Genomic DNA, 55,800 nt, shown 5'->3' on the forward strand with positions numbered 1-55,800 from the left:
GTACGAGCTGACACCGCTCGGGCGGAGCCTCCTCGGCCCGCTCGACGTGGCCTGCGCCTGGGCCGAGGCGCACTGGGAGCAACTGCTCGACGCCCGCGAGTCGGCCAGCCCTTAGGGCCTGTCTGATGAATCCCGCCTGGGTCGTGACGCCTGGCACGCACGCTCGCTGCGTTGTCGGGATCGTCCATGTACGCCCAGTACGAGGACGACCCTCCGCCTTGCGATCGCACGCACCAGACGCCGCGACCCCCGCCCTCCGGGCGGACGGCGCTACTCATCAGACAGGCCCCAGGCGGGAGCCGGCCCCGTCTCGCCGCAGGGACGGCACCTGTCAGGTTTCTTTGACAGGTGTTCTCGGCATGTGTCAATCTTTTCTTACACATGAAAGAGGTCGTCATGCGTGATCTCTCGGACCTCACCGGCGATGAACTGCTGAAGGTCATGTCCGCGCTGGGGAACCCCCACCGGCTGCGGATCATCGCGGCGCTGGCCGAGGGACGGAACTACGTCAGCCGGCTCGCCCGGGAGATCGGGATGAGCCGTCCTCTCCTGCACATGCACCTCCAGCGGCTGGAAGGGGCGGGACTGGTGACCGGGTCGTTGGAACTGTCAGAAAGCGGCAAGGCGATGAAGTACTTCGAGGTCGCACCGTTCACCCTGCGCATCACCCCGGAGGTCGTGGCCGAGGCGGCGCGGACCCTCAGTGACGCCGAAGAGACCAAAAGCGGGGGCGTGAAGTGAACGAACACATGGTGATGCTGGCGGACGCGGACTCGGTCGGCGCCGCCGCGGGGGTGGCGGGCGCCACCGGGTTCTTCCTCCTGTGCATCGTGATCGTCTGGCAGGTCGCCGCCACCTGGCGGGCCAGGATGCTGGCCGGTCGCGAGGAGGAGTACCGCAAGTTGGCGGCGCGGTACGCCGAACTCCTCGAGGACAGCGTGGAGCTCCAGCGCCGCACCGCGGAGGACCTGGCGCAGACCAGGACGGCGCTCGCCTCCGTGGAGAAGATGATGCGCGAGATCGACTGACCCTCGGGGCCGGGAGCCCCTGCCCGAGAGGCCCAGTGGTCCGTCCGCCGAGCGGCAACTCCGCGGACGGACCGAGAGGCACACACGACAAGCAGCTCTGACAACCGCGCTCCGCACACCGCCGCGGCATGGCCTGACAACCGAGGGCCGCGGTGGGAGCGGCGTGCGCCCGAAACCTGTCGCACTCCCCGTACAAGGAGACCATCCCATGGTGCCGCGGATCAAACAGTTGGCAACCGCACCGGGGAACAGGAGGACCAAGTGGGTCGTCCTGCTGTTCTGGATCGTCGCTGTCGTCGCGCTCGGTCCGCTGTCCGGCAAGGTCGGTGACGTCGAGGAGAACGGCGCCAACGCCTTCCTGCCCAGGGGCGCGGAGTCGGCCGAGGTCAACGACCTGCTCGAACGGTTCCGCACCGAGGAACTGATGCCCGCTGTGGTGATCTACGCAAGGGACGGCGGCGTCACGGAACAGGACCGGGCCAGGGTCGCCGCCGACCGTGCCGACTTCGCGCGGCTCGCGGCGGAGGACATCCCACCCGCGGAGCTGTCCGAGGACGGGCAGGCGTTGCTGCTCACCGTCCCCCTGGACTCGGGCGCCGACGACACCACCGACCGGGTCGACGAGATGCGCGAGACGGTGCGGGACGCGCCCGACGGCCTCGCCGTCCACGTCACCGGCCCCGCCGGCTCCCTGACGGACGCCGTGGCCGTCTTCGACGACCTCGACACCACGCTGCTGATGGCCTCCGCGCTCGTGGTCACCGTCCTTCTCCTGGTCATCTACCGCAGCCCGGTGCTGTGGCTGTTCCCGCTGCTCTCCGTGGGGTTCGCCGCGGTCATCTCCCAGGCCGTCACCTACCTCGGCGGCCGGTACGCGGACCTGCCGGTGGACGGCCAGAGCGCCGGCCTGCTGATGGTCCTGGTCTTCGGGGTCGGCACCGACTACGCGCTGCTGCTGATCGCCAGGTACCGGGAGGAGCTGACCAGGCACCAGGACAAGCACGAGGCCATGTCGTTCGCACTGCTCCGCAGCGGACCGGCGATCCTCGCCTCCGCCTGCACCGTCGCCGTCGGCCTGCTGTGCCTGCTGCTGGCCGACCTCAACAGTTCCCGCAGCCTCGGCTGGGTCGGTTCCGCCGGTGTGCTCTGCGGGTTCCTCGCGATGGTCACCATCCTCCCCGCGCTGCTGGTCATCGCCGGGCGGTGGGTGTTCTGGCCCCTGGTGCCGCGCCACGGCGACACCAAGCGCGCCGAACACGGGATCTACGGCCGGGTGGGCAAGCGGGTCGCGGACCGTCCCCGCTGGGCCTGGGCGACCGCCGCCGCCATCACCGGGCTGCTCGCCCTGGGCGCCACCGGCGTCACCACGGGCCTCGCCGACGCGGACATGTACACCGGCACCCCGGACTCGGTGTCCGGCCAGCGGCTGGTCTCCGAGCACTACCCGAGCGGTGCCTCGGCCCCCGCCGACGTCATCGCCGCCGCGGACGCGGAGGGCGAGGTCACCCGCACCGCCAAGGCCACCGAGGGGGTCGCCGACGTGCTCCCCCGGAGCGAACACACCGGGGACGGGCGGCTGGTCCACCTCCAGGTGGTGCTCGAGGACGCGCCGGACAGCGCCGCGGCCGAGGACACCATCGACCGGCTGAGGGACCGGGTGCACCGGATCGACGGCGCCGACGCGGTGGTCGGCGGCCCGACGGCCAGCGACGCGGACACCGCCCGGGCGGCGTTGAGCGATGTCAAGCTGGTCATCCCGGTGGTGCTCGCCGTGGTGCTGCTGGTGCTGGTCGCCCTGTTGCGGGCCCTGGTCGCCCCCCTGGTGCTGCTGGCCACCGTGGTCGTGTCGTTCTTCGGCGCCCTTGGCGCCAGCAACCTGATCTTCGAGCACGTGCTGGGCTGGGCCGGGATCGACCACTCGTTGCCCCTGATGGGGTTCGTCTTCCTGGTCGCGCTCGGCATCGACTACAACATCTTCCTGATGACGCGCATCCGTGAGTCGGTCGTCGAACAGGGCCACGCGCGCGGCGTGCTGGCAGGTCTCACCAGCACCGGTGGGGTGATCACCAGCGCGGGTGTGGTGCTCGCCGCCACGTTCGCGATCTTCGCGACGATGCCGCTGGTGACCATGGCCGAGATCGGCATCCTGATCGGGCTCGGGGTGCTGCTCGACACCTTCGTGGTCCGCACCATCCTCGTCCCGGCGCTGACCCTGGACATCGGCCGGGCCATGTGGTGGCCGGGGGCCCTCTTCCACCGCCTGGGCCGCGACCCCGGCCGGCGTTCCGTCGGGACCGACCGGGAGGTGCGCCCGGACGTGCGTGTCTGACCCCGCGGCCCGGTGCCCGGTGCTGCGGTCGGCACCGCCACCAACGCCCCCGGCACCCGGGTGAGGGCGACCACGAGCGGCGCGCGAGTGGTCGCCCAGCGGGAGGTAGCCTCAAAGCGCTACTTTCGCCCTTCAGGCGGCGACAAACCGGACAACGACCGCGGAGCGCCCCGGCACCCGTGGCGCAGCGCGGCCGGTGCCGGCGGAGCGGCGGTGCAGGCGAACGATGTGGAGGAGCGGCATGACCCAGCGGGTCGCGGTTCTCGGTGCGGGCAAGATCGGCGAGGCGCTGCTGTCCGGCATGATCCGGGCGGGCTTCTCGCCGACGGACCTGCTGGTCACCACGCGACGTCCGGAACGGGCCGAGGAACTGCGCGCCCGCCACGGCGTCGAGGCGGTCAGCAACGCCGAGGCGGCCAAGACCGCGGACACCCTCATCCTGACCGTCAAGCCACAGGACATGGGGGCGCTGCTGGACGAACTCGCCCCGCACGTCCCGGCGCAGCGCCTGGTCATCTCTGGGGCGGCGGGCATCACCACCGCGTTCATCGAGCAGCGGTTGGCCGAGGGCACCCCGGTGGTGCGGGTGATGACCAACACCCCGGCGGTGGTGGAGGAGGCGATGAGCGTCATCTCAGCGGGCACCCACGCCACCGAGAAGCACCTGGTGCACACCGAGGAGATCTTCAACGCGGTGGGGAAGTCGCTCCGGGTCCCGGAGAGCCAGCAGGACGCCGCCACCGCGCTGTCCGGCTCGGGGCCGGCGTACTTCTACTACCTGGTGGAAGCGATGATCGACGCGGGCATCCTGCTCGGCCTGCCCAGGGCCCAGGCCCACGACCTGATCGTGCAGGCCGCCACCGGGGCCGCGGTGATGCTCCGCGACTCCGGGGAACACCCGGTGCGGCTGCGCGAGGCGGTGACCTCCCCGGCCGGCACCACCATCAACGCCATCCGCGAGCTGGAGAAGCACGGGGTCAGGGCCGCACTGATCGCCGCTCTCGAGGCGGCCCGGGACCGCAGCAGGGAGCTGGCCTCCGGCAACGGCTGAGCGGCCTGCCTGGCGCACCGCGCCGGTCGGTGACCGCCGCACGCCGCGGGCGGCGGTCACCGACCGGGAGCGGCTCAGAGCAGGTCAGGACGTTGCCACTCGTGGTCAAGGACGTGGTGGTCGAGGAAGTTCAGCACCGTCGAGTACCAGACCCGGGCGTTGTTCGGGGAGAGCACCCAGTGGTTCTCGTCGGGGAAGTAGAGGTACTTCGCCGGGACCCGGAGGCGCTGCAACTCCCGCCACAGCGCCATCGCCTCGCCCACCGGCACCCGGTAGTCCCGGGCCCCGTGGATCACCAGCATCGGGGTGTTGATCTTCTCCGCGTGCAGGTGCGGGGAGTTCTCCTGGTAGCGCTCTCCGCTCTCCCCGGGGCGGCCGAAGATCCGGGAGAAGTCCCCGGGGCAGTCGGTGTCGCCGGCGAAACCGGCCAGGTTCCACAGGCTGGCGTGCGAGACGATGGCGCGGAAGCGGTCGGTGTGGCCGGCCACCCAGTTCGCCATGTAGCCGCCGTAGGAACCGCCGAGCAGCCCGGTGCGCTCCGCGTCGATGTCCCCCCGGGCCACCGCGGCGTCCGTCAGGGCGAGCACGTCCCGGTACGGCTGCTGGCCCCACCCGCTCCAACCCCGCTGGTGGTGGTGCTGGCCGTAGCCGGTGGACAGCGCCGGGTCGGGGAGGAGCACCGCGTAGCCCCTGGCGACCGCGGGCCAGGGGTTCCAACGCCAGTGCCAGGCGTTCCAGCTCGTCTGCGGGCCGCCGTGGACGAAGACCAGCAGCGGCGCGGGCCGGTCGGCGCGTGCCCGGTCGGGCAGGGCCAGCCAGCCGCGCAGCGCCACCCCGTCGTCCGCGGTGGTGTGCACCTCGGTGAGGGAACCGGGCAGGGCCACGGGACCGCCGGGGGCACGGAGCGGCACCGGCTCCTGGTCCACCCCGTCCGCGTCCAGGCGGACCGGCCGGGGTGGTGAGTCCACCGTGGAATGCAGCGCGTACACCGTTCCGCCGTCCGGGGAGACCACCACGTCGGTGTAGCAGCCGGACCGGGTGAGCCGGGTCCTGCTGCCGTCGGGGCGGAGCCGGAACACCGGGCGGTGGCCGTGGTCGTCGGCGGTGAAGAAGACGTCCCCGGTGGCTGCCGGCACCGGGGCGACCGGCCACAGGTCCAGGTCGGGGGTGAGGTCCCACCCGGCTCCGCCCTCCGGCCCGGCGGGGTCCAGGTCCAGGCGCCACAGGGTGACGTCCCCGGGCGCCTCCCGGGTGTTCCGGACGCCGCGCACGCACACCACCGAGCGACCGTCCCGGGTGAACACCGGCTCGGAGAAGGTGTGCTCGGGGGAGCCGAGCTGGGCCACCCGCTGGCCGGTGGTCGCGTCGGCGACCACCAGCGCGGCGCTCAGGTCGTGCGGCGGCCCCGACTCCAGCGAGACGTAGGCGACCAGTGACCCGTCGGGGGAGAGCGCGAGCCCGGTGGCTATCGGCCCCCGCTCGCCGACGTCCACCGTCCGCCCGTGGCCGGCGCCGTCCGCGGGCCCGGTCACGAACACGTGGGGCACCCCGGGGCCGAGGTCGGCGTCCCAGAACCGCACGGGACCCGACTCGTGCAGGATCGCGGAGACCCCGGCCGAGCGGCGGTCGGCACGGCGCTTGGCGTCGTCCTCCGCGTCCTGCGCGCCGGGCAGCAACGAGGCGGCGAAGGCGAGGTGGCCGCTTCCCCCGGCCACCGCGTAGTCGTCGATGCCGCCGGCCCTGGCCACCAGCCGGGTGGCCTCGCCGCGCAGTGGCAGCCGCCACAGGGCGCGTCGGCCCTCGCCGGCCCCGTCGGCCTCGGCCTCCTGGCCGGGGGCCTTCCGGTCGGTCAGGAACAGCAGCGAACCGTCCGGCAGGAAGGCGGGAGCCGATGCGCCCCGATCAGAGTTGGTCAGCCGCACCGCGTCGGCCCGGCCGGTCGGGTCCACTTCCCACAGCACGGGGACGTGCCGGGTTCCGTCGGGGGACAACTCGGTGGCGCTGGTGACCAGTCGGGTGCCGTCCGGAGAGAGCGCGAGACCGGTCAGGCGCGGGAGGGCCACGAACGCGGACAGGTCGTGAAACACGGTCGCATCAGCCATGGTCATCATGGTGCCCCCCGGTCTTGTCCCCGGGTGGAGCGTTTACGGTTCCATGGCGTGCGCCGGCGTACCACCCTAAAGTGGCCCGATGCGCTACGACCTGGTCATCTTCGACAACGACGGCGTCCTCGTGGACAGCGAGCCGATCGCGAACCAGATCCTCGCCGGGTACCTCACCGAACTCGGACACCCCACCACGTACCAGGACTCGGTGCGGGACTTCATGGGTGCCGCCGTGCACCGCGTGCACGACCTGATCAGGGAGCGCACGGGCCGGGAGCTGCCGGCGGAGTTCGACGTCGAGTTGCAGGCCCGCACCCTGGAGGCGTTCCGCCGCGAGTTGCGCCCGGTGGCGGGGATGCCGCGGGTCCTGGACGAACTCGACGCGGAGGGGGTTCCGTACTGCCTGGCCTCGTCGGCCACCCACGAACGCATCCGGGCGGCCCTGCGCACGGTGGGCCTCGACGACCGCTTCGGGGCGCTCGGCCCACTGCCGGTGGCCCCCGCCATGGCCGGGGCGGGCGCCGCGCCCGGTCCGGACGCCCCGTGCCGGGTCTTCTCCGCCCAGGACGTCGGCCGGGGCAAGCCCGCCCCCGACCTCTTCCTGCACGCCGCGGGGACGATGGGGGTGCCGCCGGAGCGGTGCGTGGTCGTCGAGGACAGCCCGCTCGGGGTGCGGGCCGCGGTGGCCGCGGGGATGGACGTGTTCGGCTTCACGGTGATGACCCCGCCGGACCGGCTCTCCGGGGCCACCGCGCTCTTCGACGACCCCCAGCGCCTGGTGGAACTGCTGTTGGGCCCGGGACCGATACCGTTGGCACCTTGACTTCCTCCCCCGCCCCGAGGCGGGGGGCCAGCGGTCACCCGCTGGGTTTCCTGCTCCGCCGACGACTGCCCCGTTCGGGAGGACTCCCGTTGAGGTCCCACGCCATCTCCCCAGGCGGACGCCGCCAGCCCGCCGGCCGCCAGGACGTCACGTGCCGCGTCCACGTCCCGGCCACGGGCGGAACCGCACCCGCACAACCACTCCCGGACGGTCCGCGGGAGTTCCCCGCGGACCGCGCCGGGGGCCCCGCACGGCCGGCCGGGGCACCCACGGAGGGGGTCCGATGAGCTGCGGGGCGAAGCTGATGTGGGACGAGGCCGTCACCGGGTACGACTTCGGCCCCGGACACCCGATGGACCCGGTGCGCCTGACGCTGACCATGCGGTTGGTGGAGGCGTTCGGCCTGGACGCGAAGGTGACCGTGGAGGCGGCCCCCGCGGCGTCGGACGGCGTCCTCGAGCTGGTCCACGACCGCGCCTACCTCCAGGCGGTGCGGTCCGCGTCGGCCGAGCCGGCCGACGCCGACCCTCGGCGCGGGCTCGGCACCGTGGACGACCCGGCCTTCCCCGACATGCACCAGGTCTCCGCGCTGATCGCCGGTCAGTCGGTGGCCGCGGCCCGGTCCGTGTGGCGGGGCACCCACGTCCACGCGGTCAACTTCGCCGGCGGGCTGCACCACGCCATGCCCGACCGGGCATCGGGCTTCTGCGTCTACAACGACGCGGCGCTGGCCGTGGCCGCGCTGCTGGAGGCGGGCGCGGAACGGGTCGCCTACGTGGACGTGGACGTACACCACGGCGACGGCGTCCAGCACCGGTTCTGGAACGACCCCCGGGTGCTGACGGTCTCCCTGCACGAGGACCCGTTCACCCTGTTCCCGCAGACCGGCTGGCCGGAGGAGACCGGGGGACCGGACGCGCAGGGCAGCGCGGTCAACGTGGCGCTGCCCGCTGGCACCACCGACGACGGCTGGCTGCGGGCGTTCCACGCCGTGGTGCCGGAGCTGCTGGCCGAGTTCCGGCCCCAGGTGCTGGTCACCCAGCACGGCGCGGACACCCATGTCGAGGACCCGTTGGCCCACCTGGCGGTGAGCCTGGACGCGCAGCGGGCGGTCGCCGCCTCCTGCCACGACCTGGCGCACCGGTACGCGGACGGGCGTTGGGTGGCCCTGGGCGGCGGCGGGTACGCGGTGGTGGACGTGGTGCCGAGGACCTGGACCCACCTGGTGGCCATCGCTGCGGGAACCCCCATCGACCCGTCCACCGAGACGCCGGAGGCCTGGCGGCAGGAGGTGTACCGGCGGACCCGGCGGCCGGCGCCGCTCCGGATGACCGACGGCCGCACCCCCCACGTCCGCTCCTTCGAGGACGGCGGCTACGACCCCGCGGACCGGCTGGACCAGGCGGTGCTGGCCACCCGCAGGGCGGTGTTCCCGCTGCACGGTCTGCTGCCCTGACGTTCGGCCCCGTCGCCCGGCGGTGCCGTCGCGCGTCGGGTGACGGGACGTCGGGTGACGGTTCCACCGAAAGGGGCAATTTTCCCTGTTGCGCGGTGAACTCGAGGGCGTACCAGCACAATCGGCAGGGTGCTGAGCCGGAACGAACTGCGCCAGCATCTGCTGGCCACCGGGATCGCGGGGCGGGTGGCCACCCCGCGCCAGCGGAACCTGCACAGCTACCGCCTCTTCGCGGCCGGCGACCCCAGGGTGCGGCTCGGCCTCGACCCGTTGCGGCCCTGGACGGAGCCCGCGCTGCTGCGGCTGATGGCGGCCCGTTGCGGGGTCTCGCCCGACCCGGGCCACACCGCCGGGCAGGACACCATCGACCCGGACCGCACCCTGGCCGCGCTGGACGCGCTCGCCGAACGCCTGGCAGCCGCCGCCGCGGAACGCGTCCCGGTGCTGTTCGGCACCGGCCACCCCCACCGGCTCCTCGGCTGGTACGCCGCCCTGGCCGCGGCTCTGTCCGCCGCCGGCTGCCCGGTGCTCACCCCCGCCCGTGGGCGAACTGTCGACATGGCGACACGATTCGGCGTACGGCCCCATGTGCTCGACTACGTACGCGCGGTCGCCCTGGTCCGCCCTTCGGGTGCGCGTCGCGGACGGCCCATGCCCCCCGCGCACTCGCACTCCCCGCTCCCGGTGCGCACCGCCCTGTGTGCCGCCGCGGAGACCGGCGGACCGCTGCCGCGCCTGGTGATCGGCGACCACGGTTGGGCCTGCGGTGCAGGTCAACTGGGCATTGAAGCCGTGGGGTTGGCGGACACCGACGACCCCGCGCTGTTCGTCGCCGAGGCGGAAGGGAGAGTCCTGGTCACGGTCCCGCTTGATGACGCCGTGCGGTCCGACTACTACCTTCCGCTTACTCGTTATGTACTGAAACAGGCGTGTCTGTCACAGTAGACGGTCGAACGTGGCTCCTCTTCCCCACTAGTACCACCCGCATCTACTCTGGGAGGAAGCGCACGTGCGTGCAGGAGTCACCGGAGGGGAAGCCGGTGCCCGTCACGTGCGGAAGGTTCGGTGTCTCATGGCTTCTGGCGAGAGGCCTCTCAACGAGGTCGTGTTCCTGACCGTGGCCGAGGTGGCCGCGGTGATGAGAGTGTCCAAGATGACCGTGTACCGGCTGGTGCACAGCGGTCATCTGCCGGCGATCCGGGTGGGTCGGTCCTTCCGGGTCCCAGAGCAGGCCGTCCACACCTATCTCCGTGACTCATACGTGGGGGCGGACACGGCGTAGTGGTGACCGCGACCACCCTCGGATTACAGCGGACGCATTCGGGCGGGTACGCTAAGCCGACGTAGGTCGTGTGGGCGCAGGAGCCCCGCACCGAGTGATCCGGCACCACAGCCCAGTGGTACCGGTATGTCCCCCCGCGGACGCGGGGGTGATCCACAGTGAGCGAGGGTAGTCGTGGGCTCTGTCATCAAGAAGCGCCGCAAGCGCATGGCCAAGAAGAAGCACCGCAAGCTGCTCAAGCGCACGCGCGTGCAGCGTCGCAACAAGAAGTAACTGCGGCGACACGCGACGCCCCACCGGTACCGGCTCGGGGCGCTCGCGGTGCGGCACCTTTCAAGGCCACCTGCCCGTCGCCCCGGCCCACCGCTCTCGGTGGGCCGGGGCGACGGGCAGCGGTGTGCTGCGCGCGCCCGACCGTGGCGCCCGCGGCACGGCCCGTCCGTGGCGCCCGCGCCCGTCACCGAACCTGCCGCGACCCGCGCGGTCCCCCCCAGGTCGCCGGTGTCCGCCTGCGCTACCCGGACGGCTGTTTACCCGGACAGTTGACGGGGCGTTGACCCCGTCCCGCCCAGGAACACCGCAGAATGGACCCGGTGCCGGTCCGGAGCCGGCGCCGGTGAGGAAAGGGGCGCGGTGTGGGCAGGGTCGTACTCGTCACCGGAGTCGCACGCCACCTCGGTGGTCGCTTCGTCCGCCGGATTCAGCGCGAGCCCACCGTGTCCCGGGTCATCGGGGTGGACGCGATCCTCCCCGAACACCCCCTCGGGCGTGCCGAGTTCGTCCACGTGGACATCCGCCACCCAGTGATCGGCAAGGTGCTCGCGGAGAACGCGGTGGACACCGTGGTGCACATGGACGTCAGCGGCACCCCGTTGGGGTCGGGCGGCCGGGCGGCGGTCAAGGAGACCAACGTCATCGGCACCATGCAGCTCCTCGGCGCCTGCCAGAAGGCGCCCACCGTCCGCCGCCTGGTGGTGAAGTCCACCACGAGCGTCTACGGCTCCGCCGCCCGCGACCCCGCGGTGTTCGGCGAGACCATGCTGCCCAAGGCGTTGCCCAGCGGGGGCTTCGCCAAGGACGCCTGTGAGGTCGAGGGCTACGTCAGGGGCTTCGCCCGGCGGCGTCCCGACGTCGCCGTGGCCGTGCTGCGGTTCGCCAACATCCTGGGGACCGCCGGCGGCACCCCGCTGGCCGACTACTTCTCCCTGCCGGTGCTGCCCTCCGTCCTCGGCTACGACCCCAGGCTCCAGTTCGTGCACGAGGACGACGCCATCGACGTGCTGCGGCTGTGTTCCCTGGAGCCGCGGCGCGGCACCCTCAACTCCGGCACCTTCAACATCGCCGGCGCCGGCGTGCTGTTGCTCTCCCAGTGCGCGCGGCGCCTCGGCCGGCCGACGGTGCCGATCCTGCCGCCGGCGATCACCTGGCTCGGCCAGCTCATGCGCGCCACCCAGGTGACCGACTTCTCCAAGGAGCAGATCCGGCTGCTGACCCACGGCCGTGTCGTGGACACCACCCAGATGCGGGAGACGCTGGGGTTCGCGCCCTGCTACAGCACGGCGGAGGCGTTCGACGACTTCGTCCGCGGCCGTGGCCCCGGGCTGCTGCCCCCGCAGCGGTTGGCCGAGGCGGTGGACCGGGTGGCCGGCCTGATCCCCCAGGACCGTGCCGCCGACCACTCCGGAGCCTCCCCCAGTGGTTCCGCCCGTACCCGCGAGGAGCACACCCGTCATGGCTGACGCGAAGGTCATTCCGTTCGACGAGGACGGCCGCGGCCGGCGGGGCAGGACCCCGTCCCGCGGGGCCGCCGGGCGCGGCGGCGGTCGGCACGGGGACCGCCGCGGGGTGACGCCGTCCCGCGGCGGTGCGGCCCCGTTGGGGTCGGTGGCCCCGGACGAGGGCGCGTTGGCCGGGCTGCCGGTCGCTGACCCGTCGCCCGCCGCCGAGGCCGCAGCGGAGGCCGAGCGCGTTCCCGACTCCGCCCCCGATGCCGCCGCCGAGCCGTCCGACGCCGACCCGTCCGCGACCGAGCCGGAGCCCACCCCCGGCCCGGGCCCTGCCGACGCGCTCTCCACGGTGCTCGGCGAGGTTGCCGGGCGCCTGCTCGACGGCGGCTGGGAGCGCAGGGCGGCCCACGGGCTGGCGTTCCTGCGCCGTCGGCTGACCGGTGAGTACCAGGTCGATGAGTTCGGATACGACCGGGAGCTGACCGAGCAGGTTCTGATGTCCGTCATGCGACCGCTGTTCAACGACTACTTCCGGGTGGACGTGGTCGGCATCGAGAACATCCCCGCCACCGGTGGTGCCCTGGTGGTGGCCAACCACTCCGGGACCCTGCCGCTGGACGCGCTGATGACCCAGGTCGCCGTCCACGACCTGCACCCCGAGCGGCGGCACCTGCGGTTGCTCGCGGCCGACCTGGTCTTCATGCTGCCGGTCGTCAACGAGCTGGCCCGCAAGGCCGGGCACACCCTGGCCTGTACCGAGGACGCCCAACGGCTGTTGGAGCAGGGTGAGGTGGTCGGGGTGATGCCGGAGGGGTTCAAAGGGCTCGGCAAGCCGTTCTCCGAGCGGTACAAGCTCCAGCGGTTCGGGCGGGGCGGGTTCGTCTCCACCGCGCTGCGCACCCAGGTGCCGATCGTGCCCTGCTCCATCGTCGGCGCGGAGGAGATCTACCCCATGGTCGGCAACTCGCGGACCCTGGCCCGGCTGCTCGGCCTGCCGTACTTCCCGATCACGCCGTTCTTCCCCTGGCTGGGGCCGCTGGGCGCGGTGCCCCTGCCCACGAAGTGGACGATCCAGTTCGGCGAGCCCATCCCCACCGACGGGCACCCGCCGGAGGCCGCCGAGGACCCCATGCTGGTCTTCAACCTGACCGACCAGGTGAGGGAGACCATCCAGCACACCCTGTACCAGTTGCTGGTGAAGCGTCGTTCGGTGTTCTTCTGAACGGGCCGCCGGCCGCCGGACGCCGGGTGCCCGGGTGTGCTCCGGGGCCGCCCCGGCGGTGGGGCGGCCCCGGTGGCGGAGTGGTTACTGCTCGGTCTGGCTGCCGCCGAGATCGAGGCCGGGAAACAGGTCCGGGAGGAGCGGCGGCAGGATGCCCCCGCTGTCCGGAGACTCCTCCTGGGTCCCCTCCGAGGTGCTCTGGCTGGGCTCCGGACTGTCCCCCGTGCCGCCGGTCAGACCGTCGGGGCTGATCAGACTGCCTTCCGCGGTGGCGCCGGGGGGCGACGGGCTGGGCGAGCCGGAGGGCGACCCTTCTTCGGACCCCTCGCCGCCCGGCGAGGGGGCACCCGAGGACGGGGAGGGAGCGCCGGACGAGGTGCTACCGGGGTCGATGACCGCGCCGGGCACGGTGAGCTCGTCGTTGGTGTGCTCCCCGTCGGAGGAGGGGTCGGGCAACAGCGCCCGCAGCGGAGTCACGTCCCGCTCTATCGCGTCGAGCACCGAGGTCACGTCGTCCCTGACCTCGGCCAGCTCCTCAGGCAACTGGGGGCTCAGCTCCGACCACTCCCCGCGCTGGCTGTCCGAGAAGGCGGCCAGCTTCTCGATCGGCCGCAGTGAGCCGTCGCGCCGGTAGGCGCGGTTGAGGAGGTCGTGCCCCTGGGCTGCCTCGTCGTACATCCCGGACAGCGCCCTTCGGACGTCCTTGACCTGGGAGTCGTCGAGCTCGCCCGACTCGCCGCGCTCCATCAGCCGGCGGGCCTCCTCGAGCCGGGTGGAGGCCAGGTCCAGGTAGATCTCGCCGCGGTCGGCCTCGCTGTCGGCCATGGTGAGCCGCAGGTCCTCCATGCTGCGCTTGAGGCCGTAGAGGGTGTCCCCCGGCAGCGCGTCCGAACTCGCCACCGCGGCGCCGCCGAGCCCGCCGGCGGCGATCCCCAGGGCGAGCCCGCTGATCGCCAGCCTGCGGCCCCAGTGCGTGCGGGGGCCGGGCCGGGCGGGACGCGGCCGAAGACGGCGCCGGCTCCGGCCGAGCCCCGCGGGTGTCTCGGGCAGTAGGGCGCGACCCCCTGAGGCGTCGTCGGCGAACGCCGCCTCCATCGCGGCCACCAACTGGGCACGCTGTGCCCTTTTCACCTCGGGGGAGAGCCTGGGCTGGGGGACGGCTCGCAGGGCGTCGGCCAGGGTGAGCATCCGCTCCTGGGCCGGGTCGGGCGCGGCACGCTTGGTCCTGGGGCCGGCGGCACCCTCGGCCCCGCCCTCGGCGCCGAGCGCGGGGGACTGCCGCGGCGGGGTGGCCTCCTCGCCGAGGGCGTCAGGCCGTTGGCCCCGCGCGTCGAGGGCCTGGGCGAAGGCGTTCGCCCGCCGGTGGGTCCTTGCGTTGGCGATCACGGGCGGCACCTCCTCTCGTTGTCACACCTTCGACTCGCGGACGTTGCCGAAGGGTTGCACAGTCGCTGTTCCGCCACTCTTTCGGGTGATGCCGATGGTGCTGCGAGACGCTCCCGGGAAACACCTGCCCGGGGATCAATGCCCAGAGGAGCTAGCGGTGGCACGGTGACGGCCCCCGACGGGGGCTTGCACTGCATGGAACGAGCAGCGTGCCACTTGGGTTACGCAGGCATGATGATCTCACCGGTTTGCGGAGCTTGGGGTGACCTACGGTGCTCGGTGGGGGAACGTCGCTCGAAAGGCCGACCTACCGCGCGTCCTCGGGGAGCAGCCGGGCCAGCGTCCGCACCGCGCGGTACTGGAGGGTCTTGATCGCCCCCTCGTTCTTCCCCATCACCCGGGCCGTCTCGGCGACCGACATGCCCTGGAGGAAGCGGAGCGTGACGCACTCCTGCTGCTGGGGGTTGAGGCGGCGGACGGCCTGGAGCAGCGCGGCGTTCGACAGCGACTCCAGTACCGACTCCTCCGGGCTGCGTTCGACCTCGTTGGCGTCCAGCATCTCGCCGGTGGTCACCTCGAGTCGGAAGCGACTTGACTTGAAGTGGTCGGCGACGAGGTTGCGGGCGATGGTCACCAGCCAGGCGCCGAAGTCCCGCCCCTGCCAGGTGAAGGTGCCGATCCGGCGCAGCGCGCGCAGGAACGTCTCGCTGGTGAGGTCCTCGGCGGTGGCCCGGCCGCCGACGCGGTAGTAGATGTACCGGTACACCGTCTCCGCGTAGTGGTCGTAGAGTTCGCCGAAGGCCTCCGCCTCACCGTGCTGGGCGCGCTCGACGAGGTCCATCATGCGATGGCCGTCGCTGTCCGCCCCGGGGCGCCGGGAGGGGTGGCCGGAGCCGCGCTCCCGCGAGGGCGGGGTGCGGGTGCGGTTGGCGACGCCTACGGCCGGGTTGGCCAGGGCGTAAACGGGGCCTGTGGAGACGGGGACAGGTGCGGAGGCGAAGGCCGGCTCGGCGTACGCGGGGACCAGGGGGCGCAGGTGGTGGTACACCAGTGCGCGCAGCGTAGCCAAACCTGAGGCGTCAACCCCGACGTGTGGGTACACGGGACTCCCAGAGGCAGAACTTCCATCACGTGCAGTACGGAACCCTTCACCCATCGTAGGGACGCGTGGGTGTCGGCGTGCGTCAGAGGAGAATAACGCTTCGTGTAGGCGACACTACACCGAGTTGTTGAATTCGCCGGTTACGCTCGGTCGGATTACCTTTGATGGCGAGTTGAGAATCAATTCTCGGTCAAGTCTGAGCACTTCCTGCGCGAGTTCGTTCGGTATGGAGCAGGGCGCGGATGCGTCCGCATGCGCCGCAGCCGTGGGACGTCCGGTTGGGAAGACAGCGGACCGCCAAACCACCAACGATCAGCGCCGGCGGCGGTTCTGCACCGCCACGGCCGCCGCCGCGCCCCCGGCCACCGCTCCCACGCCGGCCGCCGCGGGGATGCCGATCCGGGCGGCCTTCCTGCCGGTGCGGTAGTCGCGCAGCCGCCAGCCGTGCTGCCGAGCGTGCCGCCGCAGCGCGGAGTCCGGGTTGATCGCGTACGGGTAACCGACCAGCGAGAGCATCGGGATGTCGTTGGCCGAGTCGCTGTACGCCGCGCACCGGGACAGGTCGAGGCCCTCCCTCAGCGCCAGCGCCCGCACCGCCTCGGCCTTGGCCGGCCCGTGCAGGGTGGTGCCGACCAGGCGGCCGGTGTACACCCCGTCCACCGACTCCGAGACGGTGCCGAGCGCCCCGGTCAGCCCCATCCTGCGGGCGATGATCGAGGCCACCTCCACGGGGGCCGCGGTGACCAGCCACACCCGCTGCCCGGCGTCGAGGTGGGCCTGGGCGAGAGCCCGGGTGCCCGGCCAGATGCGGTCCGCCATGTACTCGTCGTAGACCTCCTCGCCGATCTCCGCCAGCTCCGCCACCCGGTGGCCACGGATGATCGACAACGCGCTGTCCCGGGCGTCCCGCATGTGCCCGCTGTGCTCGCTGCCCACGAACCGGAACCAGGCGTGCTGCCAGGCGAACCGGGCCAGCTCCCGGTTGCGGAAGAACTTCCGCGCGTACAGCCCGCGCCCGATCTGGAAGAGCGCGGCGCCCTGCATCACGGTGTTGTCCAGGTCGAAGAACGCGGCGGCCCCCGGGTCCCCGACGACCGGGAACACCTCCTCCTCGGCGTGCGCGGCGGCGCTCGCAACCTCGGCGGACGCCCTGCCGGCCAGCGCGTTCCGCGTGCTTGCGGACCACCTGCGGGGACTGAACCTGCGCAGTACGGCCATGTCGCCGAGCATAACCAGTCCGCTGCCCAGCTCCGAGCCGGTGCCGTGGAGGTACGGCCCGGCCGGGCGGACCACCACGCGTTCCGGACCGCCGCCCACCGCTGCACAATCGAGTCGTGACTCCCCTGCTGCGCCGGACCAAGCGCCCCTCCGACCACACCGTGACCCTCATCGGCAAGCCCGACTGCCACCTGTGCGACCAGGCCAGAGCCGTGGTGGAACGGGTGACCGCCGAGCTCGGGGTGGACTGGGAGGAGCTGGACATCACCCGTGACGAGGAACTCCACCGCAAGTACTGGGAGCAGATCCCGGTGACCCTGATCGACGGCCGGCAGCACGACTTCTGGCGCGTGGACGAGGCCCGGCTGCGCCGGGCCCTGGGGGGCTGAGGGCGCCCCGCCCCCCAACCCCGGCCCCCAACCCCGCCCGCCGCCCCGCTCGCAGCCCCGCTCCGTCCCGAACACACCTCCGTCGACCGGTCCCCTTCCCGCCACCACGCCCTGCCGCCCCGGCCCGTCCGGTGGCTCGTCGCGATGGTGTCTTAGGAATGGGTGTTCGTTTATTATCGAGGCGTTTTGTGTCTACTGGGGGCGTTGGTGAGGAGTGTGAGCCTGTGCTCTCCGGGTGGCTCGGGGCGTCCGCAACCGCTGGAGCGTCCTCTGGGCTCCGGGACGCCAGCCCCTGCGGGTACGCGGTGGTGGACCTGGAGGCGACCGGTTCCAGCCCCAGGAGGCATCGGATCGTCGAGGTCGGCGTGGTGCTGCTGGACCGGGACCTCCGGTCGCAGGGCGAGTTCAGCACGCTGGTCGATCCCCTCGGCCCGGTCGGCCCCACCCACATCCACGGCATAGGCGCCGGGGACGTGGTCGGCGCACCCCGGTTCGCGGAGATCTCCTGGCACCTGCTCGGGCTGCTGCGCGGCCGGGTCCTGGTCGGGCACCACGTCGCCTGCGACCGGGGTTTCCTCGCCGCCGAGTTCTCCCGTCTCGGCGTGGACCTGCCCCCGGTGCCCACCCTGTGCACGATGCGGCTCGCCGCCGACCACCTCCCCGGGCTGGCCAGCCCCTCGTTGCGCGCCTGCTGCGCCGCCGCGGGGCTGCCCCGGTTCGCCCCGCACACCGCGCTCGGCGACGCCCGGGCCACCGCGGGGCTGCTGCGCCGCTACGCCGCGCTCGCCACCGGCTGCTCCGGTCGGACGCGTCCGGCGGCGTGGAACCAGGCACTCTCGGAGGCCGCTGGGCTGCGGTGGCCCGGCCGGGGCGCCCCCGGGGTGCCCCGGGGACCGGGCGGGGCCGGTTCCGCAAGGAACGCGCGGGGCCCGGTGATGGTGCCCACGGCCCGAAAAGGCGATGCGTGATGCCCGTCACTTCCCTCGGACAAAGTGGACACCATCTTTGTGCACGCGTTCACAAAGGCATAGCCTTCCCTGTACAGGACGGCTTCGGGGACACCGGCCGCCCGCAGCCCAGCTCTACCCGCAGGAGCATCGTGGCAACTGGCCGTACACACCGACCGGCGACCCGGAGCCGAGGAATCCCGGAGGCGACGGTTGCCCGCCTACCGCTGTACCTCCGCGCGCTCACCGCGCTGTCCGAACGTTCCGTCCCGACCGTGTCGTCGGAAGAGCTCGCCGCGGCGGCCGGGGTCAACTCGGCCAAGCTGCGCAAGGACTTCTCCTACCTCGGCTCGTACGGCACCAGGGGTGTCGGGTACGACGTCGAGTACCTCGTCTACCAGATCTCCAGGGAACTGGGGTTGACCCAGGACTGGCCGGTCGTCATCGTCGGCATCGGCAACCTGGGTCACGCCCTCGCCAACTACGGGGGCTTCGCCTCGCGCGGTTTCCGGGTCGCCGGCCTGATCGACGCCGACCCGGCGCTCACCGGGAAGACCACCGCCGGTCTGCTGGTCAGGCACACCGACGAGCTGGAGGCGATCATCCAGGAGAACCAGGTGTCCATCGGCGTGATCGCCACCCCGGCCGGCGCGGCCCAGGAGGTGTGCGACCGGCTGGTGGCCGCGGGGGTCACCAGCATCCTGAACTTCGCCCCCACCGTGCTCTCCGTGCCCGATGGCGTGGACGTGCGCAAGGTGGACCTGTCCATAGAGCTCCAGATCCTCGCCTTCCACGAGCAGCGCAAGTCCGGGGAGGACGCGTTGGCCGCCGCGAACGAGCGTGCCGCGGCCAACGCCGACGAACGGACCCCCGGTGAGGCCGGGGCCGCCGGCGAGGGGGGCGGGGGCACCGATCGGTCCGCGGCCGGCGACGAGGCTACGAACGAGCGGTCGGGGGCGCTCGCGCGTCCCGCCAAGGCCGCCAAGGCAGCGGTGAAGGCCGCCGTGGCCAAGAAGACCGGGAAGTCCTCGGGGCCTGACGGGGACGTCCCCGCCGTGATGCCGGCATGAGCGTGCTCGTGGTCGGCCTCAGCCACCGGTCCGCGCCGGTGAGCGTGCTCGAACGTACCGCCCTGACCGGCGACGACGCCCGGAGCAAGCTGCTCCAGGACGCCGTGGTCGCCGAGCCGGTGGCCGAGGCCGTGCTCCTGTCCACCTGCAACCGGACCGAGCTCTACGCCGACGTGGACCGGTTCCACGCCGGGGTGGCGGAGCTGTCCACGTTGCTGTCCCAGCACACCGGGGTCTCCCTGGACGAGCTGACGCCGCACCTGTACGTGCACTACGAGGACCGTGCGGTGCACCACCTGTTCTCGGTGGCCTGCGGCCTGGACTCCATGGTCGTCGGCGAGGGACAGATCCTCGGCCAGATCAAGGACGCACTGGGGCTGGCCCAGGAGCTGCACAGCGCGGGACGGGCCCTGAACGAGCTGTTCCAGCGGGGTCTGCGGGTGGGCAAGCGGGCACACAGCGAGACCGGCATCGACCGGGCCGGGCAGTCCCTGGTGACGTTCGGCCTGGCCCAGCTCTCCGGCGTGGTCGGTGACCTGGCCGGCAGGCGGGCCCTGGTGGTCGGTGCCGGGTCGATGAGCTCCCTGGCCGCGGCCACCCTGGCCCGCGCCGGCGTGGCCGAACTGGTGATCGCCAACCGCACCGAGGAGCGAGCCGCCCGGCTGACCGAGACGCTGCGCAGGAACGGGGCCCCCGGAGGCCGTGCGGTGCCGTTCGGGCACGTCCCGGCCGAGCTGGCACGGGCCGACGTGGTGGTGTCCTGCACCGGTGCCGCCGGCCTCGTGCTGACCCGGGAGACCGTGGCCGACGCGGTGACGGAGCGTGGTGCCGGTGGGCCGCTCGCCCTGCTCGACCTCGCCATGCCGAGGGACATCGCCCCCGAGGTCCGCGAACTGCCCGGGGTCCACCTGGTGGATCTCGAACTGCTCTCCGAGGCGGAGTCCCTCGACCCCGGTGCGGGCGACGTCGACCAGGTACGCAGGATCGTCTCCGCTGAGGTCGCGGCGTTCAGCGCGGACCAGCGCGCGGAGCGGATCACCCCGACGGTGATCGCGTTGCGCACCATGGCCGCCGACGTGGTCAGCACCGAGCTGGCCAGGCTCGCCGGCCGGCTGCCCGACCTCGACGACCACGCGAGGGCCGAGGTCGCCCAGACGGTCCGCCGGGTGGTGGACAAACTCCTGCACGCGCCGACGGTCCGGGTCAAGCAGCTCGCAGGAGAGCCCGGCGGCGCGGGATACGCCGACGCGCTGAGGGAACTCTTCGACCTGGACCCGCAGACGGTGACCGCCGTCAGCCGGGCCGACACCGGCGCCCCGAATCGAGAACTGACATGAGCAGGACCGACCCGCGCATCCCCCGCGGGCCCAACGCCACCGGGCCCACCCCGCTGCGGTTGGGCACCCGGCGCAGTCCGCTGGCGATGGCCCAGTCCCGCCAGGTGGCCGAGGCCGTCTCGGCGGCCACGGGCCGCAGGGTGGAACTGGTGGAGATCACCACCTACGGCGACACCTCGCGGGCGCCGATGTCGCAGATCGGCGGCACCGGGGTCTTCGTCTCCGCACTCCGCGACGCCCTGCTCCAGCGACGGATCGACATCGCCGTCCACTCGCTGAAGGACCTGCCCACCGGGCAGGCGTCGGGCCTCGCACTGGCCGCGGTGCCCCGGCGGGAGGACCCGCGGGACGTGCTGGTGGCCAGCGGGGGCCGCAAACTCTCCGAGCTGCCCCGGGGCGCCCGGGTCGGCACCGGGGCGCCGCGCCGGGCCGCCCAGCTCCACGCCTGGGCCCGGGCGCACGGCACCGTCCTGGAGACGGTGCCCGTCCGCGGCAACGTGGACACCCGGATCGGCCTGGTCCGCTCCGGCGATCTCGACGCGGTGGTGCTGGCCAGGGCCGGCCTGATCCGACTGGGCCGACTCGGCGAGGTCACCGAGGTGCTGGACACCGACGTCATTCTGCCCGCCCCCGGACAGGGGGCGCTGGCAGTCGAGTGCGCCGCGGACGACGCGGCCCTCATCGCCGCGCTCGCCGTGCTCGACGACCCGCACACGCGGGCCTCGGTCACTGCGGAGCGCTCCCTGCTCGCCGCCCTGGAGGCCGGCTGCTCCGCACCCGTGGGAGCACTGGCCGACACCCTGGGCCCGCCCCCGGGCGGGACGTCGGGGACGCGGACCGGCGAGCCACCTACCGAGCTGCGCCTGCGCGCCGCCGTCGGCACCCCCGACGGCAGCGTGCTGATGCAGATGTCCACCACCGGTCCTGTCCCGGCATCCGGAGGCGACCCCGCGGCACTCGGCCGTGAACTCGCCGCAAGGATGCTCGCCAGGGGAGCAGCCGGTCTGATGGGGGAGCGAGCACATTGAGCCCCACCACCGCCAAGCCTGAAACCACCGTTCGGCGTAGCCGACGGACACTCGGACACGTCACCTTCCTCGGTGCCGGCCCCGGCGATCCCGGTCTGCTGACCCTGCGCGCGGTCGAGGCACTCGCCGACGCCGACGTGCTGGTCGCTGACGCAACCGTCCTGGAGGCGGTGCGGCAGCACACCAGGGCAGGCGTGGACGTCGCCGATCCGGTGCCGGATGACGCCTCCCAGCTTGTCATGTCGTCAGCGGGCAGCGGCAAGCGGGTGGTCCGTGCGGTCCCGGGCGACCCCGGACTGGACGGCCGCGCCACCGAGGAGATGCTGGCCTGCGCCCGTGCCGGCGTCCCGTTCGAGGTGGTGCCCGGCGTGGCGAGCGCGGTGGGGGTGCCCGCGTACGCGGGGGTCCCGCTGCGTTCCGCCACCGGGACCGGCGTGCGGTTCCTCGACGCCGCGACGACCTCGGAGACCTGCTGGAACGAGGTCGGTTCCAGCGACGCCACCCTGGTGGTGACCACCACCCTGGAGGCGGTCGCCGCCACCGCGGCCGAGTTGGTGGCCTCCGGGCGCAAACCGGACACCCCGCTCACGGTCACCGTGGCCGGCACCACCACCCGCCAGCGCACCTGGACGGCGACCCTGTCGACCATCGCCGCGGAGCTGAAGGCCAGCAAGGCGCTGCCGGCGGCGGAGCCCGGCCAACCGGCGATAGCCGTCGTCGGCGACCAGGCCGGCCAGCGCGACCAGCTCTCCTGGTTCGAGACCAAGCCGCTGTTCGGCTGGAAGGTGCTGGTGCCCAGGACCCGGGAGCAGGCCGCTTCGCTCTCCGACCAGCTACGTTCCTACGGAGCGGTGCCGCACGAGGTGCCGACCATCGCCGTGGAGCCGCCGCGGACCCCGCAGCAGATGGAGCGCGCGGTCAAGGGCCTGGTCACGGGGCGGTACGAGTGGATCGCGTTCACCTCCGTCAACGCGGTCAAGGCGGTTCGGGAGAAGTTCGAGGAGTACGGCCTGGACGCCCGGGCGTTCGCCGGGATCAAGGTCGCCGCGGTCGGCGAGCAGACGGCGAGGTCCCTGGTGGAGTTCGGGGTCAAGCCGGACCTGGTGCCCAGCGGCGAGCAGTCCGCGGCCGGGCTGCTCGAGGACTGGCCACCGTACGATCCGGTGTTCGACCCGATCGACCGGGTGTTCCTGCCCCGGGCCGACATCGCCACCGAGACGCTGGTGGCCGGCCTGATCGAGCTGGGCTGGGAGGTGGACGACGTCACCGCCTACCGGACGGTGCGCGCCTCGCCGCCGCCCGCGGCCACCCGTGAGGCGATCAAGGGCGGCGGCTTCGACGCCGTGCTGTTCACCTCCTCGTCCACCGTGCGGAACCTGGTGGGCATCGCGGGGAAGCCGCACAACGTCACGGTGATCGCCTGTATCGGGCCGGCCACCGCCAAGACCGCCCAGGAACACGGGCTGCGGGTGGACGTGCTCTCGCCGGAGCCCTCGGTGCACGCGCTGGCCGAGGCGCTGGCCGACTTCGGCGCGGCCCGGCGGGCGGCGGCGGTGGAGGCCGGCGAACAGGTGACCCGCCCCAGCGAACGACGCCCCGGATCGCGCAGGAGGGCCCGCGGATGACCACCCACGGCACGTACCCGGGCGCCCGCCCCCGGCGCCTGCGGCAGAACCCCGCGGTGCGGCGGCTGGTCGCCGAGACCAGGCTGCACCCGTCGGAGCTCATCCTGCCGCTGTTCGTCCGGGAGGGGATCAGCGAGCCCGTGCCGATCTCCTCCATGCCCGGGGTGGTCCAACACACCAGGGACACCCTGCGCAGGGCCGCGGCCGAGGCGGTGGCCGCCGGGGTCGGCGGACTCATGCTGTTCGGCCTGCCCGAGCACAAGGACGCCCTGGGCTCCGCGGGGACGGACCCGGACGGCATCCTCCAGGTGGCCATCCGGGACGTGGTGGCCGAGGTCGGTGACGCCACGGTGGTCATGTCCGACCTGTGCCTCGACGAGCACACCGACCACGGCCACTGCGGGGTGCTCGACGCGTCCGGGAAGGTGGACAACGACGCCACCCTGGAGCGGTACGCCGAGATGGCCCGGGTGCAGGCCGACGCCGGGGTGCACGTGGTCGGGCCGAGCGGGATGATGGACGGCCAGGTCGCCGCGGTCCGCCGGGCGCTGGACCGGGCCGGCCACCAGGACGTGGCGGTCCTCGCCTACACGGCCAAGTACGCCTCGGCGTTCTACGGCCCGTTCCGGGAGGCCGTCAACTCCTCACTGTCCGGGGACCGCAGGACCTACCAGCAGGACCCGGCGAACGGCCGGGAGGCGCTGCGGGAGCTCGCCCTGGACGTCGCCGAGGGCGCCGACATGGTGATGGTCAAACCCGCGCTCGCCTACCTCGACGTGCTGCGCCAGGTGGCCGACGCCAGCGAGGTGCCGGTCGCCGCGTACCAGATCTCCGGCGAGTACGCCATGGTGGAGGCCGCGGCCCGCAACGGCTGGCTGGACCGGGAACGGGCGATCATGGAGACGCTGATCTCGATCCGCCGCGCCGGCGCGGGTTCCGTGCTCACCTACTGGGCCACCGAGGTGGCCCAGTGGCTGCGCGCGGAGCGGTGAACGGCCGCCGGACCGGGACCGTGGTCCCCGCCCGGGGCCGTTCGGTCACGTGATCTGGGCCAGGACCTCCTTGGCCGCCTTGAGGGCCGCGCGCTCCATGGTCGTGGCCGAGGGGGGCTTCTCCCCCTCGAAGCCGGCCCCGTCGTAGGAGACCGTCAGGACCACGTTGGAGGTCCTGGCCACCACCGTCACGTCGCGGTAGTTCTCCTTGTCCTTGACCACTTCGGCGCTGACCAACTGCGACTCGTCGCCGACGTCGGCGACGCGGATGGTCGGCTGCTCGCCCTTGCGCACGCCCTCCACGGTGGCCGTGGACTTCTTCAGCTTCCGGAACGCGGCCTTGGCCTGGTCCTCGGCGCTGCCCACGCCCGGGAGGGTGTCGCTGCGCTGGAGCGCCACGTCGAGCCAGCGGTACTGGTAGCCGTTCAGACCGTTCCAACTGCAACTGGCCCTGGCGTTGGCGTCGGGGGACTTGGCCGCGTCGCCCGAGGCGTCCTTGGTCTTCGGCACCAGGTCCTTGACGGTGTTCTTGGACAGGGTCTTGCAGGCGTTCGGAAGCCGGGTGAACTTGGCGGGCTCCAGGCTCGCACTCGGCGACGAGGCCACCGTCGGCGTCGCCGACTTCTCGGACGAGTCCGAGTCGTCGGACGACCCCGAGCAGCCCACGAGGAGCACCGGCACGGCCGCGACGGCGAGCACCCGGGTGAGAGCTTCGGCTATGCGTTGCATGGTGGGCCACAATACGCGGCCCGCGGGAGGCGTCCCGGCGCGGCTACTGCTGGTCCAGCCGCTTGGCCAGGCCCTGCGCGACCAGGTGCGCGAAGCTCTGCAGCCCGCCGTCGGCGGGCGGCTGGGCGCCCTCGCGCGGCCACTGCTGGTACTGCACGGTGACGATGACGTTGTCGTCGCGGAACACCAACCGGACCTCCTGGTGCGGCGGCGCGTCGTCGTCGGACACGTACTCGGTGAGGAACGCCTCGTCCCCTATCCCGCCGACCAGGCGCGGGGCCGGCCCGGTCTCGGACGGCTCCACCTCGTCGCCCGTCCCGTCCGGAAGGCTGGTGCCGGTCGGCACCCCGGCCTGGTCGGCGCTGGCCAGGTAGTCGGCCTTGGCCTGCTCCTCGTCGCTGACCGCGGCGTCGTAGGAGACCACCCGCTCGAAGTCGACGGTGAGCCCCCGGCTGCCGGTGTCGTCGTCGCCGCGCCACATCCACTCGCAGCCGGCCCTGCGGTCGGTGTTGAAGGTGAGGGTGGGCTCTCCCCGCAGGGCGTCCTGATCGTCGTCCTGCCGCGCGTCGGCCCCGGGGTCCTCGTCGCCTTCCGGCATGGTGTCGAACTGGATCTGCTTCAACGCGCTGCGCGGCACCGCGCCACAGGGCTCGGGCAGCGTCTGGAACTTGCCGGGCGGCGCGGGGTCCGCGGGCTCCTGGACACCGTAGGCCTGGGTGCTCGCCCGCGTCTCCTGCTGGTCGGTGGAGGTGCTGCAGGCCCCGACGGCGAGCAGCGTCCCGGCGACCAGCGGTAGCAGTGCCCGCTGAACTCCCCGCGCAGGCACGGCCATTCGCTGCTCCTCTCCCCGGAAACCATTTGCTCCCCCACCCGGGCCATGGCTTGATGGAAGTCGCCACCGGTTCGACCACAGCGAGGAGGGAGGGGGACGTTGGCCCTCATTGTCCATCGCGGATGCCGATGCGTCCGCCTCGACAGAGCTCAGCCATCGCAGTGAGTCCGTCTTTGCGGCTTTGAGCCCGTTTATCTTCCTTGGTTTTTCCCCAATCGTGTCTTCGTTGTGATCAGGAGGCCAATGATGGTTTATGTCGAGGTACCCGGGGACAAGGTGCCGATCCGCATGTGGACGGACCCGGCCACCGTCGAGGACCAGGCCATGCGGCAACTCCGCAACGTCTCCACGCTGCCGTGGATCAGCGGTCTCGCCGTGATGCCGGACGTGCACTACGGCAAGGGGGCGACGGTCGGTTCGGTCATCGCCATGCGCGGTGCGGTCTGCCCGGCCGCCGTGGGGGTGGACATCGGCTGCGGGATGAGCGCCGTGCGGACCTCCCTGACGGCCCGTGACCTGCCGGACGACCTGTCCCGGCTGCGTTCCAGGATCGAGCAGGCCATTCCGGTCGGTCGCGGGATGCACGCCGAGCCGTTGGACCCCGGTCGGCTGCACGGCTTCCCGGCCGCGGACTGGGAACGCTTCTGGGCCGGTTTCGACGGGCTCGCCGAGGCGGTGCGGTTCCGCCGGGAACGGGCGCTCGCCCAGATGGGCACCCTCGGGTCGGGCAACCACTTCATCGAGTTCTGCCTCGACGAGACGGACTCGGTGTGGTTGATGCTGCACTCCGGGTCGCGGAACATCGGCAAGGAACTGGCCGACCATCACATCGGTGTGGCCCAGGGGCTCCCGCACAACCAGGGCCTGGTCGACCGGGACCTCGCCGTCTTCATCGCGGACACCCCGCAGATGGCGGCGTACCGGCAGGACCTGTTCTGGGCCCAGGAGTACGCGCGGCTCAACCGCGCGCTGATGATGGCGCTCTTCACGGACGTGGTCAGCCGGGAGTTCCGCCGGGCCAAGGTGGTCTTCGACGAGCCGATCAGTTGCCACCACAACTACGTCGCCGAGGAGACCTACGACGGCGTGGACCTGTTGGTGACCCGGAAGGGCGCGATCCGTGCCGGCGCGGGTGACCTGGGCATCATCCCGGGTTCCATGGGTACGGGCTCGTACGTCGTCCGCGGTCTGGGCAACCCGGCCTCGTTCAACTCCGCCTCGCACGGGGCGGGCCGCAGGATGAGCCGCAACGCGGCGAAGCGACGGTACTCCACCCGGGACCTGGAGGAGCAGACGCAGGGGGTGGAGTGCCGCAAGGACTCCGGCGTGGTGGACGAGATCCCCGGCGCCTACAAGAAGATAGAGAAGGTCATCGAGCAGCAGCGCGACCTGGTGGAGGTCGTGGCCAAGCTCAAGCAGGTCGTGTGCGTCAAGGGCTGAGGCAACGGGCCCGACGGCGACGGCCTGCCGGCTCCCCGGGCGGCGCGCCCGTGCGGGGGAGCCAGTTCGCTTCCGGTGGTCAGGCACCGGGGGAGGGGGCGCGCCCGGGAACGCCGGGCGCGCGGAGACGGCCGCCCAGGGGGTGCACCCTGGGCGGCCCCGCGCACGCCGCCGGAAGCGCGGAGCCCGGGTGGGCGGGGTGGCCCCGCCGCCGCGCCCTGCGGCGGTGCCCCGGCTACGCGCCGAAGCTCCGGCCCCCGCGCGCCCCGCGACGGCTGTTGGCGCCCGGAACGAGATGGCGCGGCAGCAGGTCACGGGCCGGTTCGCTGTACCCGACGGAGACCAGCTTGTCGCCCTGGTAGGTGAACGAGGTCAGGCTGGCCAGGGAGCACTGTCGGCGGCGCGGGTCGTGCCAGAGCCTGCGGCGCTCGGCGAAGCAGCGGGTGACCCAGATCGGCAACTGGTGGCTGACGCAGACCGCCTCGTGACCCCGGGCCACGTCCCGGGCCGCGGTCACCGCGCCCATCATCCGCACCACCTGCTCGATGTAGGGCTCGCCCCAGGAGGGGCGGAACGGGTTGGTGAGGTGCTTCCAGTGCGACGGGTTGCGCAGGGAGCCGTCGCCCACCCCGAAGGTCTTGCCCTGGAAGACGTTCTCCGCTTCCAGCAGGCGGTCGTCGCTGGCCACCGTCACGCCGTGCTGGGCCGCGATCGGCTGCGCGGTCTCCTGGGCCCGCTCCAGCGGGGACGCCACCACGTACGTGACGTCCCGGTCCGCCAGGTGCACGGCGACCCGGTCGGCCATCTTCCGCCCCAGCTCGGACAGGTGATAGCCCGGGAGCCGCCCGTACAGCACCCCGGTGGGGTTCTCCACCTCTCCGTGCCGCATCAGATGGACGACGGTGATCTCGTTCTCACTCACCCGGGTCTTCCTCCCGCTTCGCTGTCTGGTCTGCCGTGCCCGACCGGTGCGTGGCCGCTGGGGGCGCGCGCCGGTGGGACGTCGCTGGGGGCACGGGCCGGGGGAGCCCCGGCCGCACCGTCGTTACTCGGGCTCCGCCTGCGCCGCGGCGCGGGCCGCCGCCGGCAGCGCCGCCGCGATCCGCTCCACCGCCGCCGCGTCGTGCGCGGCCGAGACGAACCACGACTCGAAGGCCGAGGGCGGAAGGTAGACGCCCTGGGACAGCATCGAGTGGAAGAACGCCGTGAAACGGTACGCCTGCTGGGCCCGGGCCTCGTCGTAGGTGGTCACCGCGGACTCGGTGAAGAACACCGAGAACATGTTCCCGGCGACCTGCACCCGGTGGGCCACGCCCGCCTCGGCCAGTGCCTGGCCGACCAGGGTGGACACCTCGGCCGCGACCCGGTCCACCGTCGCGTAGACCTCGTCGGTGCAGAGCCGGAGCTGGGTCAGTCCCGCGGCGGTGGCCACCGGGTTCCCGGAGAGGGTGCCCGCCTGGTAGACCGGCCCGGCCGGGGCGAGGTGGCCCATGACGTCCGCCCGGCCGCCGAACGCCGCCGCGGGGAAGCCGCCCCCCATCACCTTGCCGAACGTCATCAGGTCGGGGCTGACGCCCTCCAGCCCGTACCAGCCCGCCCTGGACACCCGGAACCCGGTCATCACCTCGTCGGAGACGAACAGCGCCCCGTTGTCCCGGCACAGGTCGGCGAGGCCCTGGTTGAACCCGGGGAGCGGCGGGACGACACCCATGTTGCCGGGGGACGCCTCGGTGATCACACAGGCGATCTCGTCGGGGTGCGCGGCGAAGGCGGTCCGCACGGCCTCGAGGTCGTTGTACGGCAGGACGATGGTGTCGCTGGCCTGGGCACCGGTGACACCGGGGGTGTCCGGCAGCGCGAAGGTGGCCACCCCGGAGCCGGCGGCGGCCAGCAGGGCGTCGACGTGCCCGTGGTAGCAGCCGGCGAACTTCACCACCTTGGACCGGCCGGTGAAGCCCCGGGCGAGCCGGATCGCCGACATGGTCGCCTCGGTGCCGGAGGAGACCAGGCGGACCTGCTCCACCGGAGCCACCCGGGCGACGATCTCCTCGGCGAGCGCCACCTCGCCCTCCCCGGGGGCGCCGAAGGAGGTGCCCCGGGACACGGCCTCCTGGGCGGCGGCGGTGATCTCCGGATGCCGGTGGCCCAAAAGCACCGGTCCCCAGGAGCACACCAGGTCCACGTACTCGCGGCCGTCGGCGTCGGTAAGGTAAGGGCCGGTACCGGACACCATGAACCGGGGCGTACCGCCCACGGCGCGGAAGGCGCGCACCGGAGAGTTCACCCCGCCAGGCGTCACAGCGGCGGCGCGGTCGAACAAGGTCTGCGAAACTGGGGCTTGGTACGGATAGCTCACGAGGGCAATGTTCTCAAAGCCCATCGGGAAAGTGTTGACTGGGCGTTTCGGAGCACCGTTCCTGGACGGGCATCTGAGACGATGATCGGGTTGCGCGGTTGAAGCGACGGATGGTCGGGTAGTCACATGCAGCGCGGTGGTGAACTGGGCGAAGGGGCCGACGACCCCTCCAAGGCTGACCGCGCGCTACCCACAGGCAGGCCGCGCAGGCGACGCTCGCCCAGGCAGGGCCCGACCGGCCCCGACGGAGCCCACAAGGGAGCTGCGGAAGGTGGAATCAGGGGTGGCCGCGTGGGGGTGACCTACAAGTACTTCGGAGCGCCCGACGGCGCTGCCGCCGCCCGCGTCCCGACCTCCTACAGCCGTGAGGAACTGGGCGGCGACGAACTCGGCAACGGCCTGTTCACCAAGGTCAAGCCGGAGACGATGGCCGCCATGGTGCTCACCGGCATCGAGGGCGTCCCCCTGGCCAAGGTCCCGCCGCTCGAGTTGATCGTGCTGCACCCCGACTACGCGGTGGTCAAGCTCCCGACCAGCGTGGTGGACCCGCTGCGCAGGGCCAACGAGGAGACGCTGGGCGCCGCCGCCTTCATCTGGTCCACCGTGCCGGACCGGCGGGGCCCGAGGGACGCCTTCGTCATCTACAAGATGCTCAACGAGTGGCAGAACTTCGCCCAGCGGCTCGACGAGGCCGGCCACCAGCTCTACTGCCTGGTCTGGCCGTAGGGCACACGGCCCCGGGTCCGCCCGGGGCCGTGCCCGACGTCCCCGCGGGCCCCGGGGTACCGTGCTCGGGTGGAAGACACCGAGTTCCGACCGGCGCAGGAGCCGGACCTCCCCGCGATCGTCGCGCTGCTGGCCGACGACCCGCTGGGCGCGAGCCGGGAGAGCCCGGACGACCTCGCCCCCTACCGGGCGGCGTTCGAGCGCCTGCGCGGCGATCCCAACCAGCTCCTGCTGGTGGCGACCGAGCGGGGCGAGGTCGTGGGCACCCTCCAGTTGAGCTTCCTCGCGGGCCTGTCCCGCCGGGGCAGCAGCCGGGCGCTGATCGAAGCCGTGCGCGTCCACCGCGACCAGCGCGGTGAGGGGCTCGGGGGCCGGATGGTGCAGTGGGCCGTGGACGAGGCGCGCCGTCGTGGTTGCGCCCTGATCCAGCTCACGTCCGACGTGACCAGGACGGACGCCCGGCGCTTCTACGAGCGGCTGGGCTTCGTCGCCTCGCACGTGGGGTTCAAGATGCCGCTGTGACCAGCGGCCGGACCACCCCCGACCTCCGTTGACGCCGCACACCGGCCCATGGAGGATCGGCGGGTACGGCCGGACCGGTCACCGTTCACCACACCTGGGAAGGACACACCTGGCATGGCACCCACCGCAGTCGTCACCGGGGCCAGCAGCGGCATCGGCGCGGCCACCGCGCGCCGGCTCGCCGCGGCGGGCTACCGGGTGGTCCTCGCGGCACGGCGTGCGGACCGCGTCGAGGCGCTCGCGGCCGAACTGACCGACCGCGGACACCAGGCCGTCCCCCAGGTGCTCGACGTCACCGACCGTGCCGCCGTGGACGCCTTCGCCGCCGCGCTCGACCGCTGCGACGTGCTGGTCAACAACGCCGGCGGGGCGCTGGGCGCCGACCCCGTGGCCACCGCGGACCCGGCCGACTGGCGGGCGATGTTCGAGGTCAACGTCATGGGGACGCTGCACGTGACCCAGGCGCTGCTGCCCGCGCTGCGGGCGAGTGGGGACGGCACCGTGGTGGTGCTCTCCTCCACCGCCGGGCACGTCGCCTACGAGGGCGGGGGCGGCTACGTGGCGGCGAAGCACGGGGCGCACGCGCTGGCCGGGACGCTGCGCCTGGAGCTGTGTGGTGAGCCGGTGCGGGTGATCGAGGTCGCCCCGGGGATGGTGCGCACCGACGAGTTCGCGCTCAACCGGTACCGCGGTGACGGGGACAAGGCCGCCGCCGTCTACGCCGGGGTGGCCGGGCCCCTGGTCGCCGACGACGTCGCCGACGCGGTGGCCTGGGCGGTGACCAGGCCGAGTCACGTCAACGTGGACCTGCTGGTGCTGCGCCCGCGCGCGCAGGCGGCACAGCACAAGGTGCACCGGGACGGCTGAGGCGCCCGCCAGGGCGGTCGCGGCCCGGTGGGGGCCGGCCCCGGGTGCCGGCTCTCCCTCCGTGGTCTTCGTTCTCCCCGTCTTCCTCTCCGCTGTTTGTTCGTTTCCGGGTAGGGGCACGCGCCCCTACGGGACGAAACAGAACAGACAGGAATCCGTCGGTACCAGACGGACATCGATGAAACACGGAGAGGAACGGTGACCAACGTGGAGTCGACCCTTCAGGGCAAGAAGATCGCCTTTGTCGTGGCTCCCGAGGGCGTCGAGCAGGTCGAGCTGACCGAACCGTGGCGAACCGTGCAGGAGGCAGGGGGCACGCCACACCTGGTGTCCACCCGCCGCGGCGACATCCAGGCCTTCCACCACCTGGACCGGGCGGACACCTTCCCGGTGGACGAGACCGTGGAGACCGCGGACGTCGCCGAGTACGACGGCCTCGTGCTCCCCGGCGGCGTGGCCAACCCGGACTACCTGCGGATGGACGAGCGCGCCGTCGCCTTCGTCAGGAGCTTCTTCGACGCGGGCAAGCCGGTGGCCGTGATCTGCCACGGGCCGTGGACCCTCATCGAGGCCGACGTGGTCCGCGACCGTGTGATGACCTCGTGGCCCAGCCTGCGCACCGACCTGCGCAACGCCGGCGCGACCTGGGTGGACGAGCAGGTCAGGGTCTGTGACCACGGGCCCAACAAGCTGATCAGCAGCCGGATGCCGGACGACCTCAAGGCGTTCGACGAGGCGCTGCTCACCGAGTTCGCCAAGTGAACCGGAGCGCGCGGCGACCCGGGGGACGTCGGACCGCACGGTAACCGACCCCAGCCAGTGACCGGGTCACCGGCGCACAGCACGGCCCGACGGCCGCCCGGCACGCCGCGGGCGGCCGTCGGGCCTGGTCAGCGGTGACTTGCGGAAAGACGGGAGGGGCGGTAAAGGCTCTGAATCCTGGCATGCGAAACTTTTCACATGAGTGTGACACCCGCCCGCCGCTCCCGCGCACACCGAGCCGTGGCTCTGTCCGGGGCCGTGGCCGTCGCCATGGCCGTGGTGGCCGGTTGCAGTACCGCCAACGAGGCCTCGGGCGGGGAAGGACAGGGCTTCGTCAGCGGGGACGTACGGGTTGACCAGTACTCCCCGGGCGAGCGCAAGGACGCGCCGGAGCTGTCCGGCAAGACGCTCCAGGGCGAACCACTGGACCTCGCGGACTACCGGGGCAAGGTGGTGGTCCTCAACGTCTGGGGCTCCTGGTGCGCCCCCTGCCGGGCCGAGGCCAAGCACCTGAAGAAGGTGTCCGAGGAGACCGCCGACCAGGGCGTGCAGTTCATCGGGATCAACACCCGTGACACCAACGCCAACGCCCGCGCGTTCGAGCGCAACCACGAGATCACGTTCCCCAGCGTCTCCGACCGCTACGGCAAGCTGGTGGCCAGGTTCCGCGGCTCGGTGCCGCCCAGCGCCATCCCCACCACGCTCGTCATCGACCGGCAGGGACGGATCGCGGCGAGGGTGCTCAACGCCGTCAGCGACAAGGAACTGCGGAAGATGCTCACCCCGCTGATCGCGGAGCGGACGTGAACGAGACGGTCGCGAACGGGGCGCTGCTGCTCGCCGTTCCGGTGGCGCTGATCGGCGGGCTGGTGTCGTTCTTCTCCCCGTGCGTGCTCCCGCTGGTACCCGGCTACCTCTCGTACGTGACCGGGACCTCCGGCAGCGACCTCGCGCAGGCCAGACGGGGCCGGGTGGCCCTCGGCGCCGCCCTGTTCGTGGCCGGTTTCTCCGCGGTCTTCGTGTCCGGGGGGCTGCTCTTCGGCGGCTTCGGGTCCCGGCTCCAGGAGCACCAGGACGTCATCACCCGGGTGCTGGGGGCGCTGACCATCGTGCTCGGGCTCTCCTTCATGGGGTCGTTGAGAATCCTCGACCGGGTGCTGCAACGCGAGGTGCGCTGGCACTGGAAGCCGGCGATGGGCCTGGCCGGGGCGCCGATGTTGGGCGTGCTCTTCGGGATCGGCTGGGTGCCGTGCACCGGCCCGACGCTGGCCGCCGTGAACACCCTGGCCTACACCGAGGCGAGCGCCGGTCGCGGCGCCTTGCTCACCGCGGTCTACTGCCTGGGCCTGGGCGTGCCGTTCATCGTCACCGCGGTGGCGTTCCGTCGCGCGCTGGGGATGTTCGCGTTCATCAAGAAGCACTACGTGTGGGTCATGCGCATCGGCGGCGGCATGCTCGTCACCGTCGGCGTCCTGCTGGTCACCGGGGCCTGGGACGGGATCGTCAACGATCTGCAAGTGTGGTCCGCCGACTTCACCGTGGGGATCTGAGGCATGGCCGACTCGACCAGGACCGCCACCGCCGAATCCGGCGCCGTCACCGAGCAGGAACGGGACGACGAGCTGCTCCAGGACGCCGAACGGCTGAGCAGCGCCCCCCGGGAGGAGGACCCCGGGGAGGGCCCCGGCCCGGTGGGCATCGGCCTGGTGGGCTGGCTGCGCTGGTTCTGGCGGCAGCTGACCTCGATGCGGGTCGCCCTGCTGCTGCTGTTCCTGCTCTCGATCGCCGCGATCCCCGGGTCGCTGGTCCCGCAGGAGGGCACGAGCGAGGGCCAGTTCAAGGTCCTGGAGTTCAAGGAGCAGCACCCGACGCTGGGGCCGCTCTACGATCGCCTGGGCCTGTTCGACGTGTACAGCTCCGCCTGGTTCTCAGCGATCTACATCCTGCTCTTCGTCTCCCTCGCCGGCTGCATCCTGCCGCGGAGCTGGCAGTTCTTCCAGGCGTTGCGCTCCAGGCCACCGGCCGCCCCGCGGAACCTCAGCCGGCTGCCGGTGCACACCACCTGGGAGACGGCCGTGGACCGCGACGAGGTGCTGGCCGCGGCGACGCGCATCCTGAAGCGGCGGCGGTTCCGGGCGCACCTCGGCGACGGGGCGGTGGCCGCGGAGAAGGGCTACCTGCGCGAGGCCGGCAACCTGGTCTTCCACATCTCGCTGTTCGGGCTGCTGGTGGCCGTCGCCCTCGGGCACCTGTTCAGCGCCTCGGGGAACAAGCTGGTGGTCGAGGGGGACGGGTTCGCGAACTCGCTCACCCAGTACGACGACTTCTCCTCCGGGCCGCTCTACGACGACGAGGCGGACCTCGACGCCTTCGGCTTCACCCTGGACGACTTCAGGTCGGCGTTCGAGGAGTCCGGCAGCCAGCGGGGCACCGCCCGCAAGTTCGAGGCGGACCTTACCTACTGGACCGGCGACGGCGAGCGGACCAAGAAGACCACCATCAAGGTCAACTCACCGCTGAAGGTCGGCGGGACCAAGATCTACCTGGTGGGCTTCGGCTACGCCCCCGTGGTCACGGTCCGCGACGGTCAGGGCCAGGTCGCCTACCAGGGTCCGGTCGCCTGTCTCCCGCAGGACGCCAACACCACGTCCACCTGCGTGATCAAGGTTCCGGACTACGTGGACGAGAACGGGAAGAAGACCCAGCTCGGCTTCACCGGCACCTTCGTCCCCACCTTCGGCGGCGCCACGGAGCGCGGCATGGTCTCCCAGTTCCCCTCGCTGAAGTTCCCGGCGCTCTTCCTCACCGCCTACCGCGGTGACCTGGGCATCGACTCGGGACTGCCGCAGAACGTCTACCAGCTCAAGACCAAGAACATGAAGCAGTTCAAGAAGGCCAACGGAGATCCGTTCGCCAAGTACCTGCTCCCCGAGGAGAAGATGGAGCTGCCGGGCGGGGCGGGGACGCTGGAGTTCACCGGGATCAAGGAGTACGCCCAGTTCGAGGTCAGTGAGAAGCCGGGCAAGGGGCTGGCGCTGGCCAGTGCCTCGCTGGCGTTGCTGGGACTGATCTGCTCGCTGTTCGTCCAGCGCCGCCGGGTGTGGGTCCGGGCGACCCCGACCGAGGGCGGCGGTACCGTCGTGTCGATGGCGGGGCTGGCCCGCAGTGAGTCGGCCAAGATCGCGGAAGAGCTCGCCGACATCGCCGTGGAACTGCACGACGACGCGGAGCCCAGCCGTTCGGAGAAGGAGTGAGACGTGTTCGTCGCCGCCGAGGTCAATGACAACCTCGCCCAGATCAGCAATGTGTTGATGTACTCGGCGATGGCCGTGTACACCCTGTCGTTCCTGGCCCACTGCATGGAGTGGGTGTTCGGCAGCCGCAGTCGGGTCGCGGTGCAGTCCGCGGCGCTGGCCGCGGCCTCCCGGGCGTCCGAGGCGGCGGAGGCGGCGAAGGCCTCGGCGGTCTCGGTGACGGTGGCGACCCGGGGCGGGGGCACCATGACGCTGGAGCGGCCCCGGGTGGTGACCCGGTCCGCCGGCCGCCCGGCGAAGGACGGGCCCGGTGCCGCCGGCACCGACCAGCGGGCCGACGTGCTGGGCCGGATGGCGGTCTCCCTGACCGCGCTGGCCTTCGTGCTGCACTTCGGTTCCGTGGTGGCGCGCGGGGTCTCGGTCCAGCGTCCGCCGTGGGGCAACATGTACGAGTTCTCCACCGCGTTCTCGCTGATGGCCGTCGGCACCTACCTGGGCCTGCTCCTCGCCAAGCGGCCGGTGCGCTGGCTCGGCCTGCCGGTGACCACGGCGGTGCTGCTCGACCTCGGCCTCGCGGTGAGCGTGCTGTACACCGAGTCGGACCAACTGGTGCCGGCCCTGGACTCGTACTGGCTGTGGATCCACGTCTCCACGGCGATCATCTCCGGCGCGGCCCTGTACCTGGGCGCGGTGGCGGCCGTGCTGTACCTGTTCAAGGACCGTTACGAGGCGGCGCGGCTGGCGGGACGCGACGGCGGGCGGCTCGCCACCGTCTGGCAGCGCCTCCCCTCCGCGGCATCCCTGGACAAGTTCGCCTACCGGGTCAACGCGCTGATCTTCCCGCTGTACACGTTCGCGATCATCGCCGGGGCGATCTGGGCGGAGGCCGCGTGGGGCCGCTACTGGGGCTGGGACCCCAAGGAGATCTGGTCCTTCGTCACCTGGGTCGGCTACGCCGCCTACCTGCACGCCAGGGCCACCGCCGGCTGGAAGGGCCGCCGGGCCGCCTACCTGGCCCTGATCGCCTTCGCCTGCTTCCTGTTCAACTACTACGGCGTCAACATCTTCATCACCGGCAAGCACTCCTACGCGGGAGTCTGACCCGGACCGTCACCGGCCGCCGTCGGGTCCGCCCGGCGGCGGCCGGTTCGCGTCCGGGCGGGGAGCCCGCGCGGGCCCGCCGGCGCTCAGTGGGTGTCGTCCTCGTCCCGCTTCTTCTCCAGGGACCTGAGGAACTCGGGATTGTCGTCCGGGGCCACGAACCCGCCGGAGCCCGCCGGGCGGGGACCGAGGCGGGGAGCGAAGCCGCCGCGCTCGCGACCGGCGATCAGCCAGGCCACAGGTCCGATCAGCACCGTGCCGAACAGCAGGACGATCAGGACCCAGGCGACCTTGGGCAGGTGCCGCACCTTGTCCTCCGGCGTGGTCAGGCAGTCGATGAACGCGTAGGTCCACAACGCCAGGACCAGCAGGATCGGCAGATACCTGGTCATGGTGGTCACCGGTCCTTCGTGAGTGGGGGTCTGGCCGGAGTCGCGAGGGGCCGGAGGATGGCCCCTGCCGTCCGGTCCAGGGTAGTCGGTGTCGGATACTGACACCTATGGCATACGACGATCTTCGGGGGTTCCTGCGGGCGCTGGAGCGGGACGGCGACCTGAAACGTGTGAAGGCCGAGGTCGATCCCCACCTGGAGGTGGGGGAGATCGTGGACCGGGTGAACAAGGCCGGCGGCCCCGCCCTGCTCTTCGAGAACGTCCGGGGATCGGACATGCCGCTGGCGATGAACGTGTACGGCACGGACCGCCGACTGCTCAAGGCCCTGGGACTGGCCTCCTACACCGCACTGGGCGACAAGATCGCCGGACTGGTCAGACCGGAGCTCCCCCAGGGCTTCACCGGGATCAGGGAGGCGTTCGGCAAGCTGGCCGGGGTGTCCCACGTGCCGCCGAAGAAGGTCAAGGACGCCCCCGTCCAGGAGGTGGTGGTCACCGGGGACCAGGTGGACCTGGACCGACTGCCCGCGCTGTTCACCTGGCCGAAGGACGGCGGGTCCTTCTTCAACCTCGGCCTCACCCACACCAAGGACCCGGACACCGGGGTGCGCAACCTCGGCCTGTACCGGCTCCAGCGGCACGACTCCCGCACCATCGGGATGCACTGGCAGATCCACAAGGACTCCAGGAACCACTACCAGGTGGCCGCCCGGCGCGGTGAGCGACTGCCCGTGGCCATCGCCTTCGGGTGCCCGCCGGCCGTCACCTACGCCGCCACCGCCCCGCTGCCCAGCGACATCGACGAGTACCTGTTCGCCGGGTTCGTGCAGGGCAAGCGGGTGGAGATGGTGGACTGCCGGACCGTTCCGCTCCAGGTGCCGGCCAACGCCGAGGTGGTGCTCGAGGGCTGGCTCGAACCGGGACGGATGCTCCCCGAGGGGCCGTTCGGCGACCACACCGGCTTCTACACCCCGCAGGAGCCCTTCCCCGCGCTGCGCATCGACTGCGTGACCAGCAGGCGCCGTCCGCTGTTCCAGTCCATCGTGGTCGGCCGGCCGCCGACCGAGGACGGGCCGCTGGGCAAGGCCACCGAACGGTTCTTCCTCCCGCTGCTGAAGGTCGTCGTGCCGGACGTGGTGGACTACGACCTGCCCGAGGCCGGCGCCTTCCACAACTGCGCCATCGTCTCCATCGACAAGCGCTACCCCAAGCACGCCCAGAAGGTGATGCACGCCATCTGGGGGGCGCACATGATGTCGCTGACCAAGCTCATCATCGTCGTGGACGCCGACTGCGACGTCCACGACTACCAGGAGGTCGCCTGGCGGGCCTTCGGCAACGTGGACTACGCCCGCGACCTGCTGCTCACCGAGGGGCCGGTGGACCACCTCGACCACGCCTCCTACCAGCAGTTCTGGGGCGGCAAGGCGGGCATCGACGCCACCGCCAAGCTGCCCGAGGAGGGCTACACCCGGGACGGCGGTTGGCCGGAGATGATCGTCTCCGATCCGGCCACCGCCGAGCTGGTCGCCAGACGCTGGCACGAGTACGGCCTTTGAGTCAGGAGGCAGTGTGAGCACCAAGTCAGTGACCGAGGGGCTGGTGGGCCCGGAGCCACGCCCCGGTCGGCTGCGCGCGTTCCTGCGGGTGGTGAAGATCGAGCACTCGATCTTCGCCCTCCCGTTCGCCTACATCGGCTGCCTCACGGCCATGCTGCTCGACGACGAGTCGGTGCACTGGGCGGAACTGGGCCTGGTGACCGTCGCCATGGTGGGGCTGCGCACCTTCGCCATGGCGGCCAACCGGATCATCGACCGGGAGATCGACGCGCGCAACCCCAGGACCGCCGGCCGCGAACTGGCCACCGGCGCGCTGTCCGCGCGCAGCGCCTGGGTCGGGGCGCTGGTCGCCATGGTGGTCTTCCTCGGTGCCGCAGCGCTGCTCAACCCGCTGTGCCTGGCGCTCTCGCCCCTGGCCGTGCTGCCCATGGTGGTCTACCCGTACGGCAAGCGGTTCACCGACTACCCCCACGCCATCCTCGGCCTGGCCCAGTCGATCGGCCCGATCGGTGCCTGGTTCGCGGTCACCGGCGCCTGGTCCTGGGACCCGGTCCTGCTGGGCATGGCGGTGGGCATCTGGATCGGCGGCTTCGACCTGATCTACGCCTGCCAGGACGTGGCCGCCGACCGCACCCAGGGGGTGCGCAGCGTCCCCGCCCGGTTCGGGGTGGCGGGCGCGCTGGTCGGCGCGCGGGTCTGCCACGCGGTCACGGCGGTGCTGTTGGTGTGGTTCGGCGTCGCCACGGACGCGGGCGTCGCGTGGTGGGTGGGCGTCGTGGTGGTCGTGGTGGGGCTGGTCTACGAGCACACGCTGGTCAGGCCGGACGACCTGTCCCGGGTCAACCAGGCCTTCTTCACCGTGAACAGCGTGATCGGCGTGGCGCTCTTCGCGTTCGCCCTGCTCGACCTGGTCCTGCGCGGCCTGCGCGGCTGAGGCGGGGGCGTCCCCCGCGCTGGCCCTTATGGGTTAGGGACCGTGCGTGTCCCGCACGGCCTGGTGCCCGGTGACGGCGGCCGTTGGCATCGTGGCGGTGAGGTGAGTGCATGATCTCCGTTCTCGAAGTCACCTGGTGGTGGGGGACGTGCGTGGGCGTCTGGCTCGTCACGTTGTCGTCGGTGACACCGGCCGAGCTCGCGGTGGCCACCGTGTGCGGTCTGCCCTGCGCGGTGGCCGCACGAGTGGTGCGCAAGGCGGTCCGGGGGCGTTGGCGTCCGCGCCTCCGCTGGTGTTCCTGGGCGGTGGCGCTCCCCGCCTCGGTGGTGGTGGACACCGTGCGGGTGTTCCAGCAGGCGGCCCGCCGCTCCTGGCACCGACGCCGGCCGGAGGCCGAGGGCACGTGGAGGCGGACGCCACTGCCGGAGGACGTCGAGGGGGCCACCGCGGCTGCCCGTCGGGCCCTGGCCACGCTGGCGATCTCCGCCACACCCGGGACCTACGTGGTGGACGGTGACCGCTCCGGGCCGCACCTGCTGGTCCACTCCCTGACCGCGTCGCCCAGCCGGACGGAGCGGGTGATCGCCCGGTGAACGCCTGGCTGTGGTGCGCCAACGTGTTGTTGGCGGGTGGCCTCGGCCCGGCCGCCTGGCTGGGGATGCGCGGCGATCCGGTCCGCCGGCTGGTGGGGTTGGAACTCGGCGGGGTGGTGGCGACCCTGTTGCTCCTGGTGTTCCCCCAGGCACTCGGCCAACCGTCGTACCTCATCGTGCCGCTGGTCATGGCCCTGCTCACCTTCGTCGGCACGCTGGTCTTCACCCGGCTCCTCGCACCGCGACCGGCCGGAACATGACGGCCGAGGACGTCCGGCACGTGGTGGCGGTCGGCCTGGCCGCGGCCGGCACCGGGGTCGTGGTCCTCTCGGCCCTGGCCGCGCTGACCATGCGCGAGGTCTACGGAAGGCTCCACTTCCTCACACCGGTCACGTCGCTGGGCGCGCCGCTGATCGGCGTGGCGCTGGCGGTCGAGAACGGATGGGGGTTGACGGCCGCGCTGGACCTGCTCACCGCCGGGCTGCTGACGGTGACCGGGCCGGCGCTCGCAGCGGCCACGGGCAGGGTGGCGGCGCACCACGACGGCCTGCGGTGAGGGGTCCAGGTGACCCCCCTGATCGTCATGTCCCTCGCCCTCGTCGCGGTGTTGGGTACCGCGGTGGTCCTGACGAACGAGCCCGAGCGGCAGGCGGTCACGCTCTCGCTGTTCGGGCTCTCCCTCACCGTTCTGTTCGTCGTCCTCCAGGGGCCCGACGTCGCGTTGTCCCAGCTCGGGGTGGGGGCGGCGGTGGTGCCGTTGATGGTGATGCTGGCCATCCGCCGGATGCGGCGTGACCAGGAGCGGGAGGCGGACGGCCGCGGGGAGGCCGGGGAATGAGCAGCCGCGGCCGGCTCGCCCTGTTCCTGCTGGGTGCCGCGGGTGTGGCGGTGCTGTTCGCGACGGCCTTCCTCGGCATGCCCGCCTTCGGGAGCGAGGACCACCCCTACCGGGACCTCGCCGTTCCCGCCGCGGTGCGGCACGCCACCGCCAACGTCGTGTCCTCGGTCAACTTCGACCAGCGGGGCATCGACACCTTCGGGGAGGAGACCATCGTCCTCGGGTCGGTGATCGGTGTGGCGGCACTCCTGCGCCCCGCCCAGCGGGAGAGCGAGCAGCGCCCGCCGCCGGACCGGCACAGGCTGGAATCGACGACCCTGCTCGGGTACGTGCTGCTGCCCGTGACGCTGGTCGTCGGCCTCGACGTCGTGGCACACGGGCACGTCTCACCCGGCGGGGGCTTCCAGGGAGGCGTCATCCTGGCGACCGGGTTCCACCTGCTCTACCTGGCGGGGAGCTACCAAGCCCTGGCCCGGCTGCGGCCCGTGGAGATCTTCGACCGTGGTGAGGCGCTCGGTGCCGGCCTGTTCGGCGTGCTCGGCGCGGCCGGCCTCGCGGCGACCGGAGCCTTCCTCGCCAACGTCATCCCCACCGGATCGTTCGGCCAACTGTTCTCGGGCGGAACGGTCCCCGTTCTCAACGTGCTGGTGGGGCTGGAGGTGAGCTGCGGCGCCGTGGTCCTGCTCACCCACTTCTTCACCGAGGCCATCACCCTCTCGGTGGGCGGCCGGCGGGAGCGGGGAGGCGGCACGTGAACCTGTACGCCTACGGGGTCGCCGGCTGGCTGCTGCTGGTCGGAGCGTTCGGCGTCGTCCGCAGCGCCAACCTGGTGCACGCCGTCGTGTCGTTGTCCGTGGCCCAGTCGGGCACCTACGTGCTGCTGCTGTGCGTCGGCTACCAGAGGGCCGCCGGCGCGCCGGTCTTCGGCTCGACGCTCCGGCCCAGCACACGGGTGACCGATCCGGTGGTGCAGGCGATGACCCTCACGGACATCGTCGTCTCCGCGACCGTCACCGCGCTGCTGTTGGCCACCGCCGTCCAGGTGCACAAGCAGCAGGGCACCGTGGACCCCAACCGGCTGTCCGCGCTGAAGGGCTGACGGTGACGTCGGGAACCGCCGCGCACCTGATGCCCCTCGCCATCGCCGTCCCGGTGCTGGTGGCCTGTCTCATGGTCGCCGCGGGAAGCAGGTTGCCGCACCACGTGCTCGACCTCCTGGGCGTCGCCACGTCGCTCACGGTGTGTGCCCTGGCGGCGGTCGTGCTGACGCGGTCCGCCGACGGCCGCGTCGTCACCTGGAACGGCGACTGGCGGCCGAAGCGGGGGGTCAGCGTCGGCATCCCCCTCGTCGCCGACAGCCTCAGCGCCGGAACGGCCCTGCTGATCGCCGGACTGATGAGCTGCGCGCTGCTGTACAGCTGGCGCTACTACTCCCCGGTGCGCGGCTACTACCACGCGCTGATGCTCCTGTTCCTCGCCGGCATGGAGGGGTTCGTGCTCTCCGGCGACCTGTTCGACATGTTCGTCTTCTTCGAGCTCATGGGCATCGCCGCGTACGCGCTCACCGGCCTCAAGATCGAGGACCCCACGGCGGTCCAGGGCGGCCTCAACTTCGGCATCGTCAACTCCCTCGGCGCCTACTTCTCCCTGGCGGGCATCGGCGTCCTGTACGCCAGGCACGGGCAGCTCGGCCTCGCACCGCTCGGCCAGCGGCTCACCGAACACCGGGCCGACGCGCTGACCGTCGTGGCGCTGGTGGTCATCGTCACCTGCTTCCTGGTGAAGGCGGCCGTCGTGCCCTTCCACTTCTGGCTGCCGGACGCGCACGCGGTGGCGCCCGCGCCGGTGTGCGTGCTGTTCTCCGGAGTGATGGTCGAACTCGGCCTCTACGGTGCGTTCCGGGTCTTCTGGACGGTCTTCGGGAGCGCGGTGCCGCACGACGACATCCGCGGCGCCTTCCTCCCGGCCGGGGTGCTCACCGCGGTGGTGGGCGCCCTGATGTGCTTCGCGCAGAGCCACCTCAAGCGCATGCTGGCCTACTCCACCATCGCCCACGTCGGCCTGTTCACGACCGGGCTCGCCACGCTCACCCCCGAGGGCACCGCGGGCGTGGCGTTGTACGCGGCAGCGCACGCGGGGGTCAAGTCCGCCCTGTTCCTGCTGGTCGGCGTCATCCTGGCCAGACACGGACACGTGGACGAGCTGAAGCTGCACGGCTGCGGCAGGGACGCCCGGTTCGTGTCCTGGCTGTACTTCGCCGCGGGCGCCGCCCTGGCCGGGCTCCCCCCGTTCGGCACGGCCCTGGGCAAGTCGGTGACCGAGGAGGCGCTGACCAGGGCGGGACACCCGTGGGGGCCCGCGGTGTTCGTGGCCGTCTCAGCCCTGACCGGCGGGGCCGTCCTGCGGGCGGGCTTCCGCATCTACCTGGGGGCGGGCCCGGCACCCGACGCCGGCGGCCCGGTCGCGATCGCTGCGCAGACCACCGGAATCGAGGAGCACCGGGAGACCGAGCAACTGAGCCGCACACCGCGCACCATGTACGCGGCGGTCCTCCTGCTGCTGGCGGGCGGTCTGGCCGTCGGCGTGCTCCCCGGCGCCGGCCGAGCCTTCGACCACGCCGCGGAGGGCTTCACCGACCCCCGGGGCTACGCCGCGGCGGTCCTGTTCGGAACGGCCCCCGCGGTGGGCTCCCCGCACCACGAGTCGACGTGGACCGCGCAGGGCGTGGTCCTCGGGTGCGTGTCCACCGCGGCTGCGGTCCTCCTCGCCGCCGCGGCCGTCCGGGCGCCGCGGGCACCGGACGCACGCCGGGCCCGGCTCCGCCCTTTCCTGCGCTCCCTGGCCGCCGTGCGGGCACTGCACTCCGGACACGTCGGTGACTACGCCGCCTGGCTCCTGTTCGGCATGACCGCGCTGGCCGCGCTGGTCGGGGTCCTCCCAGTTGACGGCTAACTGCGGCGGAAGACGAACGGAGCAGCCACCCCGCCCAGCAGGCCGAACAGGTGCCCCTGCCAGGAGATCCCGCTGTCCGTGGGGAGCACGCCCCACAGGATCGAGCCGTAGAGGACGGCCACGCCCACGCCCACCACGACGTCCAGCACCTTGCGGTCCACGAAGCCGCGCACCAGCAGGTAGCCGAAGAGACCGAAGATCAGGCCGCTGGCCCCGGCCGTGTTGGTGTTGGCGGGGGCGACCAGCCACACCCCGACACCGCTGGCCACGATGATGAACGTGGCCACCGCGAAGAACCGGCTCAGCCCCCGCGCGGCGGCGAGGAACCCCAGCACCAGCAGCGGCACCGAGTTGGCCGCCACGTGGTCGTAGCCGAAGTGCATGAACGACGCCGGGATCACGTCGGCCAGCTCACCCACCTGGCGCGGGACTATGCCGTACTGGTCGAGCCGGTGGTCCCGGGCCGTGTCCACCGCCTCGAGCAACCACAGCAGCCCCACCCAGAAGCTCATCAGCAGCGCGGCGGCGCGCACGTCGGCCAACCCGCCGCGCAGCGAGCGGCGGGCCGGGGCGGGACGACGACCGGTGAAGGACGACGGGTCGTACGACGGCTGGTGGGCCACTGCATTCCCCCTTGACGGCGTGGGTGACGGCCTCAACGGTGCTGACGGAGCCCCCCCGGGTGGTGAGGGACGTCACGGGCGGGATCTTCGGTTCGGGTGGACGTCGCGGGTCGGTGTCCTTCCACGGTAGGGAACGACGGGGAGGTCTGTCCTTGTTCCGGTCGGGAAGTCCCGCGCCGCGCCGGATAGGCTCGACCGTGTGGAGCGGGACAACAGGAGCACCGGGGGGGACGGCGGGCGCCGGCCCTGGGTCGTCGGGGTCTCGGGAGCCTCGGGGACGCCCTACGCCGCCGCCGTGGTCCGCGCCCTGCTGCACGCGGGGGAGGCGGTGGACCTGGTGGTGAGCCGGGCGGCCAGGCTCACCATCCTCGACGAGACCGGGGCCCCGTTCCGGGACGCGCACTGGCGCGCCGACCTGGCCCGGTGGCTGGGCACCGACGCCTCGGGGGCGCCGACGCCCGAGCCTGACCTGGACTCCGTCCGCCACTGGTCCCCCGGGGACCTGGCGGCGGGCCCGTCCAGCGGCTCCTACCCGGCCCGCGGGATGCTCGTCGTCCCGGCGAGCACCGCGGCCGTCGCCGGGATCGCCCTGGGGCTGTCCAAGGACCTGTTGCAGCGCACGGCGAGCGTGACCCTCAAGGAACGCCGGCCGCTGGTGGTGGTGGTGCGGGAGACGCCGCTCGCCGGCCAGACGCTGCGCCACCTGGTCACCCTGGACGAGGCCGGCGCGGTGGTGCTGCCCGCCGCACCGGCGTTCTACGCCGGTGCCCGGGGTATTCAGGACCTCGTGGACTTCGTCGCCGGCAGGACGCTGGACGCGGTCGGGGTGCCACACAAGCTGTACCGCAGGTGGGAGGGGGACATCGGGGGCGGTCGCGCGTAGCGGAGCCCGGAGGTGAGACCCGCGCAACGGCGAGGAACGGAAGGCTTGGCAGACACATGGACGCGGTGGACAGGCAGCTCATCCAGGCGCTGCGGGAGAACGGCAGGGCGTCCTACGCCGAACTGGGACGGCTGGTGGGGCTCTCCGGTCCCAGTGTCACCGACCGGATCAACCGTCTGGAACAGGCCGGGGTGATCACCGGCTACCGGGCCACGGTCGCCCCGGCCGCGCTCGGGCTCGGTGTCACCGCCCTGGTGGGGGTGCAGCTCACCACCGCCGCCGACCACGAGGAGGTGGCCAGGAGGCTCCGGGACCTGGCGGAGATCGAGGACTGCTGGTTCATCGCCGGCGACGACTCGTTCATGCTCAAGGTGCGGGTCGGCGACGTGGACGGTCTCGAGCGGACCATCCACCGGCTGTCCGGCACCAAGGGCGTCTCCCGCACCCGGACCACCGTGGTGCTCTCCACCAAGTGGGAGAGCCGGGTCGGGGAGGTCCCGCAGGTCTGAGCCGGCCCGTCGCGCGGGGGCGCCGCCCCGGTGGCGTAGGCTCGCCTGAGCCGGTCGCGGACCGGACCCGCCGGCTCGGCCGGGCCCCGGACGGACGGGGTACGCGGGCGCGGCGCGGGTTCCGGGCGCGACGCTGAACTGGTGGGCACAGGGAGGCCAGATGGACGCCGGGCTCAAGCGGGAGCTGGAGGAGAAGGTCAACGCGGGGGAGCGGTTGTCCCGCGAGGACGGCATCGCGCTGTACGAGTCCGACGACCTGGCCTGGCTGGGCGGGCTCGCCCACCAGGTGCGCACCCGCAAGAACGGTGACGCGGTCTACTTCAACGTCAACCGCCACCTGAACATGACCAACGTGTGCAGCGCCTCGTGCGCCTACTGCTCGTTCCAGCGCAAGCCGGGCGAGAAGGACGCGTACACCATGCGGATCGAGGAAGCGGTCCGGCTGGCCAAGACCATGGAGAGCGAGCACCTCACCGAGCTGCACATCGTCAACGGGCTCCACCCGACCCTGCCCTGGCGGTACTACCCCCGTTCCCTGCGGGCGCTGAAGGAGGCGCTGCCGCAGGTGTCGCTGAAGGCGTTCACCGCCACCGAGATCCAGTGGTTCGAGAAGATCTCCGGGCTGCCGGCGTCGGAGATCCTCGACGAGCTGATCGACGCCGGCCTCGAGTCGTTGACCGGCGGCGGCGCGGAGATCTTCGACTGGGAGGTCCGCCAGCACATCGTGGACCACGCCTGCCACTGGGAGGACTGGTCGCGCATCCACAGGCTGGCGCACTCCAAGGGGCTGAAGACGCCGAGCACCATGCTCTACGGGCACATCGAGGAGCCGCGGCACCGGGTGGACCACGTGCTCAGGCTGCGTGAGCTCCAGGACGAGACCGGCGGCTTCCAGGTCTTCATCCCGCTCCGCTACCAGCACGACTTCCACGACTCCAGGGACGGCAAGGTCCGCAACCGGCTCCAGGAGCGCACCACCATGGCCACCGGGGTGGAGGCGCTGAAGACGTTCGCGGTCTCCCGGCTGCTGTTCGACAACGTCCCCCACGTGAAGGTCTTCTGGGTGATGCACGGCCTGTCCACCGCGCAGCTCGCCCTCAACCACGGTGCCGACGACATGGACGGGTCGGTCGTGGAGTACAAGATCACGCACGACGCGGACAACTTCGGCACCCCGGCCAAGCTGACCCGGGAGGACCTCCTCGAGCTGATCCGGGACGCCGGTTTCCGACCGCTGGAGCGCAACACCCGCTACGAGGTGATCCGCGAGTTCCCGGGTCCTGACCCGGACCGCCGCGAGTCCCCGCAGCCCATGCGGGTGTGATCCCGGCCGCCGGTGTCCGTCCCGTGGACCGTGGAGGGGCCACGCGGACGGGGCAGGTACCGTCGGTTCCATGGGACTGACGTTCGAGATGGATCCGGAGCTCACCCCGGAGCTGCGGGACCAGGTCGTCTCCGTCTGGACCGACGTGTCGAACGCGGACGGCGCGGTGGGCTTCGTGCCGCCGGTTGCCGAGGACGACGTGCGGCCCACGGCGGAGAAGCACTTCGCGGCCATGGCCGCCGGCCGCACACGGCTGCTCGCCGCCTGGGACGGGGACAAGCTGGTGGGCACCGCCTTCTTCTCCTTCAACGACCACCCACTGATGACCCACTGGTGCTGGCTCTACACGGTGATGCTCCACCCGTCCCGGCAGGGAGAGGGCGAGGGGAGCAGGCTGCTGCGGGAGGCGGAGCGCCAGGGCCGGCGGATGGGCCTGGAGTCGTTCCGCCTCACCTGCCGGGGCGGCACCGGCCTGGAGCGGTTCTACGCCTCCGTCGGGTACCGCGAGGTCGGCCGGGTGCCCGCCGCGATCCGGGTGGCGCCCGGCGACGACAGGGACGACGTCATGATGTGGCTCGACCTGCGCTGAGGGCCACGGACCGGCCGTGCTTCACTGGAAGGCGGCCGGGTTCGCCGAGAACGAGAGAAGTAGCCGCCGTGAGCACCGTGACACCCACCAAACACGCCGCGCTCCGCTACACCGGAATGCGTCTGGGGATCTTCGTCCTGTGTTTCCTCGTCGTCTGGCTGCTCGCCTACGTCGAGGTCATCGAGGTCAACGGGGCCGAGGGGACGGTACTGCTGATCGGCGTCGCCGCCCTGCTCTCCGCGCCGATCAGCTACGTGGTGCTGAGCCGGCAGCGCGACGCGATGTCGGAGGAGATCGTGGACAAGGTCACCCAGACCAAGCGGCGGCTGGCCGAGGACCGCACCCGGGAGGACGCGGCGCAGGACGCCGACCGGCTCCGGCCCCAGAAGAGCTGACCCGCCGGCCACCGACCCACCGCGAGCAGCGGAACGACCGCGTCGCACGCCGCCCACCAGTGGTCGGAGGTGGCCGACCTGTGTCGGACAGCGACACTCAGGTCCCTGAGCCTCGGCTCGGAGGGCGTCAGCACCCCCACCTGACGGCTGTGGGCCCACCGTCATCCCTGCTGGAACGGGGATGCGAACTCCTCGCTCGGGGACGACGCCACCTGGGGCGACCCGGACGACGAATCCCGGTGGTGCGCCGCGCCCGTGCTCGGGCGGGCCCGCCCCGGAAGACCATCTCAAAGTATTGCTTTGATGAACCCAAAGCCTCAGTGGTAATCTCCACGGCATGACGACAGTACTGACCCACCGAGCCACGGCGGACGCACCGCTCGTGGCGCGGCTCGAGGTCGACTTCTGTCGCCGGGTGTCGGCTGCCTGTCGCGGCTGAGTCCGCGCCCCGCCCCGGCGTTGTCGTCACGGCCCGACTGATCGGGCCCCACCCCCCTCGACATCCACCTCGGTGATCCACGGCGTGTCGGCCACGGGACCGTCTCAGGGACGGCCGTGACCGGAGGCCGTGCCGAGCCCCTCCCGACCCACCGTCACCGGCGCCCACCCGGCGCGCCCACCGCGCCCGGCGCGGGTGACGTGCGTCGGAGCGGCGCAGTGGCTGTCGTGGGTCGGGCGCGACCGCGGGGCGGCGGCACCTCCCGTTCCCCGTCCCCCCCGTACCACGCACCCGGAGTGTGCCCGTGTCGTCCTCCACCACCGTCAAGCCCCCCAGTCCCCTCGCCGGCCTGCGCCGGACCCCGTTCTGGGCGCAGATCATCGGCGGCCTCGTGCTCGGTGTCGTCCTCGGCCTCGTCGCCCGCGAGTACCACGTGGACTGGCTCACCGAGACCCTGACCAGAACCGGCGACATCTTCGTGCAGTTGCTCAAGCTCGCCGTCGCCCCGCTGGTCTTCACCGCGATCCTGGTCAGCATCGCCAACCTCCGCAACGTGACCAACGCCGCCCGGCTGGCCGGCCGCACCCTGCTGTGGTTCCTCGCCACCTCGCTGATCGCGGTGACCATCGGCATCGTCATCGGCGTGCTCACCGACCCCGGCTCCGGCACCGGGCTGCGCCCGTCCGACGGCGAGCGGGTGGACGGCGTCTCCGCGTCCTGGGTGGACTTCCTCACCGGGATCGTCCCCACCGACGTGATCACCCCGTTCACCGAACTCAACGTGCTCCAGATCGTCTTCCTCGCCGTGGTGATCGGTGTCGCCGTGCTGAAGGTCGGCGACCGCGCCGAACCGGTCCTCACCCTCAGCCGCACCGTCCTGGAACTGGTCCAGAAGGCCCTGTGGTGGGTCATCCGGCTGGCGCCCCTCGGCACCCTCGGCCTGATCGGCAAGTCGGTGGCCACCTACGGCTGGGACCTGCTCGAGCCCATGGCGACGTTCACCGTCGACGTCTACGTCGGGTGCGCGCTGGTGCTGTTCGGCGTCTACCCGCTGCTGCTGTGGCTGGTGGCGAAGGTCAACCCGCTGCACTTCTTCCAGGGCGCCTGGCCCGCCATCCAGCTCGCGTTCGTCTCCCGTTCCTCCGTGGGCACCATGCCGGTCACCCAGCGGTCGGTGGAGCGCCTCGGCGTGCAGCGGGAGTACGCGGCCTTCGCGGTCCCGTTCGGCGCGACCACCAAGATGGACGGTTGCGCCGCGATCTACCCGGCGCTGGCCGCGATCTTCGTCGCCCAGGTCTTCGGAGTGAGCCTCGGCATCGGCGACTACCTGTTGATCGCCTTCGTCTCCGTGGTCGGCTCGGCCGCCACCGCGGGGCTGACCGGCGCCATCGTGATGCTGACCCTGACCCTGTCCACGCTGGGCCTGCCGCTGGAGGGCGTGGGCCTGCTGCTGGCCATCGACCCGGTGCTTGACATGGTGCGCACCGCCACGAACGTCGCGGGTCAGGCGGCCGTACCGGTGCTGGTGGCCTCCCGCGAGGGCATCCTGGACCGCGAGGCCTTCGCGGGGGTCAGTAGCTCCCCGGTGGAGGAGGCACCGGTCCGCGAGCCGGTCGCCGTCTGACGTCAGGCGGCCCCTCGGGCCGCGGAGCCCCGGGCACCGGTGCGGACACCACCGGAGCCCGGGGCTCCGCGCTGTCGGGAACGGGCCGGAGCCGCCCGGCTCGGCACACCCGTCGTTTCCCCGACGCGGTGAGGACCGACCGCCGCCACTAGCTCCGAGTCGCCGGGTCCCTGATCAGCGCCAGGTGGAACGCGGCGGTCCACCGATGAGTCCACCGTCCTCGAACGGTCTACCCAGCGACACGACCGTTCTCGACAGGGGTGCCATGTCCACCATCCAACCAGTGATCGTGACCGCCAACCACGACGTCCTGCTCAGCTTCTACACGCAACTGTTCGGCGCTGAGCAGACCTTTCGGGTACCGGAGGAAGGACCGGCCTTCTACCTCGGCCTGCGCATCGGCGACACCGACCTCGGGCTGGTGGCCAAGGAGGACCCGGGGACAGGGGCGGCGTCGCGAATTCTGCTCAGCATCGGTGTGGACGACGTCGACGAGACGCTCGGCCGGGTGGTGGCGCTGGGCGGCTCGGTCCGCAGCGGCCCCAACGACATGCCGTGGGGACAGCGCGTCGCCCACATCTCGGACCCCGACGGCAACCCGGTGAACCTCACCCAGCCGATCCCGGCCCGGTGACGCTGTTCCGGGCGCATGTGCTGGTCGTGGGCTGACGCGGGACAGACCACTGGCGACCCGCCCTCTGTGCGCTCGGCGGCGAGCCACTCCCTCATCCGCTGCCACACCCGCTCGGCTATGGCTGCCCGCTGTTCCCCGCGAGTGACGGGCGGCGCCGTACAGCGCCGCCCGTGAGGAAGTAGGGAGAAGTACGACAGCTCACCTCCCAGCCGTCCGCGCGACGTGCAGATTCCGGCGGATGACCGTGGTCATGGGGTGGTTGGGGCCGAGGACACGCAATGCGGCACTGAGGGTGGCCTCGTACAGGGGGATGGCGCGGTCCAGGTCTCCGGCTTCCTGGTAGGCGGTGGCGAGGTTGTTGCGGCTGGTCAGGGTGTGGGGGTGGTTGGGGCCGAGGACACGCAATGCGGCACTGAGGGTGGCCTCGTACAGGGGGATGGCGCGGTCCAGGTCTCCCGCCCCCCGGTAGGCGGCGGCGAGGTTGTTACGGCTGCTCAGGGTGTCGGGGTGGTCAGAGCCGAGGATGCGTTCGCGGTCGGTGAGGGTGGCCTGGTGCAGGGGGATGGCGCGGTCCAGGTCGCCCGCTTCCCGGTAGGCGCTGGCGAGGTTGTTGCGGCTGGTCAGGGTGTGGAGGTGGTCAGGGCCGAGGACACGCAATGCGGCACTGAGGGTGGCCTCGTACAGGGGGATGGCGCGGTCCAGGTCTCCCGCCCCCCGGTAGGCGCTGGCGAGATTGTTGCGGCTGGTCAGGGTACCGGGGTGGTCAGGGCCGTTGAGGCGGATGCTTGTCTGGTGTGCGCGTTCGGCGTAGGCGACGGCCTGCTGGTGCTGGCCCTGGCCACTGAGGAACCAACCGGTCCAGTCGAGGAGGTGAGCGGTGTCCTGGGTGTCCTGATCGGGTGTGGTGAGGCTGGTGTGGGCGTGGACGTGGGGGAGCAGAGCCCTCCAGCGGGCCCAGGTGCCTACGTCGGTTGCGGGATCGGTGGTGGGGAGAGCGATGTGCAGGAGGGCGGCGGCTCGCTCGCGGGCGTGTGTGATGGTGTCCTCGGTGTTGTGGGCGTTGGGGGTGCGGGCGACTGCCTGGACGAGACGGTGCACGCTGACGCTGTTCTCGGTGAGGGTGATCATGCTGTAGGCGGCCAGCGTCCCCAGCGCCTCATTCACCGCGAGCGCATCGTTGGCAGGGGCGGTGAGGACGTCTCGGGGGAGTCGGTCGGGGGCGAGCCAGGCCAGGACGGAGAGCATCGCGACTGCGAGAGGGGTGTGGGTGGCGATGGTCTCCAGGGTCAGGCGCCACGTGCGGGCGATGGTGCGTTCGTGCTGTCCGAGAACGGCGGGGGTGGCGTGGATCCGGGCCGGGTACTCGCGGAGCAACTGGTGGTAGTCGCTGGCGCTGATCTGATTCCGGGCGATGTACGCTCCGGCTTGCTCCAGCGCCAGGGGCAGGCAGCCCAGTTCCGTGGCCAGTTCGGTGAGGGCGGGGCGATGACCGGGGGCGGTGTGACCGCTGGCACGGGCCAACAGGTCGGTGGCGGAGTCCAGGGTCAACACGTCGATGGCCACGGGGTGGGCCAGACGGTGCCATCCGACGGCGCGGCGGCTGGTGATCAACACTCGTCCGGCGTCCAACTGCCCCAGGTACGGCTCGAGGTCGGCGGGGTCCTCGACGTTGTCCAGCACCAGCAACCAACCGGGGTGCGTCTGGAGCCAGGTCAGCGCCCACGTGACATTCGTAGCCGTGTCGGTGCCGGCCTGGCCGTGCAGCCGCTCAGCCAACGCGGCGAGGCCGGCGGTGAGGTTCTGCGGGCTGTCCGCGGTGATCCACCAGGTCAGGGTGTACGCGGAGCGGTGGGTACGGGCATAGTCCAGGGCGAGAGTGGACTTGCCCACACCACCGAGACCGTGAATGGCCTGGGTGATGACACTGTTTCCGTCGTGCACCGCCTCGTGCAGGAGAGCAAGGTCGTCATCCCGGCCCAGGATGGGGCCGTGGAACGGCGGAAGGTTGTGTGCGCCAGTTGTCGCCGGAACGGATGCCGCGGGCGGCAGGGACGGCATGGGCTGGTAGTAGTGGTAGGCGTCGCCGGTGTTCAGGGTGCAGGCTGAGCCGACGGCGGTGGACCTGGTGGCGTTGGCGTGGATGCCGCCCGGCGGTGGTGTGAAGGAGCCGGGCGGCGCGGTCAGTTTGGGTGACCGTCCCTGCCCCCGGTACTGCCGGTGCCGGGGTGGTTGGTGATGGCGTCGCCTGTGGAGACAGCGCCGTGGATGGTCTGCGCGGCGACCGCGCGGTGTCCGGAGGCGGTGATGGTGGCGCCTCCCGGGTAGCCGCCCACCATGTGGGCCAGGTCGGCGGCCAACTCCTCGTCCCCCAGGAGCACCTTCTTGATCTGCCTGCGTAGGGCGCCTTGGGCGTCTGCGTCGTCCGGTTCCTCGGCCAACTCCGCAACGGCACCTTCGACACCGGGTTGACTGCCAGGGCGGCCGATGATCCGGTGCAGGAGCCGTTGCCCCAACGACACCGTCGCACCGGCGGGGGCGTCCTCGGCCTGGATGAGCACTGCCGTGCCGTGGGCGGTCACCACTGCGGTGACCTCACGCGTGATCTCCTCCGACAGAGCAACTGTGTCCACCGCGGTCCGTCCCTCCCCGCACACCACTTTCCGGAGCAGTCTCCCCACCGCCACGGGCTGAAGTCATGTCAGCCAGAGTAGTTGCCGGAGCGTGTGTCCGTGACCACTACCTCACCCAGCGATGACTTCTTGAGGGCTCACACGCTGTGGGTGGTGGCTTCCGGTGCGGGCCTTGGCCGCGGTGAGTTTCTGCTGACGCGGGCGTAGGTTCCGGTTGGAGCCGCCTTGCTGATCGGGGCAGGGCACGGGGCTGCCGTTGTCCGCGATGCCCCGCGCTCGGCCACGGCTGCCCGCTGGTCCCGTGAGTGACGGGCGGCGCTCGGGGAGGTGAGAGGGGGGCCGGCTCACCCGTCACCGGTCAGTGCGCGCTGGAGGATCTCGCGGAACACGGTGGTTGACGGGTGCTCGGGGCCCAGGACGCGTTCGGCGGTGCGGACGGTGGTCTCCAGCAGGGGGACGGCGCGGTCCAGGTCCCCTGCTGCCTCGTAGGCGCTGGCGAGGTTGCCTCGGGTGATCAGGGTGAGGGAGCGGTCGGGGCCGAGGACGCGCTCACAGTCGGCGAGCACGGACTCGTACAGGGGGATGGCCCGGTCCAGGTCCCCGGCCGCCCGATGGGCGCTGGCCAGGTAGTCGCGGGTGGCCAGGGTGTTGGGGTGGTCGGGGCCGAGGAGGTGCTCGAAGTCGGCGAGCACGGATTCGTGCAGGGGGATGGCCCGGGCCGCGTCACCGGCCTTCCAGTAGGCAATGCCGAGGTTGTTGCGGCTGTGCAGCGTGTCAGGGTGGTCGGGGCCGAGGACGCGCTCGAGGTCGGCGAGGATGGATTCGTGCAGGGGGATGGCGCGGTCCAGGTCCCCGGCCGCCTGGTAGGCGCTGGCGAGGCCGCCACGGCTGGCCAACGTCTGGGGATCGCGGGGGCCGAGGACGCGCTCACAGTCGGCGATGACGGACTCGAACACCTCGATGGCGCGGTCCAGGTGTCCGGCGGCCTGGTAGGCGCTGGCCAGGTAGTCGCGGGTGGTGAGGGTGAGGGGGTGGTCGGGGCCGAGGACGCGGGCGCTGTCGGCGAGGACGGACTCCTGCAGCGGGATGGCGCGGTCCACGTCATCGGCGGCCTGGTAGGCGCGGGCGAGGTTGTTGCGGGTGGTGAGGGTGAGGGGGTGGTCGGGGCCGAGGACGCGGGCGCTGTCGGCGAGGATGGACTCGTGCAGGGAAATGGCGCGGTCCACGTCGTTGGCGGCGTGGTAGGCGCGAGCGAGGTTGTTGCGGCTGTTCAGGGTGTAGGGGTGGTCGGGGCCGAGGGTGCGGACGCTGTCGGCGAGGACGGACTCGTGCAGCGGGATGGCGCTGTTCGGGTCTCCCGCTGCCTGGTGGGCCATGGCGAGGTTGTTGCGGCTGGCCAGGGTGTCGGGGTGGAGCGTTCCGTGCAGGCGGGCGGCCGTGTGGACAGCACGTTCGCCGTAGGCGACGGCCAGGTCGGTCTGGCCCTGTCTCGCGAGGAACAGGGCCGTCATGCTGAAGAGCCGGTCGGTGCCCGGCGGGTCGTGACGGGGTTCGGTGAGGGCGGCGTGAGCGTGGATGTGGGGCAGCAGGGCCTTCCACCGGGGCCACGCGCCCAGGTCCACTTCGGGGTCGCCGTCCGGGAGCGCGGCGTTGAGCAGGGCGGTGGCGTGGTGACGGGCGGTGGTGACGGCGTCCTGGGTGCGGTGGGGGTCGTGAGGGTCGATGGTGCGGGTGGTGGTCTGGACGAGGCGGTGGACACTGACCGTGTCCGGGGTGAGGGTGATCATGCTGTAGTCGGCCAGCAGCGCCAACGCCTCGTCCACCGCGAGGACGTCCTGCCCCAGGACGGTGAGGACGTCGCGGGGGAGCTGGTCGGGGGCGAGCCAGGCCAGGACGGACAACAGGCGGACCGCCAGCGGGTCCTGGGCGGCGATGGAGTCCAGTGTCAGGTGCCAGACGCGGGCGACGGTGGCCTCGTGCTGCCCCGCCCTGGCCGGGGTGGCGTGGATCCGGGCCGGGTGGTGGGCGAGGCGTTCGCGGTAGGTGGTGATGCTGACGTGGTGCCGGGTGATGTAGGCCCCGGCCTGCTCCAGCGCCAGGGGGAGGTAGCCGAGGTCGGCGGCGAGCTCGGTCAGGGCCGGCCGGTGGTCGGGGGAGGTGTGGCCGCTGGCGCGGC

Annotated in this window: 56 protein-coding genes and 1 pseudogene (1 of these 57 only partly in view); 43 read left to right on the forward strand and 14 right to left on the reverse strand. The window is 72.1% G+C overall.

The genetic code is table 11. The features are described 5' to 3' along the window. Positions 1-396: 396 nt before the first annotated feature. From A3IG_RS0110760 to proC, 4 genes are all read left to right on the forward strand, one after another. Positions 397-741 (forward strand): ArsR/SmtB family transcription factor, encoded by a 345-nt coding sequence (locus tag A3IG_RS0110760; RefSeq protein ID WP_018383572.1) that lies wholly within the window; start codon positions 397-399, stop codon positions 739-741. Continuing rightward, complete coding sequence (locus tag A3IG_RS0110765) at positions 738-1,028, forward strand: hypothetical protein (protein ID WP_026220128.1); 291 nt, start codon at positions 738-740, stop codon at positions 1,026-1,028. The genes A3IG_RS0110760 and A3IG_RS0110765 overlap by 4 nt, the downstream gene beginning before the upstream one ends. Positions 1,029-1,236: 208 nt before the next feature. After that, entirely contained in the window at positions 1,237-3,357 is a 2,121-nt protein-coding gene (locus tag A3IG_RS0110770; protein WP_018383574.1) for an MMPL family transporter, read from the forward strand. Positions 3,358-3,598: 241 nt separating this feature from the next. Then, positions 3,599-4,408, forward strand: a complete 810-nt coding sequence (gene proC, locus A3IG_RS0110775; protein WP_018383575.1) for a pyrroline-5-carboxylate reductase — start codon at positions 3,599-3,601, stop codon at positions 4,406-4,408. A 74-nt stretch (positions 4,409-4,482) separates the two neighbouring features. Here the strand turns inward: proC and A3IG_RS0110780 are convergent, their stop codons facing one another. Continuing rightward, entirely contained in the window at positions 4,483-6,510 is a 2,028-nt protein-coding gene (locus A3IG_RS0110780; protein ID WP_040911218.1) for a S9 family peptidase, read from the reverse strand. An 88-nt stretch (positions 6,511-6,598) separates the two neighbouring features. Here A3IG_RS0110780 and A3IG_RS0110785 point away from each other — a divergent pair, with 88 nt between their 5' ends. Continuing rightward, entirely contained in the window at positions 6,599-7,336 is a 738-nt protein-coding gene (locus A3IG_RS0110785) for an HAD family hydrolase (protein ID WP_018383577.1), read from the forward strand. A 20-nt stretch (positions 7,337-7,356) separates the two neighbouring features. On the opposite strand, the pseudogene A3IG_RS35135 reads toward A3IG_RS0110785, so the two are convergent. Then, positions 7,357-7,587, reverse strand: a pseudogene (locus A3IG_RS35135) (RNA-guided endonuclease TnpB family protein); the annotation flags it as partial. 32 nt (positions 7,588-7,619) lie between these two features. Here A3IG_RS35135 and A3IG_RS0110790 point away from each other — a divergent pair. From A3IG_RS0110790 to A3IG_RS0110815, 6 genes are all read left to right on the forward strand, one after another. Further along, positions 7,620-8,792 carry an acetoin utilization protein AcuC gene (locus A3IG_RS0110790; protein WP_018383578.1) on the forward strand — a complete coding sequence of 391 codons (1,173 nt, stop codon included), beginning with the start codon at positions 7,620-7,622 and terminating at the stop codon, positions 8,790-8,792. Positions 8,793-8,921: 129 nt separating this feature from the next. Beyond that, positions 8,922-9,737 carry a phosphatase gene (locus tag A3IG_RS0110795; protein WP_018383579.1) on the forward strand — a complete coding sequence of 272 codons (816 nt, stop codon included), beginning with the start codon at positions 8,922-8,924 and terminating at the stop codon, positions 9,735-9,737. Positions 9,738-9,864: 127 nt separating this feature from the next. After that, on the forward strand, positions 9,865-10,074 hold the full coding sequence (locus A3IG_RS0110800; RefSeq protein ID WP_018383580.1) for a helix-turn-helix domain-containing protein: 210 nt from the start codon (positions 9,865-9,867) through the stop codon (positions 10,072-10,074). Between the two features lie 174 nt (positions 10,075-10,248). Further along, positions 10,249-10,347, forward strand: coding sequence for a 30S ribosomal protein bS22 (locus tag A3IG_RS32480; RefSeq protein ID WP_003948845.1), 99 nt, complete (start codon positions 10,249-10,251; stop codon positions 10,345-10,347). A gap of 362 nt (positions 10,348-10,709) precedes the next feature. Further along, the gene (locus tag A3IG_RS0110810) at positions 10,710-11,813 is read left to right on the forward strand and encodes an NAD-dependent epimerase/dehydratase family protein (protein ID WP_018383581.1); all 1,104 of its coding nucleotides are present in this window, start codon (positions 10,710-10,712) and stop codon (positions 11,811-11,813) included. Continuing rightward, positions 11,806-13,023 carry a lysophospholipid acyltransferase family protein gene (locus A3IG_RS0110815; protein ID WP_018383582.1) on the forward strand — a complete coding sequence of 406 codons (1,218 nt, stop codon included), beginning with the start codon at positions 11,806-11,808 and terminating at the stop codon, positions 13,021-13,023. The genes A3IG_RS0110810 and A3IG_RS0110815 overlap by 8 nt, the downstream gene beginning before the upstream one ends. Before the next feature lie 84 nt (positions 13,024-13,107). Here A3IG_RS0110815 and A3IG_RS0110820 read toward each other — a convergent pair whose 3' ends face one another. The 3 genes from A3IG_RS0110820 to A3IG_RS0110830 all read right to left on the reverse strand — a co-directional run bounded on the left by A3IG_RS0110820 (position 13,108) and on the right by A3IG_RS0110830 (position 16,729). Continuing rightward, positions 13,108-14,409 (reverse strand): DUF5667 domain-containing protein, encoded by a 1,302-nt coding sequence (locus A3IG_RS0110820; protein WP_018383583.1) that lies wholly within the window; start codon positions 14,407-14,409, stop codon positions 13,108-13,110. A 307-nt stretch (positions 14,410-14,716) separates the two neighbouring features. Beyond that, on the reverse strand, positions 14,717-15,511 hold the full coding sequence (locus tag A3IG_RS0110825; RefSeq protein WP_026220130.1) for an ECF subfamily RNA polymerase sigma factor, BldN family: 795 nt from the start codon (positions 15,509-15,511) through the stop codon (positions 14,717-14,719). Positions 15,512-15,823: 312 nt separating this feature from the next. Then, positions 15,824-16,729, reverse strand: a complete 906-nt coding sequence (locus tag A3IG_RS0110830) for an HAD family hydrolase (RefSeq protein WP_026220131.1) — start codon at positions 16,727-16,729, stop codon at positions 15,824-15,826. 116 nt (positions 16,730-16,845) lie between these two features. Between A3IG_RS0110830 and A3IG_RS0110835 the strand changes: the two genes are divergently transcribed. From A3IG_RS0110835 to hemB, 7 genes are all read left to right on the forward strand, one after another. Beyond that, positions 16,846-17,118, forward strand: a complete 273-nt coding sequence (locus A3IG_RS0110835) for a glutaredoxin family protein (RefSeq protein WP_018383586.1) — start codon at positions 16,846-16,848, stop codon at positions 17,116-17,118. Between the two features lie 224 nt (positions 17,119-17,342). Next, on the forward strand, positions 17,343-18,086 hold the full coding sequence (locus A3IG_RS0110840; RefSeq protein WP_018383587.1) for a 3'-5' exonuclease: 744 nt from the start codon (positions 17,343-17,345) through the stop codon (positions 18,084-18,086). A gap of 131 nt (positions 18,087-18,217) precedes the next feature. Next, complete coding sequence (locus A3IG_RS0110845) at positions 18,218-19,135, forward strand: redox-sensing transcriptional repressor Rex (RefSeq protein ID WP_026220132.1); 918 nt, start codon at positions 18,218-18,220, stop codon at positions 19,133-19,135. Then, positions 19,132-20,472, forward strand: coding sequence for a glutamyl-tRNA reductase (locus A3IG_RS0110850; RefSeq protein WP_018383589.1), 1,341 nt, complete (start codon positions 19,132-19,134; stop codon positions 20,470-20,472). The genes A3IG_RS0110845 and A3IG_RS0110850 overlap by 4 nt, the downstream gene beginning before the upstream one ends. Further along, on the forward strand, positions 20,469-21,500 hold the full coding sequence (gene hemC / locus A3IG_RS0110855) for a hydroxymethylbilane synthase (RefSeq protein WP_018383590.1): 1,032 nt from the start codon (positions 20,469-20,471) through the stop codon (positions 21,498-21,500). Before A3IG_RS0110850 ends, hemC begins: the two co-directional genes overlap by 4 nt. Continuing rightward, positions 21,497-23,125 carry a bifunctional uroporphyrinogen-III C-methyltransferase/uroporphyrinogen-III synthase gene (locus A3IG_RS0110860; protein WP_018383591.1) on the forward strand — a complete coding sequence of 543 codons (1,629 nt, stop codon included), beginning with the start codon at positions 21,497-21,499 and terminating at the stop codon, positions 23,123-23,125. Before hemC ends, A3IG_RS0110860 begins: the two co-directional genes overlap by 4 nt. After that, entirely contained in the window at positions 23,122-24,117 is a 996-nt protein-coding gene (gene hemB, locus A3IG_RS0110865) for a porphobilinogen synthase (protein ID WP_018383592.1), read from the forward strand. The genes A3IG_RS0110860 and hemB overlap by 4 nt, the downstream gene beginning before the upstream one ends. 45 nt (positions 24,118-24,162) lie before the next feature. On the opposite strand, the gene A3IG_RS0110870 is transcribed toward hemB, so the two are convergent. Next, positions 24,163-24,846, reverse strand: a complete 684-nt coding sequence (locus A3IG_RS0110870; RefSeq protein WP_018383593.1) for a hypothetical protein — start codon at positions 24,844-24,846, stop codon at positions 24,163-24,165. A 43-nt stretch (positions 24,847-24,889) separates the two neighbouring features. Continuing rightward, positions 24,890-25,678 (reverse strand): DUF3558 domain-containing protein, encoded by a 789-nt coding sequence (locus A3IG_RS0110875; protein ID WP_018383594.1) that lies wholly within the window; start codon positions 25,676-25,678, stop codon positions 24,890-24,892. A gap of 246 nt (positions 25,679-25,924) precedes the next feature. Between A3IG_RS0110875 and A3IG_RS0110880 the strand changes: the two genes are divergently transcribed. Then, a complete protein-coding gene (locus A3IG_RS0110880) occupies positions 25,925-27,118 on the forward strand; it encodes an RtcB family protein (RefSeq protein WP_026220134.1) in 1,194 nt (397 codons plus the stop codon). Positions 27,119-27,353: 235 nt separating this feature from the next. On the opposite strand, the gene A3IG_RS0110885 is transcribed toward A3IG_RS0110880, so the two are convergent. Together A3IG_RS0110885 and hemL are read right to left on the reverse strand one after the other, a co-directional pair. Then, a complete protein-coding gene (locus A3IG_RS0110885; RefSeq protein WP_051087457.1) occupies positions 27,354-28,007 on the reverse strand; it encodes a histidine phosphatase family protein in 654 nt (217 codons plus the stop codon). A gap of 156 nt (positions 28,008-28,163) precedes the next feature. Further along, entirely contained in the window at positions 28,164-29,498 is a 1,335-nt protein-coding gene (hemL, locus tag A3IG_RS0110890; protein WP_407701020.1) for a glutamate-1-semialdehyde 2,1-aminomutase, read from the reverse strand. Between the two features lie 102 nt (positions 29,499-29,600). Between hemL and A3IG_RS0110895 the strand changes: the two genes are divergently transcribed. The 8 genes from A3IG_RS0110895 (at position 29,601) to ccsB (ending at position 36,706) form a co-directional block, all read left to right on the forward strand. Next, on the forward strand, positions 29,601-30,200 hold the full coding sequence (locus A3IG_RS0110895; protein ID WP_201787460.1) for a hypothetical protein: 600 nt from the start codon (positions 29,601-29,603) through the stop codon (positions 30,198-30,200). Between the two features lie 69 nt (positions 30,201-30,269). Further along, positions 30,270-30,722 carry a GNAT family N-acetyltransferase gene (locus tag A3IG_RS0110900; protein ID WP_018383599.1) on the forward strand — a complete coding sequence of 151 codons (453 nt, stop codon included), beginning with the start codon at positions 30,270-30,272 and terminating at the stop codon, positions 30,720-30,722. Positions 30,723-30,836: 114 nt separating this feature from the next. Then, a complete protein-coding gene (locus A3IG_RS0110905) occupies positions 30,837-31,589 on the forward strand; it encodes an SDR family oxidoreductase (protein ID WP_018383600.1) in 753 nt (250 codons plus the stop codon). A 198-nt stretch (positions 31,590-31,787) separates the two neighbouring features. After that, positions 31,788-32,351, forward strand: a complete 564-nt coding sequence (locus A3IG_RS0110910; RefSeq protein ID WP_018383601.1) for a type 1 glutamine amidotransferase domain-containing protein — start codon at positions 31,788-31,790, stop codon at positions 32,349-32,351. A 198-nt stretch (positions 32,352-32,549) separates the two neighbouring features. Continuing rightward, positions 32,550-33,158, forward strand: a complete 609-nt coding sequence (locus tag A3IG_RS0110915) for a TlpA family protein disulfide reductase (RefSeq protein WP_051087455.1) — start codon at positions 32,550-32,552, stop codon at positions 33,156-33,158. Beyond that, on the forward strand, positions 33,155-33,901 hold the full coding sequence (locus A3IG_RS0110920) for a cytochrome c biogenesis CcdA family protein (RefSeq protein WP_018383603.1): 747 nt from the start codon (positions 33,155-33,157) through the stop codon (positions 33,899-33,901). The genes A3IG_RS0110915 and A3IG_RS0110920 overlap by 4 nt, the downstream gene beginning before the upstream one ends. A gap of 3 nt (positions 33,902-33,904) precedes the next feature. Then, a complete protein-coding gene (gene resB, locus A3IG_RS29295) occupies positions 33,905-35,605 on the forward strand; it encodes a cytochrome c biogenesis protein ResB (RefSeq protein ID WP_018383604.1) in 1,701 nt (566 codons plus the stop codon). Positions 35,606-35,608: 3 nt separating this feature from the next. After that, positions 35,609-36,706, forward strand: a complete 1,098-nt coding sequence (gene ccsB / locus A3IG_RS0110930) for a c-type cytochrome biogenesis protein CcsB (RefSeq protein WP_018383605.1) — start codon at positions 35,609-35,611, stop codon at positions 36,704-36,706. Between the two features lie 86 nt (positions 36,707-36,792). On the opposite strand, the gene A3IG_RS0110935 is transcribed toward ccsB, so the two are convergent. Next, a complete protein-coding gene (locus tag A3IG_RS0110935) occupies positions 36,793-37,098 on the reverse strand; it encodes a PLD nuclease N-terminal domain-containing protein (RefSeq protein ID WP_026220137.1) in 306 nt (101 codons plus the stop codon). A gap of 107 nt (positions 37,099-37,205) precedes the next feature. On the opposite strand from A3IG_RS0110935, the gene A3IG_RS0110940 reads away from it, so the two are divergent. From A3IG_RS0110940 to A3IG_RS0110980, 9 genes are all read left to right on the forward strand, one after another. Then, positions 37,206-38,657 (forward strand): menaquinone biosynthesis decarboxylase, encoded by a 1,452-nt coding sequence (locus tag A3IG_RS0110940; protein ID WP_018383607.1) that lies wholly within the window; start codon positions 37,206-37,208, stop codon positions 38,655-38,657. A gap of 13 nt (positions 38,658-38,670) precedes the next feature. Then, complete coding sequence (mqnP, locus tag A3IG_RS0110945; protein WP_018383608.1) at positions 38,671-39,591, forward strand: menaquinone biosynthesis prenyltransferase MqnP; 921 nt, start codon at positions 38,671-38,673, stop codon at positions 39,589-39,591. A 110-nt stretch (positions 39,592-39,701) separates the two neighbouring features. Next, complete coding sequence (locus A3IG_RS29300) at positions 39,702-40,184, forward strand: Na+/H+ antiporter subunit E (protein WP_018383609.1); 483 nt, start codon at positions 39,702-39,704, stop codon at positions 40,182-40,184. Further along, positions 40,181-40,444 carry an MrpF/PhaF family protein gene (locus A3IG_RS0110955; protein WP_018383610.1) on the forward strand — a complete coding sequence of 88 codons (264 nt, stop codon included), beginning with the start codon at positions 40,181-40,183 and terminating at the stop codon, positions 40,442-40,444. Before A3IG_RS29300 ends, A3IG_RS0110955 begins: the two co-directional genes overlap by 4 nt. Continuing rightward, positions 40,441-40,740, forward strand: coding sequence for a monovalent cation/H(+) antiporter subunit G (locus A3IG_RS0110960; protein WP_018383611.1), 300 nt, complete (start codon positions 40,441-40,443; stop codon positions 40,738-40,740). The genes A3IG_RS0110955 and A3IG_RS0110960 overlap by 4 nt, the downstream gene beginning before the upstream one ends. A gap of 9 nt (positions 40,741-40,749) precedes the next feature. Further along, positions 40,750-41,022, forward strand: a complete 273-nt coding sequence (locus A3IG_RS0110965; RefSeq protein WP_018383612.1) for a Na(+)/H(+) antiporter subunit B — start codon at positions 40,750-40,752, stop codon at positions 41,020-41,022. Continuing rightward, positions 41,019-41,777: an MnhB domain-containing protein gene (locus A3IG_RS0110970; protein WP_018383613.1), complete on the forward strand. Its 759-nt coding sequence runs from the start codon at positions 41,019-41,021 to the stop codon at positions 41,775-41,777. Before A3IG_RS0110965 ends, A3IG_RS0110970 begins: the two co-directional genes overlap by 4 nt. Beyond that, positions 41,774-42,121: a sodium:proton antiporter gene (locus tag A3IG_RS0110975; RefSeq protein WP_018383614.1), complete on the forward strand. Its 348-nt coding sequence runs from the start codon at positions 41,774-41,776 to the stop codon at positions 42,119-42,121. The genes A3IG_RS0110970 and A3IG_RS0110975 overlap by 4 nt, the downstream gene beginning before the upstream one ends. Positions 42,122-42,123: 2 nt before the next feature. Continuing rightward, entirely contained in the window at positions 42,124-43,974 is a 1,851-nt protein-coding gene (locus tag A3IG_RS0110980) for a complex I subunit 5 family protein (RefSeq protein WP_018383615.1), read from the forward strand. On the opposite strand, the gene A3IG_RS0110985 is transcribed toward A3IG_RS0110980, so the two are convergent. Further along, complete coding sequence (locus A3IG_RS0110985; RefSeq protein ID WP_104530727.1) at positions 43,971-44,486, reverse strand: rhomboid family intramembrane serine protease; 516 nt, start codon at positions 44,484-44,486, stop codon at positions 43,971-43,973. The genes A3IG_RS0110980 and A3IG_RS0110985 overlap by 4 nt on opposite strands. Before the next feature lie 310 nt (positions 44,487-44,796). Here A3IG_RS0110985 and A3IG_RS0110990 point away from each other — a divergent pair, with 310 nt between their 5' ends. From A3IG_RS0110990 to A3IG_RS0111020, 7 genes are all read left to right on the forward strand, one after another. After that, a complete protein-coding gene (locus A3IG_RS0110990) occupies positions 44,797-45,480 on the forward strand; it encodes a UbiX family flavin prenyltransferase (RefSeq protein WP_018383617.1) in 684 nt (227 codons plus the stop codon). Positions 45,481-45,536: 56 nt separating this feature from the next. Beyond that, a complete protein-coding gene (locus A3IG_RS0110995) occupies positions 45,537-45,989 on the forward strand; it encodes an Lrp/AsnC family transcriptional regulator (RefSeq protein WP_018383618.1) in 453 nt (150 codons plus the stop codon). 160 nt (positions 45,990-46,149) lie between these two features. Further along, positions 46,150-47,313: an aminofutalosine synthase MqnE gene (gene mqnE / locus A3IG_RS0111000; protein ID WP_018383619.1), complete on the forward strand. Its 1,164-nt coding sequence runs from the start codon at positions 46,150-46,152 to the stop codon at positions 47,311-47,313. A gap of 70 nt (positions 47,314-47,383) precedes the next feature. Beyond that, the gene (locus A3IG_RS0111005) at positions 47,384-47,902 is read left to right on the forward strand and encodes a GNAT family N-acetyltransferase (protein WP_018383620.1); all 519 of its coding nucleotides are present in this window, start codon (positions 47,384-47,386) and stop codon (positions 47,900-47,902) included. Between the two features lie 68 nt (positions 47,903-47,970). Beyond that, positions 47,971-48,297 (forward strand): DUF4229 domain-containing protein, encoded by a 327-nt coding sequence (locus tag A3IG_RS0111010; RefSeq protein WP_018383621.1) that lies wholly within the window; start codon positions 47,971-47,973, stop codon positions 48,295-48,297. Positions 48,298-49,040: 743 nt separating this feature from the next. Continuing rightward, the gene (locus A3IG_RS0111015; protein WP_018383622.1) at positions 49,041-50,360 is read left to right on the forward strand and encodes a dicarboxylate/amino acid:cation symporter; all 1,320 of its coding nucleotides are present in this window, start codon (positions 49,041-49,043) and stop codon (positions 50,358-50,360) included. Between the two features lie 265 nt (positions 50,361-50,625). Further along, the gene (locus A3IG_RS0111020; RefSeq protein ID WP_018383623.1) at positions 50,626-50,994 is read left to right on the forward strand and encodes a VOC family protein; all 369 of its coding nucleotides are present in this window, start codon (positions 50,626-50,628) and stop codon (positions 50,992-50,994) included. Positions 50,995-51,192: 198 nt separating this feature from the next. On the opposite strand, the gene A3IG_RS0111025 is transcribed toward A3IG_RS0111020, so the two are convergent. The 3 genes from A3IG_RS0111025 to A3IG_RS35695 form a co-directional block, all read right to left on the reverse strand. Then, complete coding sequence (locus A3IG_RS0111025; protein ID WP_078500290.1) at positions 51,193-53,052, reverse strand: tetratricopeptide repeat protein; 1,860 nt, start codon at positions 53,050-53,052, stop codon at positions 51,193-51,195. Positions 53,053-53,174: 122 nt separating this feature from the next. After that, entirely contained in the window at positions 53,175-53,624 is a 450-nt protein-coding gene (locus A3IG_RS0111030) for a hypothetical protein (RefSeq protein ID WP_040911234.1), read from the reverse strand. Between the two features lie 344 nt (positions 53,625-53,968). Next, positions 53,969-55,800, reverse strand: the 3' portion of a protein-coding gene (locus A3IG_RS35695; RefSeq protein ID WP_018383626.1) for a tetratricopeptide repeat protein. 502 nt of this gene lie beyond the right edge of the window; only the last 1,832 of its 2,334 coding nucleotides appear in the window; the start codon falls outside the window, past its right edge; the stop codon is at positions 53,969-53,971.

The sequence above is a fragment of the Wenjunlia vitaminophila DSM 41686 genome, from assembly GCF_000380165.1.
In the GTDB taxonomy this organism is placed as follows: Bacteria; Actinomycetota; Actinomycetes; order Streptomycetales; family Streptomycetaceae; genus Wenjunlia; species Wenjunlia vitaminophila.

Excerpts from the sequence above, each read along its gene's own strand:
- A3IG_RS29300 (WP_018383609.1), top strand. The coding sequence starts at position 39,702 with ATGATCTCCGTTCTCGAAGTCACCTGGTGGTGGGGGACGTGCGTGGGC.
- A3IG_RS0110895 (WP_201787460.1), top strand. The coding sequence starts at position 29,601 with ATGCAGCGCGGTGGTGAACTGGGCGAAGGGGCCGACGACCCCTCCAAG.
- A3IG_RS0110880 (WP_026220134.1), top strand. The coding sequence starts at position 25,925 with ATGGTTTATGTCGAGGTACCCGGGGACAAGGTGCCGATCCGCATGTGG.
- A3IG_RS0110785 (WP_018383577.1), top strand. The coding sequence starts at position 6,599 with ATGCGCTACGACCTGGTCATCTTCGACAACGACGGCGTCCTCGTGGAC.
- A3IG_RS0110915 (WP_051087455.1), top strand. The coding sequence starts at position 32,550 with ATGAGTGTGACACCCGCCCGCCGCTCCCGCGCACACCGAGCCGTGGCT.
- A3IG_RS0110780 (WP_040911218.1), bottom strand. The coding sequence starts at position 6,510 with ATGGCTGATGCGACCGTGTTTCACGACCTGTCCGCGTTCGTGGCCCTC.
- A3IG_RS0110800 (WP_018383580.1), top strand. The coding sequence starts at position 9,865 with ATGGCTTCTGGCGAGAGGCCTCTCAACGAGGTCGTGTTCCTGACCGTG.
- A3IG_RS0110790 (WP_018383578.1), top strand. The coding sequence starts at position 7,620 with ATGAGCTGCGGGGCGAAGCTGATGTGGGACGAGGCCGTCACCGGGTAC.
- A3IG_RS0110960 (WP_018383611.1), top strand. The coding sequence starts at position 40,441 with ATGACGGCCGAGGACGTCCGGCACGTGGTGGCGGTCGGCCTGGCCGCG.
- A3IG_RS0110830 (WP_026220131.1), bottom strand. The coding sequence starts at position 16,729 with ATGGCCGTACTGCGCAGGTTCAGTCCCCGCAGGTGGTCCGCAAGCACG.
- A3IG_RS0110875 (WP_018383594.1), bottom strand. The coding sequence starts at position 25,678 with ATGGCCGTGCCTGCGCGGGGAGTTCAGCGGGCACTGCTACCGCTGGTC.
- A3IG_RS0110870 (WP_018383593.1), bottom strand. The coding sequence starts at position 24,846 with ATGCAACGCATAGCCGAAGCTCTCACCCGGGTGCTCGCCGTCGCGGCC.
- A3IG_RS0110760 (WP_018383572.1), top strand. The coding sequence starts at position 397 with ATGCGTGATCTCTCGGACCTCACCGGCGATGAACTGCTGAAGGTCATG.
- A3IG_RS0110985 (WP_104530727.1), bottom strand. The coding sequence starts at position 44,486 with ATGAGCTTCTGGGTGGGGCTGCTGTGGTTGCTCGAGGCGGTGGACACG.
- hemC (WP_018383590.1), top strand. The coding sequence starts at position 20,469 with ATGAGCAGGACCGACCCGCGCATCCCCCGCGGGCCCAACGCCACCGGG.
- mqnE (WP_018383619.1), top strand. The coding sequence starts at position 46,150 with ATGGACGCCGGGCTCAAGCGGGAGCTGGAGGAGAAGGTCAACGCGGGG.
- A3IG_RS0110940 (WP_018383607.1), top strand. The coding sequence starts at position 37,206 with ATGGCATACGACGATCTTCGGGGGTTCCTGCGGGCGCTGGAGCGGGAC.
- A3IG_RS0110995 (WP_018383618.1), top strand. The coding sequence starts at position 45,537 with ATGGACGCGGTGGACAGGCAGCTCATCCAGGCGCTGCGGGAGAACGGC.
- A3IG_RS0110935 (WP_026220137.1), bottom strand. The coding sequence starts at position 37,098 with ATGACCAGGTATCTGCCGATCCTGCTGGTCCTGGCGTTGTGGACCTAC.
- A3IG_RS0110815 (WP_018383582.1), top strand. The coding sequence starts at position 11,806 with ATGGCTGACGCGAAGGTCATTCCGTTCGACGAGGACGGCCGCGGCCGG.
- A3IG_RS0111025 (WP_078500290.1), bottom strand. The coding sequence starts at position 53,052 with ATGCCGTCCCTGCCGCCCGCGGCATCCGTTCCGGCGACAACTGGCGCA.
- A3IG_RS0111005 (WP_018383620.1), top strand. The coding sequence starts at position 47,384 with ATGGGACTGACGTTCGAGATGGATCCGGAGCTCACCCCGGAGCTGCGG.
- A3IG_RS0110770 (WP_018383574.1), top strand. The coding sequence starts at position 1,237 with ATGGTGCCGCGGATCAAACAGTTGGCAACCGCACCGGGGAACAGGAGG.
- hemL (WP_407701020.1), bottom strand. The coding sequence starts at position 29,498 with ATGGGCTTTGAGAACATTGCCCTCGTGAGCTATCCGTACCAAGCCCCA.
- proC (WP_018383575.1), top strand. The coding sequence starts at position 3,599 with ATGACCCAGCGGGTCGCGGTTCTCGGTGCGGGCAAGATCGGCGAGGCG.
- hemB (WP_018383592.1), top strand. The coding sequence starts at position 23,122 with ATGACCACCCACGGCACGTACCCGGGCGCCCGCCCCCGGCGCCTGCGG.
- A3IG_RS0110885 (WP_051087457.1), bottom strand. The coding sequence starts at position 28,007 with ATGCGGCACGGAGAGGTGGAGAACCCCACCGGGGTGCTGTACGGGCGG.
- resB (WP_018383604.1), top strand. The coding sequence starts at position 33,905 with ATGGCCGACTCGACCAGGACCGCCACCGCCGAATCCGGCGCCGTCACC.
- A3IG_RS0110850 (WP_018383589.1), top strand. The coding sequence starts at position 19,132 with ATGAGCGTGCTCGTGGTCGGCCTCAGCCACCGGTCCGCGCCGGTGAGC.
- A3IG_RS0110970 (WP_018383613.1), top strand. The coding sequence starts at position 41,019 with ATGAGCAGCCGCGGCCGGCTCGCCCTGTTCCTGCTGGGTGCCGCGGGT.
- A3IG_RS0110905 (WP_018383600.1), top strand. The coding sequence starts at position 30,837 with ATGGCACCCACCGCAGTCGTCACCGGGGCCAGCAGCGGCATCGGCGCG.
- A3IG_RS0111020 (WP_018383623.1), top strand. The coding sequence starts at position 50,626 with ATGTCCACCATCCAACCAGTGATCGTGACCGCCAACCACGACGTCCTG.